General features: G+C 42.0%; 43 protein-coding genes (2 of these 43 cut by a window edge). 39 read left to right on the plus strand and 4 right to left on the minus strand.

The window, feature by feature from the left end; translation table 11 throughout:
- The 6 genes from WKT11_RS08920 to holA form a co-directional block, all read left to right on the plus strand.
- Positions 1 to 1,914, plus strand: partial view of a DNA internalization-related competence protein ComEC/Rec2 gene (locus tag WKT11_RS08920; protein ID WP_118609583.1) — the 3' portion only. 414 nt of this gene lie to the left of the window's left edge; the window shows 1,914 of its 2,328 coding nt (coding positions 415-2,328); the start codon falls outside the window, past its left edge; the stop codon is at positions 1,912 to 1,914.
- A 318-nt stretch (positions 1,915 to 2,232) separates the two neighbouring features.
- Positions 2,233 to 3,522 carry an L-aspartate oxidase gene (locus WKT11_RS08925; RefSeq protein ID WP_118609602.1) on the plus strand — a complete coding sequence of 430 codons (1,290 nt, stop codon included), beginning with the start codon at positions 2,233 to 2,235 and terminating at the stop codon, positions 3,520 to 3,522.
- On the plus strand, positions 3,515 to 4,372 hold the full coding sequence (gene nadC / locus WKT11_RS08930; protein ID WP_117844823.1) for a carboxylating nicotinate-nucleotide diphosphorylase: 858 nt from the start codon (positions 3,515 to 3,517) through the stop codon (positions 4,370 to 4,372). Before WKT11_RS08925 ends, nadC begins: the two co-directional genes overlap by 8 nt.
- A gap of 4 nt (positions 4,373 to 4,376) precedes the next feature.
- On the plus strand, positions 4,377 to 4,919 hold the full coding sequence (locus WKT11_RS08935; protein WP_117676192.1) for a transcription repressor NadR: 543 nt from the start codon (positions 4,377 to 4,379) through the stop codon (positions 4,917 to 4,919).
- Positions 4,920 to 5,035: 116 nt separating this feature from the next.
- A complete protein-coding gene (gene nadA / locus WKT11_RS08940; protein ID WP_118609584.1) occupies positions 5,036 to 5,953 on the plus strand; it encodes a quinolinate synthase NadA in 918 nt (305 codons plus the stop codon).
- Between the two features lie 444 nt (positions 5,954 to 6,397).
- Positions 6,398 to 7,393, plus strand: coding sequence for a DNA polymerase III subunit delta (holA, locus tag WKT11_RS08945; RefSeq protein ID WP_117844829.1), 996 nt, complete (start codon positions 6,398 to 6,400; stop codon positions 7,391 to 7,393).
- Between the two features lie 85 nt (positions 7,394 to 7,478).
- Here holA and rpsT read toward each other — a convergent pair whose 3' ends face one another.
- A complete protein-coding gene (gene rpsT / locus WKT11_RS08950; RefSeq protein WP_117676189.1) occupies positions 7,479 to 7,757 on the minus strand; it encodes a 30S ribosomal protein S20 in 279 nt (92 codons plus the stop codon).
- 338 nt (positions 7,758 to 8,095) lie between these two features.
- Between rpsT and gpr the strand changes: the two genes are divergently transcribed.
- The 15 genes from gpr to WKT11_RS09025 all read left to right on the plus strand — a co-directional run bounded on the left by gpr (position 8,096) and on the right by WKT11_RS09025 (position 28,851).
- On the plus strand, positions 8,096 to 9,010 hold the full coding sequence (gene gpr / locus WKT11_RS08955) for a GPR endopeptidase (protein ID WP_117676188.1): 915 nt from the start codon (positions 8,096 to 8,098) through the stop codon (positions 9,008 to 9,010).
- 56 nt (positions 9,011 to 9,066) lie between these two features.
- Positions 9,067 to 10,476, plus strand: coding sequence for a stage II sporulation protein P (locus WKT11_RS08960; protein ID WP_243009295.1), 1,410 nt, complete (start codon positions 9,067 to 9,069; stop codon positions 10,474 to 10,476).
- 508 nt (positions 10,477 to 10,984) lie between these two features.
- Entirely contained in the window at positions 10,985 to 12,793 is a 1,809-nt protein-coding gene (gene lepA / locus WKT11_RS08965) for a translation elongation factor 4 (protein ID WP_340283878.1), read from the plus strand.
- A 25-nt stretch (positions 12,794 to 12,818) separates the two neighbouring features.
- Complete coding sequence (locus tag WKT11_RS08970) at positions 12,819 to 13,184, plus strand: hypothetical protein (protein ID WP_147324768.1); 366 nt, start codon at positions 12,819 to 12,821, stop codon at positions 13,182 to 13,184.
- Between the two features lie 122 nt (positions 13,185 to 13,306).
- Positions 13,307 to 14,449, plus strand: a complete 1,143-nt coding sequence (gene hemW / locus WKT11_RS08975) for a radical SAM family heme chaperone HemW (protein ID WP_117676185.1) — start codon at positions 13,307 to 13,309, stop codon at positions 14,447 to 14,449.
- Positions 14,450 to 14,683: 234 nt separating this feature from the next.
- Positions 14,684 to 17,527, plus strand: a complete 2,844-nt coding sequence (uvrA, locus tag WKT11_RS08980; protein WP_117676184.1) for an excinuclease ABC subunit UvrA — start codon at positions 14,684 to 14,686, stop codon at positions 17,525 to 17,527.
- Between the two features lie 151 nt (positions 17,528 to 17,678).
- Entirely contained in the window at positions 17,679 to 18,668 is a 990-nt protein-coding gene (locus WKT11_RS08985; protein WP_117676183.1) for a rod shape-determining protein, read from the plus strand.
- Positions 18,669 to 18,800: 132 nt separating this feature from the next.
- Entirely contained in the window at positions 18,801 to 21,068 is a 2,268-nt protein-coding gene (gene recD2 / locus WKT11_RS08990) for an SF1B family DNA helicase RecD2 (RefSeq protein WP_117676182.1), read from the plus strand.
- 78 nt (positions 21,069 to 21,146) lie between these two features.
- Positions 21,147 to 21,842, plus strand: coding sequence for a ComF family protein (locus WKT11_RS08995; RefSeq protein WP_242986777.1), 696 nt, complete (start codon positions 21,147 to 21,149; stop codon positions 21,840 to 21,842).
- A 205-nt stretch (positions 21,843 to 22,047) separates the two neighbouring features.
- Positions 22,048 to 22,482 (plus strand): hypothetical protein, encoded by a 435-nt coding sequence (locus WKT11_RS09000; RefSeq protein WP_117676181.1) that lies wholly within the window; start codon positions 22,048 to 22,050, stop codon positions 22,480 to 22,482.
- Positions 22,479 to 23,576, plus strand: a complete 1,098-nt coding sequence (locus tag WKT11_RS09005) for a hypothetical protein (protein WP_117676180.1) — start codon at positions 22,479 to 22,481, stop codon at positions 23,574 to 23,576. The genes WKT11_RS09000 and WKT11_RS09005 overlap by 4 nt, the downstream gene beginning before the upstream one ends.
- A 110-nt stretch (positions 23,577 to 23,686) precedes the next feature.
- A complete protein-coding gene (gene cdaA, locus WKT11_RS09010) occupies positions 23,687 to 24,577 on the plus strand; it encodes a diadenylate cyclase CdaA (protein WP_117676179.1) in 891 nt (296 codons plus the stop codon).
- Positions 24,552 to 25,865, plus strand: a complete 1,314-nt coding sequence (locus tag WKT11_RS09015; RefSeq protein WP_117676178.1) for a CdaR family protein — start codon at positions 24,552 to 24,554, stop codon at positions 25,863 to 25,865. The genes cdaA and WKT11_RS09015 overlap by 26 nt, the downstream gene beginning before the upstream one ends.
- Before the next feature lie 45 nt (positions 25,866 to 25,910).
- Positions 25,911 to 26,174, plus strand: a complete 264-nt coding sequence (locus WKT11_RS09020; RefSeq protein ID WP_117676177.1) for an HPr family phosphocarrier protein — start codon at positions 25,911 to 25,913, stop codon at positions 26,172 to 26,174.
- Positions 26,175 to 26,262: 88 nt separating this feature from the next.
- A complete protein-coding gene (locus WKT11_RS09025; protein WP_242986776.1) occupies positions 26,263 to 28,851 on the plus strand; it encodes a L,D-transpeptidase family protein in 2,589 nt (862 codons plus the stop codon).
- A 206-nt stretch (positions 28,852 to 29,057) separates the two neighbouring features.
- On the opposite strand, the gene WKT11_RS09030 is transcribed toward WKT11_RS09025, so the two are convergent.
- Complete coding sequence (locus WKT11_RS09030) at positions 29,058 to 29,396, minus strand: EamA family transporter (protein ID WP_117676176.1); 339 nt, start codon at positions 29,394 to 29,396, stop codon at positions 29,058 to 29,060.
- Positions 29,389 to 29,739 carry an EamA-like transporter family protein gene (locus tag WKT11_RS09035; protein WP_117676175.1) on the minus strand — a complete coding sequence of 117 codons (351 nt, stop codon included), beginning with the start codon at positions 29,737 to 29,739 and terminating at the stop codon, positions 29,389 to 29,391. Before WKT11_RS09035 ends, WKT11_RS09030 begins: the two co-directional genes overlap by 8 nt.
- A gap of 282 nt (positions 29,740 to 30,021) precedes the next feature.
- On the opposite strand from WKT11_RS09035, the gene WKT11_RS09040 reads away from it, so the two are divergent.
- The 12 genes from WKT11_RS09040 (at position 30,022) to WKT11_RS09095 (ending at position 47,321) form a co-directional block, all read left to right on the plus strand.
- Positions 30,022 to 30,957, plus strand: coding sequence for a glycosyltransferase family 2 protein (locus tag WKT11_RS09040; RefSeq protein ID WP_117676173.1), 936 nt, complete (start codon positions 30,022 to 30,024; stop codon positions 30,955 to 30,957).
- Positions 30,957 to 31,922 (plus strand): hypothetical protein, encoded by a 966-nt coding sequence (locus WKT11_RS09045; protein WP_117676172.1) that lies wholly within the window; start codon positions 30,957 to 30,959, stop codon positions 31,920 to 31,922. The genes WKT11_RS09040 and WKT11_RS09045 overlap by 1 nt, the downstream gene beginning before the upstream one ends.
- On the plus strand, positions 31,919 to 33,214 hold the full coding sequence (locus WKT11_RS09050; protein ID WP_181977693.1) for an ATP-binding protein: 1,296 nt from the start codon (positions 31,919 to 31,921) through the stop codon (positions 33,212 to 33,214). Before WKT11_RS09045 ends, WKT11_RS09050 begins: the two co-directional genes overlap by 4 nt.
- Positions 33,211 to 34,341: a dTDP-4-amino-4,6-dideoxygalactose transaminase gene (gene rffA / locus WKT11_RS09055; RefSeq protein WP_117676170.1), complete on the plus strand. Its 1,131-nt coding sequence runs from the start codon at positions 33,211 to 33,213 to the stop codon at positions 34,339 to 34,341. The genes WKT11_RS09050 and rffA overlap by 4 nt, the downstream gene beginning before the upstream one ends.
- Positions 34,342 to 34,365: 24 nt before the next feature.
- Positions 34,366 to 35,730 (plus strand): D-alanyl-D-alanine carboxypeptidase family protein, encoded by a 1,365-nt coding sequence (locus WKT11_RS09060; RefSeq protein WP_340283890.1) that lies wholly within the window; start codon positions 34,366 to 34,368, stop codon positions 35,728 to 35,730.
- Between the two features lie 20 nt (positions 35,731 to 35,750).
- Entirely contained in the window at positions 35,751 to 36,305 is a 555-nt protein-coding gene (rfbC, locus tag WKT11_RS09065) for a dTDP-4-dehydrorhamnose 3,5-epimerase (protein WP_117676167.1), read from the plus strand.
- A gap of 12 nt (positions 36,306 to 36,317) precedes the next feature.
- Positions 36,318 to 37,133, plus strand: a complete 816-nt coding sequence (locus WKT11_RS09070) for an ABC transporter permease (protein ID WP_117676166.1) — start codon at positions 36,318 to 36,320, stop codon at positions 37,131 to 37,133.
- Between the two features lie 120 nt (positions 37,134 to 37,253).
- Positions 37,254 to 38,528 (plus strand): ABC transporter ATP-binding protein, encoded by a 1,275-nt coding sequence (locus WKT11_RS09075; protein ID WP_117676164.1) that lies wholly within the window; start codon positions 37,254 to 37,256, stop codon positions 38,526 to 38,528.
- A 98-nt stretch (positions 38,529 to 38,626) separates the two neighbouring features.
- Positions 38,627 to 40,819, plus strand: coding sequence for a class I SAM-dependent methyltransferase (locus WKT11_RS09080; protein WP_118629908.1), 2,193 nt, complete (start codon positions 38,627 to 38,629; stop codon positions 40,817 to 40,819).
- A gap of 2 nt (positions 40,820 to 40,821) precedes the next feature.
- On the plus strand, positions 40,822 to 43,326 hold the full coding sequence (locus tag WKT11_RS09085) for a glycosyltransferase family 2 protein (RefSeq protein WP_182438284.1): 2,505 nt from the start codon (positions 40,822 to 40,824) through the stop codon (positions 43,324 to 43,326).
- A gap of 1 nt (position 43,327) precedes the next feature.
- A complete protein-coding gene (locus tag WKT11_RS09090) occupies positions 43,328 to 45,772 on the plus strand; it encodes a glycosyltransferase family 2 protein (RefSeq protein ID WP_117676220.1) in 2,445 nt (814 codons plus the stop codon).
- Positions 45,773 to 45,863: 91 nt separating this feature from the next.
- Positions 45,864 to 47,321, plus strand: coding sequence for an ArnT family glycosyltransferase (locus WKT11_RS09095; RefSeq protein WP_117676219.1), 1,458 nt, complete (start codon positions 45,864 to 45,866; stop codon positions 47,319 to 47,321).
- Between the two features lie 240 nt (positions 47,322 to 47,561).
- On the opposite strand, the gene WKT11_RS09100 is transcribed toward WKT11_RS09095, so the two are convergent.
- Positions 47,562 to 48,842 carry a D-alanyl-D-alanine carboxypeptidase family protein gene (locus WKT11_RS09100; RefSeq protein ID WP_117676158.1) on the minus strand — a complete coding sequence of 427 codons (1,281 nt, stop codon included), beginning with the start codon at positions 48,840 to 48,842 and terminating at the stop codon, positions 47,562 to 47,564.
- A 217-nt stretch (positions 48,843 to 49,059) separates the two neighbouring features.
- Between WKT11_RS09100 and WKT11_RS09105 the strand changes: the two genes are divergently transcribed.
- The 6 genes from WKT11_RS09105 to WKT11_RS09130 form a co-directional block, all read left to right on the plus strand.
- A complete protein-coding gene (locus WKT11_RS09105) occupies positions 49,060 to 50,976 on the plus strand; it encodes a glycosyltransferase family 2 protein (protein WP_117676156.1) in 1,917 nt (638 codons plus the stop codon).
- Positions 50,958 to 51,914: a glycosyltransferase family 2 protein gene (locus WKT11_RS09110; protein ID WP_117676154.1), complete on the plus strand. Its 957-nt coding sequence runs from the start codon at positions 50,958 to 50,960 to the stop codon at positions 51,912 to 51,914. Before WKT11_RS09105 ends, WKT11_RS09110 begins: the two co-directional genes overlap by 19 nt.
- Before the next feature lie 163 nt (positions 51,915 to 52,077).
- Positions 52,078 to 53,481, plus strand: coding sequence for an undecaprenyl-phosphate glucose phosphotransferase (locus tag WKT11_RS09115; RefSeq protein WP_117676153.1), 1,404 nt, complete (start codon positions 52,078 to 52,080; stop codon positions 53,479 to 53,481).
- Between the two features lie 16 nt (positions 53,482 to 53,497).
- Entirely contained in the window at positions 53,498 to 54,943 is a 1,446-nt protein-coding gene (locus WKT11_RS09120) for an LCP family protein (protein WP_117676151.1), read from the plus strand.
- A gap of 197 nt (positions 54,944 to 55,140) precedes the next feature.
- On the plus strand, positions 55,141 to 56,061 hold the full coding sequence (locus tag WKT11_RS09125; protein ID WP_117676218.1) for a glycosyltransferase family 2 protein: 921 nt from the start codon (positions 55,141 to 55,143) through the stop codon (positions 56,059 to 56,061).
- Positions 56,062 to 56,335: 274 nt separating this feature from the next.
- Positions 56,336 to 57,671 carry the 5' portion of a S1C family serine protease gene (locus WKT11_RS09130; protein ID WP_117676149.1) on the plus strand. Its footprint extends 80 nt past the window's final position, so 1,336 of the gene's 1,416 nt are visible here — the first part of the coding sequence; it begins with the start codon at positions 56,336 to 56,338; its stop codon lies beyond the right edge, outside the window.

Here is a 57,671-nt window from a genome sequence, read left to right on the forward strand (position 1 = left end):
ATTTATTATGTGATGAAAAAAGGAAAAATAAAAAAACAGTCGCAGAATCATTCGGCATATGGACAGTTTCTGATTAATATGCGCCAGAGATTTGCGGAAATTCTGGAGAAAACCTGTGGGGCTGAGGCGGGAGCATTTGAAGCAATCGTGCTTGGTGATAAGAGCAATCTGGATCCGGAATTGAAGATGCGTTATCAGATGGCCGGAATCATACATATTCTGGCGATTTCAGGTCTTCATATCAGCCTGCTCGGAATGGGATTGTATAATATGCTGAAAAAAGCAGGGTTTGGTATCTGGCCTGCCGGTTTACTGGCACTGATAATCATGCTGCAATACGGAATGATGACCGGCGGAGGCGTTTCCACGATGCGCGCAGTTTGTATGTTTTTGCTTTCTGTAGGGGCAAAAATCGCGGGGCGGATTTATGATATGCCTACGGGGATGGCAGTGGCGGCAATTCTGATTCTGGTGGAGAACCCTGCTTATCTGCTGGATGGGGGATTCTGGCTGTCCTTTGGGTCGGTGATCGGAATCGGATGCGTGTGGCCGGTGATTCAGGAAGCATTGGGAAATTTGGAGAAAGAGGATAACGCAGGAAAGAAGATACTATGGTCTTTTCTGGCATCAGGAGTAGTACAGTTTACTACACTTCCGATTGTTTTGTGGTTTTATGGAGAAGTGTCGGTGATGGGGATTTTCCTGAATCTTCTGGTACTGCCTACAGTGGGAGTTGTATTGGGAAGTGGAACGGCAGACGCACTTTTGGGGTTGATCAGTATAAAAGGTGCGTTTGTGGTGGCTATTCCGGGAAGAACCATTTTGAAGATTTATGAGGTACTGGTTATTATAATCGGAAAACTGCCATTTTGCACCTGGGTTGGCGGAAAGCCTGAAATGTGGCAGATTGTGGATTATTATCTGATTCTGGCGGGTGCGGTGTGGATATATCGGATTTCGGAGAAAAAATACAAAGAAAATAAAACGGCGGTGATGAAAAAAAGAAAGGAAATCTGGAAATTCAGATGTCTATGTGCAGGTATGGTATGCCTGGGGATTCTTCTGATCGGATATAAACCGAAAGAGGATTTTCGAATTGCCTGTCTGGATGTTGGGCAGGGAGATGGAATTGTGATAGAAATGGAGAACCAGTGGAATATTCTGATTGATGGCGGAAGTACGAATAAAAGCAGTCTGGGACAATATCAGTTAATTCCGTACCTGAAAAGCAGAGGGATTTCCAGACTGGATGGAATTTATATTTCCCATACGGATGAGGATCATATTAGTGGCGTAAGGGAAATTCTGGACTATATAAGCAAAGGTCTGACGATTATACGTGTGGAAAATCTGATCCTGCCGGACTGGGATGAGGTTCAGGATAATAAAAACTTTCAGGAGTTGACAGAATTAGCAAAGGCAGCAGGGACACGGGTGATTTATGTAAATGCCGGAGATAGAGTCAGATACGGAGAGACTACCTTGAAAGTATTATGGCCGGAGGCAGGAGCGACCGGAAAAGAAGTGAATGAGGATGCCATGGTGATTGAAATGACAAACGGAGCGTTCAAAGGAGTTTTTACAGGAGATATCGGAAAGGATACGGAAGACAAATTATTGCAGAAGGGAGTTCTGGAGGATGTGGATTTTCTGAAAGTGGCACATCATGGTTCGAAATATTCCACAGGAGAAGAGTTTCTTGATGTTGTAAAACCGGAATTATCCGTTATTTCCTGTTCTGCGACAAACACATATGGTCATCCCTCGCCGGATACGCTGAAGCGCCTGGAAAACAGCGGAAGTAAGGTGCTGATTACGAAGGATGTGGGTGCAGTTACGATATATAGGAAGAGAGAACATACCTTTGTGAAAAGTTACTGCGTACTTCGTGGGATAGTAGCGTGTGCACAGTAACGTAAAGATTAGGTTACTGTTCACAGGTAGTATCCCGCGAGGTGTTTTTTGTGAGCGACGGTCACCTACAGAACCTGCCACTGGCAGCTTCTTACGGATGCCTGGCAACAGAAAACCCGAGACATGCCGCGCGAATTTATGCGAATAGCATAAATTCTGTGCATCGCGAAGCGTGTTACTGAGAACGCAGTGAACAGTAACAAGATTAGTGATTTACAGTAATATATTTAGGTGTCTTGACACCTAAATAGTCAGGTAGTATAATGGCACAGACAAAAAAGAAAATCCGGTATGATACCGGTGCGAGGAAAAAAAGAAATGAAAGAACATTATGATGTCATTATTGTAGGAACCGGAGCGGCAGGTCTGTACTGTGCGCTGAATCTCCCGGAAAAAATGAAAATTCTTCTGATCACCAAACAGGAAGCTGATCAGTCAGATTCTTTTCTGGCGCAGGGCGGAATCTGCATGCTGCGTGGAGAAGATGATTATGAAAATTATTTTGAAGATACCATGCGTGCCGGGCACTATGAAAATGATAAAAGAGCGGTTGATCTGATGATTCGCAGTTCCAATGATATTATCAGAGATCTGCTGCGTTATCATGTAGATTTTGCAAGAGATGGTCTGGGGAACCTGGCATTTACCAGAGAGGGTGCACATTCTCAGCCAAGAATCCTTTTTCATGAGGATATTACAGGGAAAGAGATTACACAGACACTTCTGAATGTCGTCAGAACAAAGGAAAATATAGAAATCTGTGAATATATGACGATGGTTGACCTGATTTCCAAAGAAAATACGGTTTGCGGAATTATCGTTATGAATCAGGAGGAGCAGGCGTTTCCGGTCTATTCTTCGTATGTGGTTCTTGCATGCGGCGGAATCGGCGGTCTGTTCAAAAATTCAACTAATTTTTCTCATATAGCAGGAGACGGTGTGGGAATTGCCATGAAGCATCATGTAGCAATGGAAAATCTGGATTACATACAGATTCATCCGACAACCCTCTATTCTCACAAACCGGGACGACGATTTCTGGTTTCTGAGTCCGTCAGGGGAGAAGGAGCAATATTGTATGATAAAAACGGACAGCGTTTTACTAATGAATTACAGCCAAGAGATCTGCTGAGTCAGAAAATTTTTTCGCAGATGGAGAAAGACGGAACAGAATTTGTGTGGGAAGATATGCGTCCGCTCGGAGAAAAGACGATCATGGAGCATTTTCCACATATTTATGAACAGTGCGTAGAAGAAGGATTTGACCCGAGAAAAGAGCCAATTCCGGTTGTTCCGGCCCAGCATTATTTTATGGGTGGAATTAAAGTTAACCTGGGAAGCAAGACGTCTATGAAAGGGCTTTATGCCTGTGGGGAAACGAGCTGTAACGGAGTTCATGGCAGAAACCGCCTGGCAAGCAATTCCCTGCTGGAATCTTTGGTCTTTGCAAGAAAGGCCGCAGATGATATGATATTTGGACAGGCACCTGAATATATAAAAGCAGATGCAGTCGATATGAAAATGTACGAAAACAGGGAAGAATTGCTGGATGGCTATCATAAGGCAGTATTAAACGAAATTGAAAGGATGAAAAAGAGTCATGAATAATATTACGATGAAAATGCAGGCAGATGAACTGATCCGTATGGCACTTCAGGAGGACATTACAAGCGAGGATGTTTCCACAAATGCAGTTATGCGCAGCGCAGTTAAAGGAAGTGTAGAACTTCTGGCAAAGGAAGATGGAATTATTGCCGGACTGGATGTATACGCAAGAGTATTCCAGATTCTGGATGAGAAGACTGAGATCAGCTTTAACGTCAAAGACGGAGATAGTGTAAAGAAGGGAGAGCTTCTTGCAACAGTAACCGGAGATATTCGTGTTCTTCTCTCCGGAGAAAGAGTTGCGCTGAATTATCTGCAGAGAATGAGTGGAATTGCCACCTACACGAATCAGGTTGCAAAGCTCCTTGAAGGAAGTAAGGTGACACTTCTGGATACCAGAAAGACCACACCAAACTGTCGTGTCTTTGAAAAATATGCAGTGCGTGTAGGCGGCGGATGCAATCACAGATATAACCTTTCAGATGGTGTACTTCTGAAAGATAACCATATCGGTGCAGCCGGAAGCGTGGCAAAAGCAGTAGCGATGGCAAAGGAATATGCACCATTTGTCCGCAAGATCGAAGTGGAAGTAGAGACGATGGAACAGGTAGAGGAAGCAGTAGAGGCGGGGGCAGACATCATTATGCTGGATAACATGACACCGGAAATGATGAAAGAGGCAGTAGACTTCATTGCAGGCCGTGCACAGACAGAATGCTCCGGAAATATTACAAAAGAAAATATTGCTAAAATTCTGGAAACCGGTGTTGATTTTGTCTCCAGTGGAGCACTTACACATTCCGCACCGATTCTGGATATTTCAATGAAAAATCTTCATGCGGTCGAGGAATAAAGATATGAATACTGCGCAGAGAAGAACTGAAATTTTAAAACTCCTTCATCAGGCAGAGAAACCGGTGGCGGCCAGAGCGCTGGCAGCACAGTTTGGCGTGAGCCGACAGGTAATCGTGCAGGATATGGCTGTAATCCGGGCCTCTACACCAGGGATTCTGTCTACTACAAAAGGGTATGTATTGCAGCAGGATAAAGACAGCGCATGTACCAGAGAATTTAAAGTCCGTCATGGACAGGAACAGGCAGCGGAGGAACTGAATCTGATCGTAGACTGCGGAGGCCGTGTAAAAAATATCAGTATCAGCCATAGAGTTTACGGGCGTGTCAGTGCGGAAATGGACATTCGATCCAGACAGGATGTAAATGAATTTGTCCAGGCAATCAACAGCAGCCATTCTACTGTGTTAAGCAGTGCAACTTCCGGATATCATTATCATCTGGTAGAGGCTGCCAGCCAGGAAAGACTTGATCTGATCGGAGAACAGCTGGAAAAGGCAGGATTTCTTGCGCCACTCCAGCCCTGGGAAGTGGAAAACCAGGAATAGTGGACAGGCATTTGCAGAGAAATTCAGATATCCGATTGACCAGAAATAAGTTTCCTGACCTGATTGTGAAGAGCAATAAGTAGTGGGAAATTAAGTACAGTAAAGGAAATAAAAAAATGACAATAGCAGAAATTCAGCAGGAAATCCTGCGGATGAAAAAAGAACAGGACATTTGCATTCTTGCACATGCATACCAGGGTCAGGAGATTCTGGAAGTGGCAGATTATACAGGAGATTCTTACGGACTGAGCGTACAGGCTTCCAAAAGAGACTGCAGCGGTGTGATTATGTGTGGTGTCCGTTTTATGGCAGAAACATGTAAGATTTTAAGCCCGGATAAGAGAGTATGGCTGGCAAATCCTGTAGCAGGCTGCCCGATGGCAGAGCAGCTTGATCTGGAAGGACTGCGCGAATTAAAAGCACAGTATCCGGACTATGCAGTAGTTGCCTATATCAATACAACTTCAGAACTTAAAACAGAATGTGATGTATGTGTAACTTCCTCTTCAGCAGTTGAAATCTGCCAAAAACTGGAGCAGGATAAAATCTTATTTATCCCGGATCCTAATCTGGGACATTATGTAGCAGAGAAACTTCCGGAGAAAACATTTGCATTTTACAGAGGCGGCTGTCCGAGACATATCGTAGTGAGTGCAAAAGACGTGGAAAAAGCCCGTGCAGCTCATCCGGGCGCACTTTTCCTGGTACATCCGGAATGCCGCCAGGAAGTAGTAGAACAGGCGGATTTCGTAGGCTCAACAACGGGAATTATGGAATTTGCCGAAAAGTCAGAACATAAAGAATTTATTATCGGAACAGAGAATAGTATTGTAGAACATCTACAGTTCGCCTGTCCGGATAAGAAATTCTACCCGGTTACGGTACAGCTTACCTGCATGAATATGAAAGTGACCACTCTGATGGATATTTATAACTGTCTGAAGGGCAGAGGCGGCGAAGAAATTTTCCTGCCACAGAATGTCATGGAAGGTGCCGGAAGATGCATTCACAGAATGGTGGAGCTGGGCGGCTGATATATATATAAAATTCTACTGGTCATTAGAAAAGAAAATTGGTACAATTATATGGTGGCAGAGTGGTATCACTTTGTCATCATTTTTGTTATCATCATGATAGAAAAATGATATAATGATGTTAGGGTCAAAAGGCATTTTGCCCCTAACTTGATATCTACGAATTGCTCCGCTGCAAAGCAGCTCCCGCAATTCTCAAACATTCGAAATCCGCTGATTTACTGCGTAAATCGCTACTTTCTCATGTTTGGCGGGTCCCAAGTTCAAAAGTCTTATCGTGCAAGCACGAACAATTTTTTGGCCTTTTGACCCTGATATCATATAATAGTACTTACTAACATAATTATTTTCTGTAAGAGGAATAGAATAGTCTATTGCTTATATATCATCATCTTGTGAAGCGTGGAATGAGCAGTAACATAAAATAAGATCAGGAGTAGAGAATTGAAAAATATACAGGCAGACATTAAATCAGGAAATTTCAAACAGGCGTATCTGCTCTATGGAGAAGAGGCATATCTGAAGCAGCAATATAAACAGAATCTCATAAAGGCATTAAATCCAGATGGGGATACCATGAATTTCAGTCATTATGAGGGAAAAGGTGTTGACATCAAACAGCTGATCGATCTTTGCGAAACCATGCCGTTTTTTGCGGACCGCAGAGTAATCCTGCTGGAAGATACGGGATTTTTTAAGAATAAATGCGAGGAGCTGGCGGATTATATGAAAGAGCTGCCAGACTACCTGTGTCTGGTTTTTGCAGAATCTGAAGTAGATAAGCGAAATCGTATGTATAAAGCTGTAAAGGCGTGCGGAACGATCGCAGAATTTGCCAGACAGGATGAGAAAACACTGATGCGCTGGGCGGCAGGACTACTTGGAAAAGCAGGAAAGAAGATCACACAGAGAGATATGGAACTTCTTCTCACCAAGACAGGAACAGACATGGGAAATCTCAGAATGGAGTTAGAGAAGCTGATCAGTTATACTGAAGGACGGGACATAGTAACAGCAGAAGATATCGAGGAAATCTGCACTACTCAGACAACGAACAGAATTTTTGATATGGTACGTGCTGTAACCGAGAAGAATCAGAAGCGTGCATTGGATCTTTATTATGATTTGCTGACATTGAAAGAGCCGCCAATGAGAATCCTGTTTTTGCTTGCAAAACAATACCGTCAGTTACTTCAGGCAAAACAGTTTGCGGCAGCAGGACTTGCCCAGACAGAAATTGCCTCAAAGCTTGGGGTACCCAGCTTTGTTGTGCGAAATATCTCAACATGCGCCAGAGCGTATACCATATCCGAACTGGAGCAGGCGGTAGAGGATTTCGTGGATGCTGAGGAATCGGTAAAGACAGGACGTCTGGAAGATAAACTGAGTGTTGAGCTTCTGATTATTAAATATAGCAGTAAAGTAAGTACTGCAAATTAAAAAAGACAAACAAAAAAGACAGCCACATGACGGTGATGGCTGTCCTTTTAATTATAAGCTTATAATTAAAAATTCAAATATATGATTAGTCAATGCTGTTAACAGCTTTAGCTAAACGAGCAACTTTTCTTGCACAGTTGTTTTTATGATAAACACCTTTAGATGTAGCTTTGCTGATTGTGGAAACAGCATCTTTTAATGCTACTTCTGCAGCTGCTTTATCTTTGCTTGCTACTGCTGCTTCAACTTTCTTGATAGAAGTCTTAACTGCGGATTTGATAGATTTGTTTCTAGCTGCTTTTGTTCTGTTTACTAAAATTCTTTTCTTAGCAGATTTAATATTAGCCAATTCGTACACCTCCAATTTAATTCAATAAAAAATTATTATACTCCTGTCATAGAAACAGACACGGGCGCTTCTATGAACATGCTTATATATACTACCCCAAATATTCTTTCTTGTCAATACATATTTCTATAAAAAAAGCTAAAAATAGATAGAAAGTAAGAGGTTTTGCTATTAGAACGGAGTGAACCGTAACGAGGTTTTTGATGATGCAGGACTTCACATTTTGATGAGTTGGATTATTTACAGTATTTTCTGAAATTGCTATAAGTGGGAATGGAAGAGAATGGAAAATATCTGTCTGATGGTAAAACTATAATACAGAATGGATGATGAAAATAAGGGAGGAAAGAAGAATGCTTGGAAGTCATGGAATAAGAACAGATCTGGCACTTGAAGCAACGGAACGATTTACTGAGGAAAATGTAGAAGTACGCGGTGTGGAAGTCACAGAAGATTATAATGAAGAAAAAGATATCCGCACGACTGTAGTAAAAATCACCACAGAAAACGGCGCCCGGACGATGGGGCGTCCACAGGGAAATTATATTACCATAGAAGCACCGGGGCTTTCTGTCCATGATGAGGATTACCACAGAGAAATTTCAGCAGAGATTGCCAGACATCTGCAAAAGCTGATAAATCTGGAGCGGGAGCAGTCGATTCTGGTAGTGGGCCTCGGAAATTCTGCAATCACTGCAGATTCCCTTGGCCCTCATGTGGTAGAGAATCTTAATATAACCCGGCATATAATCCGGGAATACGGCTTGCAGAGTCTCGGAAAGGAGAGGATGCACCGCACCAGTGGAATCATTCCGGGAGTTATGGCGCAGACAGGAATGGAGACATCCGAGATCATACAGGGAATCGTGGCAGAAACGAAACCGGATGTAGTGATTGCAATCGATGCGCTGGCGGCCAGAAGTACCAGGCGTCTCAATCGAACCATTCAGATTACAGATACAGGCATCAATCCGGGATCAGGAGTAGGCAATCACAGGGTAGGTCTTACAGAAGAAAATCTTCAGGTGAAAGTAATTGGTATCGGAGTTCCCACAGTAGTAGATGCAGCCACCATTGTCCATGACTCCATGGCGCATCTGCTGGATACACTGGAAGAGACAGAACAGAAAGAATTTCTGGAAGAGATGATCGCGCCACATCTTCATACAATGTTTGTAACGCCCAAAGATGTGGATGAGACGGTGAAATATTTAAGTTTTACGATTTCAGAGGGGCTAAATATGGCATTTGAGGAAATATCAGAGTGAGAATAAGTGTATAAACAAAAAGATCGGGTCATAGGATAATTCAAGAGGTGATCCATGTGACAAATTTTCAGAAAGCGTTCTGCGTTGTGCTGAGCATGTGCTTTTTTGCCACTCTGGCGATGCTGCCGGGGGCACTTTTTACAGGAGAAAATGTGTACAGGCATCTGCCCCTGTACCGCTTTCTGGAAAAAAAGACTCAGGTACATTCCTACGAAGATCAGGAAACCTATGAAAAAATCGCAGGAGAAAATGGAAAATATCTGGGTGAACGTGCGAAGTCTGAACAGATGGAAGCCAAGGAAGAAGCCAATTCTTTGATGACGGAAGAATCGCAGAATCCGTCTGAGGGAGAAAAAGAAGCGGAAGCTTTAGCAAAAAAGAATAAGAAGTCAGACAATAAGAAACCAGATAAAGAAAATAAATCAGCAAAAGCTACGCCTGTACCAGAAGATACAACCGCATCTGACAAGAAATCAGAGTCAGAGTCAAAAATCTCTCCAGAGGTTCAGGAGACAACAATGCCAAACGAAGAGGATATACAGGGGGAAGATATACCAAAGGAAAATGTGGCAGATGAAACGCATATTCAGGAAAAAAAGTCAGAATTAAAAGAATCACCAGAGCCAGCAATCACCAATGAACCGGATGTCCACGATACTACAGAAACAATAGCAGCAGTAGTTCCTCATCCTGTAATTGACCTGTCCCCGGCGAAACTTGCAGACTATGATTATCTGCTGGGACAATTTTATATAGTAGATTCTAATACAGAAGCAGATGCCGTACAGATTAGCGCAGAAGACTTTCTGAATCAGGACTTTAAAATCTCCAAAGACACCGAGTCCCCACAGATTCTTATCTATCACAGCCATTCACAGGAAACATTTGCCGATTCCAGAGAAGGGGAGGAAGCAGATACGATCGTAGGTGTGGGAGATTACCTGACACAGCTTCTCACAGAAAATTATGGCTATAAGGTAGTTCATCTGAAAGAACAGTTTGACATGGCATCCGGTGAATTAGACCGCAGTTCAGCCTATGACTATGCCCGGGATTATCTGGAACCATACTTACAGGAAAATCCGGACATACAGGTAATCATAGATCTTCACAGAGACGGCGTCCCCGAAGACCGGCATCTCGTAACGGAAATCAACGGAAAGCCGACGGCTCAGATTCTGTTTTACAATGGTCTGAGCTATACAATAGAAAAAGGTTCTCTGGACTATCTGCCAAATCCCTACATACAGCAAAATCTGGCATTCTCTTTCCAGTTAGAATACCAGGCTGCTCAATACTATCCGGAATTTTACCGCGGAATCTATCTTGCAGGCTACCGCTACAATCTCCACCTTCGCCCGCGTTCCATCTTGTTAGAAGCCGGGGCTCAGACTAATACCATCCAGGAAGTAAAAAATGCCATGGAACCATTTGCGGATATTCTGAATAAAGTTTTGCAGGGATGAAAATTATATCTGAGTATAAAGAAGGGATGCCGAAGCATCCCCAGTCCTAAACTTTCCACTTGCAATATACAAGTGTCTGGTTTATAATCAGGTTAGAAAGAATCAAGAGATATTGCGGTGTCTAATGATTGCCTTTCGGAAATCAAGTTATTTCAAAAAGTTACAAGAGACAGAGGCTATCCCCTATTTGCGGTAGGGAATAGCCTTTTTACTTGCGGTGGTTATCCAGATAGGTCAATGCCGTGAAGATAAGCAATAAAAGTGTCAATACTTCCATAGTATTCATTGGCATTACCCCCTTTCTCCGGAAAGGTACAACCACCAGACTATCCCTATCACGTTCTAATCTGACTGTATGAAATTTTATCATAAAAGATATGCTTACTCAAGCTGGAATCTTTTAAAACCGCATTTTCCCATAAATACGTGACAAGCAACGGAAACGTATGCTATAATACAAAATTAGCAAACTAACAACTATGAAAAGAACTTAGGAGGGAATTCCTGAATGATAGATCAGAGCAAAATCAGAAATTTCTGTATTATTGCACATATAGACCATGGCAAATCAACTCTTGCCGACCGAATCATCGAAATGACTGGTACATTGACAGAGCGTGAAATGCAGTCACAGGTACTTGATAATATGGAACTTGAGAGAGAGCGTGGAATCACGATCAAATCTCAGGCAGTGCGTATTGTTTATAAAGCCAAAGATGGCGAAGAATATATCTTCAACCTTATCGACACCCCGGGACATGTCGATTTCAACTATGAAGTTTCCCGAAGCCTCGCAGCCTGCGATGGTGCGATTCTGGTAGTAGATGCTGCACAGGGAATTGAAGCGCAGACACTTGCAAACGTATATCTTGCACTTGACCATGACCTGGATGTACTTCCGGTCATCAATAAAATCGACCTGCCAAGTGCAGAGCCGGATCGTGTAGTAAACGAGATTGAGGACGTTATTGGACTTGAAGCTCATGATGCACCGAGAATTTCTGCAAAAACAGGACTTAACGTAGAGGAAGTTCTTGAGCAGATCGTGACAAAGATCCCTGCACCACATGGCGATGTAGATGCACCGCTGAAGGCGCTGATCTTTGACTCTATTTATGACGCATATAAAGGAGTTATCGTGTTCTGCCGTGTGATGGACGGACGTGTAAAAAAGGGCACTCAGATTCAGATGATGGCTACCGGATTTACTACAGAAGTTGTAGAAGTAGGATATTTTGGCGCAGGACAGTTTATTCCATGTGAGGAACTTACCGCAGGTATGGTAGGATATATTACAGCCAGTATCAAGAACCTCGGCGATACCCGCGTAGGTGATACAGTTACAGACAAGGAAAGACCGTGTGCCGAAGCACTTCCGGGATATAAGAAAGTAAACCCGATGGTATACTGCGGTTTATATCCGGCAGATGGTGCGAAATATGGTGACTTGAGAGATGCACTTGAGAAATTACAGCTTAATGATGCTTCCCTTTTCTATGAGCCGGAGACATCAATCGCCCTTGGATTTGGTTTCCGTTGTGGTTTCCTTGGACTTCTCCATCTGGAGATCATCCAGGAACGTCTGGAAAGAGAATACAATCTTGACCTTGTAACTACAGCACCGGGTGTTATTTATAAAGTTCACAAGACAAACGGCGAAGTCATTAACCTGACCAATCCAAGCAACCTGCCGGATCCGTCAGAAATCGAATATATGGAAGAGCCAATGGTAAATGCTGAGATCATGGTAACTACCGAATTTATCGGAGCAATCATGGATCTTTGCCAGGAGAGAAGAGGTCAGTATCTGGGAATGGATTATATGGAAGAAACACGTGCACTTCTGAAATATAAAATGCCATTAAATGAGATTATCTATGATTTCTTTGATGCGCTGAAATCTCGTTCCAGAGGTTATGCTTCTCTGGACTATGAACTCTGTGGATATGAGCGCAGTGAACTTGTGAAACTGGATATCCTGGTAAATAAAGAAGAAGTGGATGCTCTTTCCTTTATCGTACATGCAGATACTGCTTACGAACGTGGCCGTAAGATGTGCGAGAAGCTGAAAGAAGAGATTCCGCGTCAGCTCTTTGAAATCCCGATTCAGGCTGCGATTGGAAGCAAGATTATCGCGAGAGAAACTGTAAGAGCTATGCGTAAGGACGTACTTGCCAAGTGTTACGGCGGTGATATTTCCCGTAAGAAGAAACTTCTGGAGAAACAGAAGGAAGGTAAGAAACGTATGCGCCGGGTAGGTAATGTGGAGATTCCGCAGAAAGCGTTTATGAGCGTATTGAAACTTGATGACAAGTAAATATTGACAGAGAGTTGAGATATTTATGAAAATAAATAAGAAGAAAATAGCAATACTATGTATGGTATTGTTGAGCGTTTTGGCTTCTGGCTGTGGAAAAGATAAAACAGTAGATGAAGCATCCTCGCAGGTGATTCAGATCAGTGTAGCGCCGGTGGAGGCAACTCCTACACCTGCACCTGATCAGGTGGATTCAGCAGCTGTTATTACAAATGGGAATCTGACGATGGTAAATAATTATCTGGCAGACCAGAGTACGACTGACATTTCCGCTTCTGAAATTTCGGACAGTGGAAATAATACAAATACAGACACAAGTACAGACGGTGGCACAGACGCATCAACAGATAGTAATACGGAAGATAACAGTGCAGTGGATAGTGAAGAATAAGAAAAGAGTTACTGTTCAGTTACTATTCACACGCCACTATCCCGCGAGGTGTTTTGGTATGAGAATGCCAAAATCCCGAGATAGTGGCGTTTGAAGCGTATATATGATAGCAGGAGAGTGAAATGGAAATAGAGAACGCAACGGGTTCTTCTATGGAAATCTACATCCACATTCCATTTTGTGTAAAAAAATGCGATTACTGTGACTTCCTTTCAGGTCCGTCATGTCCGAAAGAACAGGCAGAATATGTACAGGCTCTGCTTGCGGAAATCGATGCAGTAAAGGAAGGTAAAGGAAGGAGTGTATCCTCTATATTTATTGGAGGGGGCACTCCTTCTGTTTTGGATGAGAGATTCATTGGAGAAATCCTGAATAAAACAAGAAAGAATTTTTTGGTAGAAAATGATGCAGAGATTACGATTGAAGTAAATCCGGGAACTGCAGATCAGAAGAAACTTCAGGCGTACAGAACATTTGGCATCAACCGTCTGAGTATCGGTTTGCAGTCCCCAGATGACCGGGAGCTGAAAATTCTTGGAAGGATTCATAATTACGAGCAGTTTCTGGAAACCTGTAAATGTGCAAGAACTGCAGGTTTTGAGAATATAAATATTGACCTTATGAGCGCAATTCCGGACCAGACTTATGAAAAATGGTGCAATAATCTGCGAATAGTTGCAGAACTGAAGCCGGAGCATATCTCTGCATATAGCCTGATCATTGAAGAGGGGACACCTTTTGCTTCGCGACAGTTGAATCTGCCTGATGAAGATACGGAATACAATATGTATGAGGCAACTTCCCGTATTCTGAAAGAATATGGCTATGAACAGTATGAAATTTCCAATTATGCAAAAGAAGGCAGATGCTGCAGGCATAATGTGGGTTACTGGACCAGGCGGGATTATCTGGGATTCGGCCTTGGGGCCTCTTCTCTTTATGGAAAAGACCGTTTTGCCAATACGGCAGATATGAAGAAATATTTGGAAAACAGTTCCTCCCCGGAATTGATCAGAGAAAGAGAACCAGTTCTTACCAGAGAGGATGAAATGGCAGAATTTATGTTTCTTGGACTCCGCATGACAAAGGGAATTGCGAAAACTGATTTCAGGCAGAAATTTGGCTGTGCGATAGAGACTGTATATGGTGATGTACTAAAGAAATATGAAGCTATGGGGCTACTGTTGGAGAAAGATGGAAGAATATTCCTGAGCAGAGAGGGAATTCATGTGAGTAATTCTGTTATGGCTGATTTTTTACTTTAAACGCCTTGACGAACACATGTTCCTGCGCTATACTGAGTGCAGATTTAACTGAATCAAGTAGGTTATGAGCAAGTAGCGAAAGCGGATTGTGAATATCTGACTGACTTGTGAAAGGCAATAAGCAGTTGGAGAATTGTACACAATAAAAGCTAATCTTATGAAGATTGTGAGAGCTACATTGTGATCTGGCAATGAGAAAATGTATTTATATATAGAAGAAACGGGAGGCAGACGATGGCTGCGGATACGACGAAGAAACAATTTATCAGAATCAGAGGAGCAAATGTTAATAATCTTAAGAATTTAAGTGTGGATATTCCGAGAGACAGGTTTGTAGTATTTACAGGATTAAGCGGGTCTGGAAAGTCATCGCTGGCTTTTGATACGATTTATGCAGAAGGACAGAGACGATATATGGAATCACTGTCTTCTTATGCAAGGCAGTTCCTTGGACAGATGGAGAAACCGGATGTGGAGAGTATCGAAGGACTGCCGCCTGCGATTTCAATCGATCAGAAATCTACCAACCGCAATCCACGTTCCACAGTAGGAACTGTAACGGAAATTTATGATTATTTCCGACTGCTGTATGCGAGAGTCGGAATCCCACACTGTCCGAAATGCGGCAGAGAGATTAAGAAACAGACAGTTGATCAGATGGTAGACAGCATCATGTCTTTTCCGGAGAGAACAAAGATTCAGCTGCTGGCTCCTGTAGTAAGAGGTCGCAAGGGAACTCATGCCAAGCTTCTTGAACATGCGAAGAGAAGTGGCTATGTCCGTGTGCAGATTGATGGAAATATGTACGAACTTTCCGAGGAGATCAGTCTGGATAAGAATATCAAACACAATATTGAGATCGTGGTTGATCGTCTGATCGTGAAACCAGGAATTGAGAAGAGACTTTCTGATTCCATCGAGACAGTACTTGATCTGGCGGACGGGCTTCTCATGGTAGATACCATGGATGGAAATATTCATAATTTCAGCCAGAGCTTTTCCTGTCCGGATTGTGGTGTGAGCATAGATGAGATCGAGCCGAGAAGCTTCTCATTCAATAATCCATTTGGCGCCTGCCCGGACTGTCTGGGACTCGGATATAAGATGGAATTTGACATTGATCTGATGATCCCGGATAAATCGCTGAGTATCCTGGAAGGCGCGATCGTGGTGACAGGATGGCAATCCTGCACAAGTGAGGGAAGTTTTTCCAGAGCAATTCTGGATGCGCTTTCCAGAGAGTATGATTTCAGTCTTGCGACACCATTCGAGGATTATCCGGAGAAGATAAAGAATATTCTGATTAATGGAACGAATGGACATTCTGTTAAGGTTTATTATAAAGGTCAGCGCGGAGAGGGCGTTTACGACGTAGCTTTCCCGGGACTGATCCGAAATGTGGAGCAGCGATACAGAGAGACTGGTTCTGACACTATGAAACAGGAATATGAGTCTTTTATGCGCATTACTCCATGTAAAACCTGTAAAGGCCAGCGACTGAAGAAAGAATCTCTGGCTGTAACTGTTGCAGACAAGAATATTTATGAGATCACGAATCTTTCTATAGAGAAACTGAAAGCTTTTCTGGCTGACATGCAGCTTTCAAGCCAGCAGTTACTGATCGGAAAACAGATTCTGAAAGAAATTAAAGCCAGGGTAAGCTTCCTGTCAGACGTAGGATTGGATTATCTTTCACTTGGACGTGCGACGGGCACACTTTCCGGAGGAGAGGCGCAGAGAATCCGTCTGGCTACGCAGATTGGTTCCGGTCTGGTCGGAGTTGCATATATTTTAGATGAGCCAAGTATCGGTCTTCATCAGAGAGATAATGACAGATTGTTAAGTTCCCTGATGAAACTGAGAGATCTTGGAAACAGTCTGATCGTTGTGGAACATGACGAGGATACCATGCGCGTGGCGGACTGTATTGTGGATATCGGTCCGGGAGCGGGAGAACATGGTGGACAACTGGTTGCCATGGGAACAGCAGAGGACCTGATGAAGAATGAGAATTCTATCACAGGAGCTTACCTGAGCGGAAAGTTAAAGATTCCGGTACCAACGGAGAGACGTAAACCGACAGGTTTCCTTACAATCAAGGGGGCAGCAGAGAATAATCTTAAGAATATTGATGTGAAGATCCCACTGGGGATTATGACCTGTATCACAGGTGTTTCAGGATCTGGTAAGAGTTCACTTATCAATGAGATTCTGTATAAGCATCTGGCAAGAGATCTGAACCGCGCCAGAGTGATTCCGGGTAAGCATAAGGATATTCTGGGAGTAGACCAGTTGGATAAAGTGATCAATATTGACCAGTCGCCGATCGGACGTACACCGCGTTCAAACCCTGCGACTTATACAGGTGTGTTCGATCAGATTCGTGATCTCTTTGCCGCAACAGCAGACGCCAAAGCAAAAGGATATAAGAAAGGCCGTTTCAGCTTTAACGTAAAGGGTGGCAGATGCGAGGCATGCAGCGGCGATGGTATCATCAAGATAGAAATGCATTTCCTTCCGGATGTGTATGTGCCTTGTGAAGTCTGCAAAGGTAAGAGATACAACAGAGAAACTCTGGAAGTAAAATACAAAGATAAGAGCATTTATGATGTACTGAATATGACTGTAGAGGAAGCATTGACATTTTTTGAAAATGTTCCTTCTATTAAAAGAAAGATACAGACACTGTATGATGTCGGGCTTTCCTATATTCGTCTGGGACAGCCTTCTACAGAACTTTCCGGAGGAGAGGCACAGAGAATCAAACTTGCTGCGGAACTGAGTAAGCGAAGCACCGGAAAGACAATCTATATTCTGGATGAGCCAACGACGGGACTTCATTTTGCGGATGTGCATAAACTGGTGGAGATTCTGAAGAGATTATCTGAAGGCGGTAATACGGTAGTTGTTATTGAACACAATCTGGATGTGATTAAAACAGCAGATTACATTATCGACATTGGCCCGGAAGGTGGGGACAAGGGTGGAACTGTAGTAGCACAGGGAACTCCGGAAGAAGTTGCACAGTCACCGGTTTCCTATACGGGAAAATATGTAAAAAAATATCTGGAAAATTAAGCAGGGCTTTTCTTTTGGCTGGAAGTTGTATATAATAGAAGCGATTTAATCGAATAAACTGCGGAGCAGTTATTCGGTTATGAGCAAGTAGCGGAAGCAGATTGAGAATATTAAAATCAACCATAGATAAAAATTAAGAAAGGGGATTTCCATGCCGGCAAGTGATATTGGAATTGACCTGGGAACCAGAAACAGTCTGGCCTATTCTACGGGAAAAGGACTTGTATTAAACGAACCTTCGATCGTAGTTTATGATAAAAATACAGAAAAAATAAGAGCAATCGGTGAAGAAGCCCGTATGATGGAGGGACGTATTACTTCAGATATGGAGATTATCCGTCCAATCAGGCAGGGTGTGATCGTTGATTATACAGTTACAGAGAAAATGCTGAAATATTTTATATCCAGGGCGATAGGCAGAAGAGCCTTTCGTAAGCCAAGGATCACGATCTGTGTTCCAAGTGGAATTACAGAGATTGAGAGAAAGGCTGTAGAGGAGGCAACTTATCAGGCCGGAGCCAGGGATGTTTACATGGTGGAGGAGCCTATTGCAGCGGCAATCGGAGCCGGAGTTGATGTGACGAAGCCATTTGGCAATCTGATTGTGGATATTGGAGCAGGAACATCAGATATTGCGGTTATTTCTCTGGCGGGAGTTGTAGTTTCTGCCTCCGTAAAGGTTGCCGGAGATACTTTTAATCAGGCTATCTTAAATTATGTGAGAAAGAATCATGGCCTTTTTATCGGAGAAGATATGGCAGAGAAGATTAAGATTCAGATCGGAACTGCTATTGAGGAATCGAATCCGAGAACCATGGAAGTAAAAGGACGAAATGTGATCACAGGTCTGCCAAAGACGGTGACACTTACTTCTGAAGAGATACGTATGGCGTTGAAGGATGCCACAGGACAGATCGTTGAGACCGTCCATGGTGTTCTGGAGAAGACTCCGCCGGAACTGGCTGCTGATATTGTGGACAGAGGAATTGTACTTACCGGTGGTGGAGCACTTCTTCATGGTATGGATTCTCTGATTGAACAGAGAACAGGAGTGAGCACTCTGACAGTACAGGATGCAATGAGCGTAGTTGCGGTAGGGACCGGAAAATATGCAGAGGTAATGGCACGATTTGATGGATAAAGCAGGAGGTACTGCATATGCAGTGCCTTTTTGCGTTACATGTTATTTTTTAGATACCAAGGGATTAAAAGACTTTTATTCCAGTATCTTTAGGTAGGAAACAGATGACTCGGAAGAAACCAGGAGGAATACATGAGCGAGACTGTTACAGGATACATAGATCATGTTATTTTCAGAAATGAAGATAACGGATATACCGTTATGGTATTAAAAGATACAAAAAAAGAGGAAGAACTGACCTGTGTGGGCAGTTTCCCGACAATTACACAGGGAGCCACGATTGAGGCAACAGGAGTATACACGCATCATCCGGTCTATGGAAAACAGTTTCAGATCAGTTCTTTTGTAGAGAAAATGCCGGAAGATACATATGCCATAGAGAGGTATCTGGGATCGGGAGCCATTAAGGGAATCGGAGCTGCACTGGCAGCCAGAATCGTACGCAGGTTTGGCCAGGATACACTTCGTATTGTAGAAGAAGAACCGGAAAGACTGGCCGAAGTTAAGGGAATCAGCGAAAAAAAAGCTAGGGAAATCGCAGCCCAGGTAACTGAGAAAGCAGATATGCGAAAGGCTATGATCTTTTTACAGAAATATGGTATTTCTCTGAATCTGGGCGCAAAGATCTATCAGAAATATAAAGAATCTGTCTATACGGTTCTGCAGGAAAATCCATACAGGCTTGCAGAGGATATTTCAGGAGTAGGTTTTAAAATTGCGGATGAGATTGCGGCAAGGATCGGAATCCATGCAGATTCAGATTACAGAATCCGAAGTGGAATGTTGTATACTCTCCTACAGGCTTCAGGGGAAGGACATACATACCTTCCAAAGGAGCAGCTATTTACAAGATGTGCCAGACTTCTGGATGTTGACGAGTCCTATATGGAGAAGCATCTCATGGACATGGTTATTGACAGGAAACTGGTGCTTAAAGAAAAGAATGGAGAAACCATAGTTTATCCGTCTCAGTATTATTATTTGGAATTAAATACTGCCCGTATGCTTAATGAACTGAATGTTTTGTGCCCTGAGGATGAGCAGCTTGTTCAGAAGAGAATCCTGATGATCGAAAAAGAAACAGGAACTGTCCTGGATGAGATGCAGAAGAAGGCAGTGACGGAGGCTGCGAGTCATGGATTGTTTGTTTTGACGGGAGGACCGGGTACAGGTAAAACAACAACGATCAATGCAATCATTCGTTTCTTTGAAGGTGAGGGAGCTGAACTTCGACTGGCCGCACCTACCGGACGTGCTGCGAAGAGAATGACAGAAACTACCGGATATGAAGCGCAGACGATTCACCGTCTTCTGGAATTAAATGGAATGCCGGGGGAGGAACGGGATGGCCATTCTGCCAAATTTGAAAGAAACGCGCAGAATCCTCTGGAAGCGGATGTGATCATTATTGATGAGATGTCCATGGTGGATATTCATCTGATGCACTCGCTGCTTCTTGCAGTAACGACCGGAACCAGGCTGATTCTGGTAGGAGATGAGAATCAGCTTCCGAGTGTGGGACCGGGTAATGTCCTGAGAGATATTATTCGAAGCGGACGTTTTCCGGTGGTAGAACTGACGAAGATTTTCCGTCAGGCTTCTGAGAGTGATATTGTTGTGAATGCCCATAAAATAAATAAAGGGGAGCAAGTACAGATCAATAATAAAAGCCGTGATTTCTTTTTTTTGAAGAGATATGATGCAGATATCATCATAAGAGTAGTGATTGCCCTTATTCAGGAAAAATTGCCACGATATGTAGATGCAAAACCATTTGAGATACAGGTACTGACACCTATGCGAAAGGGACTCTTAGGTGTGGAACGTCTGAATCAGATTCTGCAGAGATATCTGAATCCGCCGGAAGACGGAAAGCCTGAGAAAGCAGTCGGCGACTGTCTGTTCCGTACTGGTGATAAAGTGATGCAGATCAGAAATAATTACCAGATGGAGTGGGAAATTCGGGGGCGATATGGAATTGTTATAGAGAAAGGTATTGGTGTATTTAATGGAGATACCGGGATTCTTACGGAAATCAATGAATTTGCCGAGACTGCAGAAGTGGAATTTGAGGATGGACGTTTCGCAATTTATTCGTTCAAACAGTTAGAAGAACTGGAACTTGCGTATGCCATTACAATTCATAAATCCCAGGGAACTGAATATCCGGCAGTGATTCTTCCGTTGCTTTCCGGACCGCAAATGCTGTTAAACAGAAATCTCCTTTATACTGCTGTTACCAGAGCAAGAAAATGTGTAACTGTGGTGGGAAATGAGGAAACCTTTGCAGAGATGATCCGCAATGAGAAACAGCAGAAGCGATACAGTGCGCTGGATGAGCGCATTATAGAGCTGAGTGACACTATGGAGAATGAAGGTGAAAGAGACTTCGCGAAATAAAAACGGTAACGAAAACAGATAAAAAGAAAATAATAAAAATTGAAAGAAAAATAGAAGTAAAAAGCAGGAGTAAAGTGATTGCTGAGAAAAATTCTTGATATTTTTTACCCGAGATGCTGTCCGGTCTGTCAGAAAATTCTGAAGGATCAGAGAAGGATGATCTGTCCTGAATGTGAAAAGAAGCTTCGACCGATTGGACATCCGAGATGTTACAAATGCGGAAAACCCATAGAAGAGGGAGAGTACTGTAAAGACTGCCAAAAACATACACATATATTTGACCAGGGAAGAGGTATTTTTGTTTATGATGGCATAATGAGAAGGTCTGTTACCAGATATAAATATTATGGATGCCGGGAATATGGAGATTTGTATGCGAAAGCAATGTATCGATATGCCTGGAAAAATCTGAATCAGTGGAAGCCGGATCTAATCGTGCCGGTTCCCATACATAAGTCAAAAGAACGCTTAAGAGGATTTAATCAGGCTGCATATCTGGCAGAGAGACTTAGCTGCTATACAGGGATTCCAGTGGATACGGATCTGGTACAGAAAGTTGTAAAAACAAAATCGCAGAAGAAACTGAATGCTATGCAGAGAAGAAAAAATCTGGAGAAAGCTTTTCTCGTAACAAAGAATATCAGAGGGAAAGATATTCTGGTGATAGATGATGTATACACGACAGGAAGTACTATAGATGCCATGGCAGGATGTCTTCGGAAAAGAGGCGCAAAAAATATTTATTTTCTTACAGTCTGTATAGGACGTGCGTGAGAATAGTAACAAAAGTTACTGGTATGGAGCGGCTGCTAACCGAAAAAATGCTTTTCATACATAATGAGATATGTTACAATTAATCTGTATGATTATATAATGATACCAATACGGATCAGCGTGAAATGCGGATAGATACAATAACAGTGATCATCAGGTATCAGGATATGTAATAAAAGGGAAAGCGTACAGTAAGGAGTAATTTATGTTAAATGAAGAGAAGATAAAGATCATGAACAAACTTGCTATGTATGAACAGGGTGAGGGAAAAAAGTATCTTCCGGTCAGCAAGTACTATAGAAGTGATTATATCGGACTTGCCATGATTAAGAACTTTTTTCTGGTTACGATTGGATATTGTCTGGTTCTGGCCGGTATTGCAGCATATTTTGGGGAATATCTGATAGATAATATCCATAAGATGAACCTTGTCTCAGTGGGCGTGGAGGCAATTCTGGGTTATGTAGTAGTACTGATATTTTTTTCAGTTCTGACATACATCCAGTATACTGTGAAGTACCACAAGGCAAAGAAGAGTGTGAAGAATTATTATGAAGAACTCACTCAGTTAAATAAAATATACAGCCGCGAAGAGAAAAAATCCTCAGCCCGAGGAGTTTCAGGAGGATATAAGAAATGACAGCATTACTTGAATTAAAACAGAAAATAAAGAATTTGTACAGTCAGTATGAGATTTATATCCTGCCTGTTTTGCGTTTTGTTCTGGCATTTGTTTATTTTACATGGATCAATATGAACATGGGATATATGACACAGCTTAATAATATATTTATTGTACTGATCCTTGCGCTGATCTGTTCGATATTACCTTCCGGAGTGATGATTTTTGCCGGATTTTTATTAATGATCGCGCATAGTTATGCTGTTGGAATAGAAGTGGCCGGATTTATGCTGGTTCTGATTTTGTTTATGACAATTTTGTTCCTGAGATTCAGCGCAGGCAATAATTTGGTACTTGTATTTACCCCGCTTTCTTTTGGCATAGGTATTCCTGCACTCCTTCCTATCGGAAGCGGGCTTCTGTGCAGTGCATTTTCCGCGCTTCCGGCAGGCTGTGGTGTTATCATATATTATTTTATCCGTTTTATACGTGTGCAGCATAAGATTCTGGAGAATGCAGATATTGTCATGGCTGACAAATTAAAACTCCTGGCAGATGGAATTGTACAGAACTGGGGAATGTGGATCACAGTTGTTGCTTTTGTTGCTGTGGTTTTACTGGTGAACCTTATCCGTACCCGCTCTTTTGATTATGCATGGAGAGTTGCTATTGTTGCGGGAGGTGTTGTATATGTTCTGGTAGTTCTTGCCGGCGGATTTTATTTTGAAGTGAGCATTGATGTGATCACACTGATTATTTATACTGTGATTTCTGTAGTAGTCGGACTGGTGCTGGAATTCTTTGTGTTTGGCGGTGACTATACCCGCACAGAGAGACTGGAATATGAAGATGACGAGTACTACTATTATGTGAAAGCTGTTCCGAAGGCGACAGTTACAACCTCTGAGAGAAGCATAAAGAAAATTAACGGTGATTCTGCAAAAAGTGAGAAACAGTCACAGGATAATATCGTGTCTTATGCCAATCCTATTTTTCATGGTGAGGAGAAAGTAGTGCAGACATCAGAAGATGCGGCACCTGTAGAGCACAAAAAAGATATTGACAGTGTTGACTTTGAAAAGAAACTGGAAGAGTCATTAAAAAATTTGTAACTGTTCAGCAGCTTTACAGTTACTAAAATTTATAAATTTAAGTTACTGAGAATGGAGTGAAGAGCGGCAATTATCACTCTGGCACAGAATGATAAGGAAAGGAGAACTGTATGCAGAATATTTCAGGAAATCTGATAGAAATCTTATCAAGGCTGGCATTTCCGAAGATCGGGATCATTGATATTATACAGATTGCACTGATCGCATTTTTTGTATATCAGTTTATGGTGTGGATCAAATATACCCATGCGTATACACTGTTAAAGGGTATACTGGTTGTTCTCCTTTTTATTTTGATAGCGTATATTTTTAAAATGAATACGATCCTCTGGATTTTTTCAAATCTGGCGAGTACGCTGATCGTTGGCGTGATCGTTATTTTTCAGCCGGAGCTTAGAAAAGTTCTGGAGCAGCTTGGGCAGAAGCGAATCATGGCTTCATTGATACCGTTTGATGCGGGTAAAGAAGTGAAGGAACGATTTACAGATAAAACAATCAGTGAACTGGTAAAGGCATGTTTTGATATGGGAGAAGTCAAGACCGGGGCGCTGATCGTAATTGAACAGAACGAGCTGTTGACCGATTATATCAGAACTGGTATTAATCTGGATGCGATTCTTACAAGTCAGCTTCTCATTAATATATTTGAACATAATACACCCCTTCACGATGGAGCTGTTATTGTAAGAGAAAACAGAATCGTAGCAGCAACGTGCTATCTTCCATTGTCTGACAATATGGAGCTGAGTAAACAGCTGGGAACAAGACACAGAGCCGGTGTTGGAATCAGTGAGCAGACCGATTCTGTTACGATCATTGTATCAGAAGAGACAGGACAGGTATCTGTAGCTCAGGGAGGAAGACTGATTCGGGGAGTGAACAGTGCCAGACTCAGAGAGATTCTTGTGAAAGCACAGAACAAACAGATTGTAGACAACAGCAAACTTCGTCATTTACTGAAAGGAAGAGTGAAGCATGAAGAAGAGAAAAATAACAGATAATATACCTCTGAAAATCATGTCTGTTGCAGTAGCTGTTGTGCTATGGCTGATCGTTGTAAATATAGACAATCCGATAGGTACTAATTATTACACGATCAATGATGTGGAACTGATCAACAAAGAATATGTGGAATCTTCCGATACGATCGGAAAGATGTGTATGCCGGAGCAGAATCAGGATTCGATTAAGATTGCTATTACGGCGAGTAAGAAAATCAGGGACAAGATCAAGGTGACAGATATCTCAGCAGTGGCAGATTTACAGCAGGCCGTAAGCCTGGATACGAATCCTGTCATGGTGCCTATTACAGTTACCTGTTCAGTTCCGGGAGTATCTTCAAATGATATCAAGGTTACCCCACAGAATCTGAGTGTAAATCTTGATGAGAAAGAGACACAGGAATTTGTGGTCAATGTCAGTAGAGGCGACACAAAACCCGGCAAGGATTACGAAGTGGGAAGCTTGACAGCTAATCCGGAAAAAGTAAGGATTACAGGTCCTAAGACTCTGGTGAATAAAATAGATAAAGTAAATGCTACGATTGAACTGGATGGAAATACACAGGATTTTACACAGGATGTAAATCTTACGATCATTGATAAAAATCAGGAAGCACTTTCTGATTCTGAAATGAATTCACTGAGAATTGAAAATAATGCAAAAGTTGTAGTGACTGCAAGATTATGGAAAATCCGTCAGGGAGTAGGGATTTCAGCAAGCTATGTAGGAACACCTGCAGATGGATATGAGGTAGGTTCTGTTAAAACAGTACCGGATACTATCAGTGTTGCTGGCAGTACAGAAGGACTGGAGAGCCTTGCTGAGAATAATAACGTAATTACAATACCAGCAGACAGCATTGACATTTCAGGAGAATCGAAAGATGTGGAGAAGAAGATCAGTCTTAACAATCTTCTTCCGGATAATGTGAAGCTTACCAGTGACTCCAGTGAGGATGTATGGGTAACGGTAAATATCCTGCCTGTCGGAAGTAAAGAGTTTGATATTCCTACCAAGAATATAGAGGTTAAGAATAAACCGGATGATCTTCAGGTGACATTTGAGACAGCACAGATAGAGCTTCGAATCAAGTCAGATACGAAGAATATGGATGATCTGGATGCGAAGAAAGATATAAAGCTCTCTATAGATCTGGATGGTAAGAAAGAGGGAAATTATGAAGTCCCTGTTAAAGTCGTTCTGCCAGATGGATATGAGACAGTTGAGGATGTGACTACAGAAGTAGTGATCTCCTCAGGAACAGCAGTTGACGACAGTAAAGAGTAGGAAAACACTGCTTGCCTGACAGACAGCAGTAAGAGGAACAATGCAATGGTTAATAAGAAAGTGACAGTTAAGAATCCCACAGGTCTTCATCTGAGACCTGCGGGGATTTTGTGCAATGAGGCAATGAAATATCAGTCGCAGATAACATTTGTGTATGAAGGAGGCATGGCAAATGCCAAGAGTGTACTGAGTGTACTTGGGGCATGTGTGAAATGCGGAGATGAAATAGAACTTACCTGTGAGGGAATCGACGAGCAGGAAGCTCTTGAGAATCTTGTGGCAGCTATTGACAGCGGACTTGGTGAGTGATAATTTGTCAGTTCAATGTCTTGTCGGGAACAAAATATTTTTGTCCTAACATCATAAAGTAGCATGAATAAAAAAGGAGGACATTATTGTGAAAAGAAGATTAGTTGCAGTTACATTAAGTCTTGTAATGACGATGGCAACTGTCAGTGAAGCGGGTGCCGCTACATTTACTTCACCTGATGGCAATTCCGTTGTTGCAGTGCAGGCAGAGACAGAAACAGACACAGAGCCTGTAGATGCGCAGTCTGATCCGGAGGCTTCCTCAGAAGAAGATATTTTTTCAGCCGGAGACGAGACGACAGATGTGCCATCTCAGGATCAGACAGAAGATGTATTCTCAGCAGGAAGTGATGTGACATCACAGCCGGAGGAGACACCATCAGTAACAACAGATACAACAGACAGTTCAGATGCTGTTGTTGTAAAGGCAGAAGACTGGGTAAATACAGAAAACGGATTTAAACTTCGAAAACCTGCAAAAACCCAGACTACAGTTTCAAGCACAGCATCAGAAGATGCTTCTGCATCTTATACAGACTGCGGACAGTCCGCAGAAGTTGTACAGGGAGAAACAGAGGAGTTATCTCAGGATACTGCAGAAATGGATGCTGATGGAACTGAAACACCAGATAACACAGATGCTGTTAATGTTTCTGATACTGAACCGGCTTCCACAGCAGATACAACGGATGTGACAGCTGATGAGTTTTATAGCGCTGCTGATGGAATTGTAAAGGTCAGCACTGAGTATAAAGGAGAAACTCACACAGGATATTATCTGTTTGATGAGAATGGAATCCTTGTAACCGGACAGGCTGAAGTACATCAGGATGTTACAGGTACAGCAGCTCAGGGTGAAGATAAGGATGAACCTGATATTATTAAGGAAGAGATCACACAGTCTTATTTTACAACAGCAGAGGAAGCTGTCGTTTACGCAGGCTGTGAAGGAGAATCTGTGACTCCGTACACATCTACAGTAGGTCAGCAGGAGAAGAACATTTGGAAATGGACAGGAATACAGTTCCAGTATTATGATGAGAATGGCAAGCTGGTGACAGTAAGCTATCTTGAGGAGAAAGCAAAGGCTGCAGGTACATATACCGGATATTTTGAGATTAATGGAAAATATTATTGCCTTGATGCAAATGGTAAGCCAAAGACAGGTGAGATTACCATTACAGCTAATGGTGAAACAAATTTATATTACTTTGATCCGGCAAGTACAATTCCGGGAGAGATGTTCCATAATGGATGGCTTCGTTCAGACACCACGAATGGAGAGCGTTGGCTGTATTTCAAAAAGGGCGGAAATCCTGCAGATATTGGTAAGTATTATAAAAGAGGTATAGTTGCCACAGTTATTCCTGAAAAGGGAACAGGTACATATTTGCTGGATGCAAATGGATATGTCCTTAAAGCAACTATGAAGAAAGCATCAAATGGTTCCTATTATTGTACAGATAAGAATGGTGTGATCTATAAAGATAAACTTGTAAAATACGGGAACTACAGATACTATTTTGGGTCAACCGGAAAGAGAGCTACATGGACCAGGAGATGGGCAAAAGTAGGAAATCATTACTATTATTTCGGAAGTACACCGGGACGCGTAGTTGAGAAACACGGATGGCAGAAACTGGTTACTGCCAGTGGCAAATATGTTGGATGGCTGTATTTTGATGCGAATGGAAATCATTACACAGACAAATGGACTTCCACAGGATATTATTTCAGATCATCAGGAAAACTTGCCAGTGGTTTAACAGAAGTTAATGGAAAGAAATATCTGTTTGAAGTATCTTCTTCTACAGAGCATAAAGGTAAATTATATAAGAGCGCAATGGTGCGCTATAAAAAGAAATGGTATATTGCATCTTCTACAGGAAGTCTGTATAGAAGTGGATGGGAGAAATATAGTGGAAATTATTACTATTTGAAAGACTATGTTGTTCAGACGAACCAGTTTATGAAAAAGAACGGAGTAAATGGTTATCTGGACGCAAATGGTAAATACACGACAGGCTGGGTAGTTGTAAGTAATACAAAGAACCTTGTCAGATACATAGATCCAACCGGAAACGGATTTGCAACAAATAAGAGCATGAGAGTGAATGGTATCCTGTATTACTTTGATAAGAATGGATATCGTATTACAGATCTTACCAGCAGATATAGCGGTCCGTATACAGTACAGGTAGACAGAGTAAATGGAGTTATGACAGTTTTTGCTGACTCAGCAAGAACAATTCCGGTGAAAACGATTCGTGTATCTGTAGGATTAGCGAGTACACCAACTCCTACGGGTCCCTATACTTTGAGCAGAAGTGCCAGATGGCAGCCGTTAATGGGACCATCATGGGGACAGTATGGAACACATGTAGATGGAGCTGGACAGGGTGGAATCTTTGTTCATTCCGTAGCGTGTGGACAGGCAAACTCTTATAATCTTCCGGCAGGCGAATATAATAAACTTGGTTCACCGGCATCTCATGGATGTATCAGAACGTGTGTTGCTGATGCAAAGTGGGTATATGATAATTGTAATGGATCAAGGATTTATATTTTTGATGGAGCCTATAAAGCAGATGATGCACTAAAGGGACCGCTTGGAAAGAAGGCACTGACACCATTAAGAGGAGCAGCTAACTTCGACCCTACAGATCCGGCAGTATAATAAAAGAATATAAATAGTAACTATTCGGCAGCCTGCTTCCTGCGAGATACTGAACAGTTACGATAGTTATTAAATAAGCCCCTTGCTTCAATTGCAAAAAGCAATAAGCAAGGGGCTATTTATCTGACAATATTTGTTAAACAATTGTAACTATTCAGCAGTCTGCTATCCCGTAACTGTGAAGGTACTGAACAGTTACAAACAATTTAAAGCGTATAGATTAGAATTCCGGCAATGATGATCAGATTTCCGATGATCTTTCCTTTTGTAATCTTTTCCTTCAGAATGAAATGAGAGAGAAGAAGAACAAACACATATGCCGCTGTATCGATAACAGGACCATAGCGCATATCTACTTTTGTATAGCACCAGGTATTCAGCAGAAGAATCAGCATAAATATGGCATAGGAGAGAATTACCCGGAAATTGAGATATTCCCGGATTCGGTTTTCATATTTGATATTTGCGCTTTGTTTTAGAAGTATCTGAGAGACTGCGGAGAAAAAAGTTCCTCCCAGCATAATTAAAATAAATGTTCTATTCATATCTTTGCACCGTCCATACTCCGAATAAAACTACCAGGATACCAATAATATTCTGGATAGAAAGATTTTCGTGAAAGACCACAACTGCCCAGATCTGTGACCATAAAAGATATACGCTCTTATTTGCATAGGCGGTGGACAGGGAAAATTTCTTGATTACCTGCTGCCAGGTGATCGCATAGATTCCACAGTTGGCAACCATCAGAAATAAAAAAAGATAAAGCAGAGGACTGCTCAGACCATGCCTGTTATATTGAATAGAAGCAAATTTGGAAAAAACACTTGTCAGTGAAAACAACAGAATATTTAAATGTAGCTGTATGTAATCTTTTACCTTTGACATGATACCTCCATGATAAAATTATAAAATTTGAAGAAAGGAATTTCTCTGATTCGATTAATATCAGTGTTCTTATATACAAAATATATTTGTAAATACATATGACCATACTATAAATAAGCAATAAAACCAATAAATCACCGGTTAATTTGCATATGTAGTCTATTTTACATAAAAACACCGGGAAGTCAAGGTTTTGTACCGGATGAAACTTGAAAAGGCATGGTGAAAATGATATGATAAAAATGATTGCAAAAAGATGAGAAAAAGAAAGAGGAAATGAATATGAGCTTATATTCAGTGGTTGTTCCTGTATATAATTCTGAACATACACTGGGAGAACTATATACTCGTTTGGAGAAAGTATTTCGGGAAACTCTGAAAGAAGATTTTGAGCTGATTCTTGTGGATGACGGATCTAAGGACAGATCCTATGAGATAATGAAAGAATTAAGGGAGAAAGACCACAGAGTCCGTATTATACAGATGGCACGAAACTTTGGACAGCATCCTGCACTTTTATGCGGATTTGCACATGTAAGGGGAGAATTTGTAGTAACTATGGATGATGACCTTCAGCATCAGCCGGAGGAACTGCCAAAGATGGTAAGAACCATGCAGGAGAGACCGGATGTGGACGTTATCATCGCAAGCTATGAGGGCAGAAAACATGGTCCGATCCGCAAGCTTGGAACAAAGTTCTCGGTATGGGCAACATCCAAAATGCTTGGGAAAGATCCCGATCTTCAGATCACCAGCTATCGACTGATCCGCAGATTTCTTGTGGATGCGATGATCAAGACAAATACATACCTTCCGCAGATTGGAAATCTTTTGATCTTAAGCTCGAACCGTATTATCAATGTTCCGGTTCAGCATGCAGACAGAGCTTATGGCAAGAGCGGCTATTCTTTTAAGAGACTGGTAAAGGATTTGATTTATGACATCACTGCACATACCGCATTTCCACTTCTGTTGGTTAGAAATATTGGAATTGTCAGCTTTCTGGCAAGTGTAATAATGGCGATTTATTATCTGGTAAGGTATTTTACCATGGGAGTGTCTGTACAGGGATGGACTTCATTAATGCTGGTTATGCTGGCATTTTTTGGCCTAATCCTGTTATCAATCGGAATTATGGGAATTTACTTGATGAATATTCTTAACGAAGCGAAGAAAATGCCGCATTATGTAATACGTCAGGAGGATACAGACGAATAATGGCGAAGGAAATCGGTGGATATTTTCAACTGGAAGAAATGCCGGGTAAGGAATACTATTCTGATTTATATAGGGTGAACCTCGGAAGAACGGCTTTGTTATGGCTGTTACAGAGCCGCAGATGCAAGAAAGTTATTCTTCCTTATTTTCTGTGTGAATCTGTAGTGCATACCTGCCAGGAGAATCAGATACAGACAGAATTTTATCATCTGAATGAGAAACTGGAGGTTATCTATCCCAAGAAGCAGCTTACAAACGGGGAGTATCTGTATCTGGTAAACTATTATGGACAGCTGACAGATTCTAAGATTCTGGAATATAAAAGAATTTATGAAAATATTATTGTGGATCACACCCATGCATTTTTCCAGAAACCGTTAGAAGGAATTGATACGCTTTATTCATGCAGGAAATTCTGGGGTGTCAGTGACGGGGCTTATCTGTCAACAGAAGCACAGCTGACGGAGAACAACATACCGGATTATTCTGCAGAGCGTATGAAACATATTCTGGGACGCTATGAGCAGGATGCGGGAACATATTATAAAGATATGCTTGCGAATGCAGCGAAGTATGATGGAATGGAAATCAGGCAGATGTCCAGACTTACACAAAATCTGCTAAAAGCGGTGGATTATGACAGTGCGAAAGAAAGAAGAGAGCAGAATTATCAGATTCTGAGAGAATTGCTTCCATCAGAGAATATATTCAATGAAATCATACCGGAAGGACCTTTTGCCTATCCATATTTTCATACGAATGGTCCTGAACTTCGCAGGCGCCTTGCAGCAAAGAAGATATTTGTACCTACTTACTGGAAAAATATTATTGAGAACTGTGAGAAAAACAGTCTGGAATATACCTGGGCGGCCAATATTCTGCCATTGCCATGCGACCAGCGCTATGATGCAGAGGATATGAAATATATGGCGGCTGTTGTCAGAGAATGTGAGGAATTGGAATGAAACATAAAGTACTGATTCTGGGTACGCTCGGAGAGTTTACAGAACTGGTTCAGAAAGCGAAAAAAAGAGGCTATGAGGTTGTTGTATGTGACGGCTATCCGGATGGTATCGCGAGGAAATATGCAGATAAGGATTATACGATCCCTGTGACGGACATTGACTCTATTGCTCAGATGTGCAGAGAAGAAAAGATAGATGGGATCATTACATCATTTTCAGATTTGCTTTTAGAATGTATGGTAAAGATCGCGGCAAAGGCCGGGCTGCCTTGTTATCTGAAACCTGAACAGCTTCCATGGTACAGAGATAAATCTGCGTGCAGAGAAGTGCTGGATAAGCTTGGGCTGCCGACACCGGGATTTCGCAAAGTGCCTGTAGATTTACTGAAACAAGGCTCTGAGGAGGAGATACAGAAATCTGTTTCAGGTCTGCAATATCCACTTATCAGTAAACCACTGGATAAATATGGCTCAAGGGGAATATTTATCATTCACGACCAGGATGAAATTGTTACCAAAGCATTGCAGACAGCAGAATATACAAACTGTCAGGAGATTCTGATCGAAGAATACAATGATGGATTTGAATTTAATATGATGACATGGGTCATGGATGGAGAAGTAAATGTAATCAGCATTGCAGACCGTGAGAAAACGGAAGTGGAAGAGGGAATGCTTCCAATCAGCACCCGGAATGTTTATCCATCCAGGTTTTTGTCAGAGGTTGAAAAGAATGCCACAGATGTTCTGCAAAAATATATCCGGCATACAGGACAGATGGAGGGAGCATTGTCTATGCAGTTTTTCTGGAAACCGGATAAAGGAATTCAGGTCTGCGAGATTGCGGGGCGTTTCTTTGGCTATGAGCATGAGCTGACAGATATGGTATATGGATTTTCGATAGAAGAACTTCTGCTGAATTATCTTTATGAGAAAGATAAGATACAGACAATGTTTGCACAGCATGATATTTGCTCTCCTTCGAAGTATGGGGCTGTGCTGTATTTTCAGGGAAGACAGCTTCAGATTGCCGATCAGAAAGCAGCATATCAGCTGGCACAGGAGAGATGCGTTGTAAAACCATGGATCTTTTATAAAGAGGGAGAAAACGTGATAGAATACGGACCAAATCCGTATCTTGCGTTATATTATATAGAAGCAGATACCCGGGGACAGCTGGAGAAAGAAACCAGGAAATTTTTCAATGAAATGAGTATCCGGGATTCAAAAGGGCAAGAAGTAGCCTACAGAAATAAGATACCTGAATATGAGAAGGAAAAAGAAAACAGATGATTGATTTTAACAGACCTGCTTTTACCGGCAGGGAAATTGACTACATCCGTGATGCAGTGCAGAGAGGAATGCTCTGCGGAGACGGAGAATATACGAAAAGATGCTCTCAGTGGATGATGGAGCATTTTAATATAAAGCATGTCATGTTAACGACATCATGTACACATGCACTGGAAATGGCAGCACACCTTTGTGACATCAAACCGGGAGATGAGGTGATCATGCCGTCTTATACATTTGTGTCAACGGCGGATGCATTTGTATTAAAGGGAGCGAAGATTGTATTTGTTGATATCAGACCGGATACAATGAATATTGATGAGAAACTGATCGAGGCAGCAGTCACGGAGAAAACCAAGGTGCTCGTGCCGGTTCATTACGCCGGAGTTGCCTGTGAGATGGATGCGATCATGGCAATTGCAAAGAAATATAATCTTAAAGTTGTTGAAGATGCGGCCCAGGGAGTGGACGCCTTTTATAAAGGCAAAGCGCTTGGTACGATTGGAGATTTTGGCTGTTACAGCTTCCATGAGACAAAGAATTATACTATGGGAGAGGGCGGAGCAATCCTCTTTAATAATGATGAATATCAGGAAAAAGCAGAAATTTTGAGGGAAAAAGGCACTGACAGAAGTAAATTTTTCCGGGGACAGGTAGATAAATACCGGTGGATGGACTATGGATCTTCTTACCTTCCAAGTGAACTGAATGCAGCATATCTGTACGCACAGTTGGAGGAGCGTGAAAAGATTTTCAATAAAAGAATGGAAATCTACAATTATTATAATAAAAACCTGGCGCATCTTGCAGCTGAGGGCAAGATTGAACAGCCATATGTGCCGGAACAATGTAGCCATAATGCACATATGTACTATATTAAAGTTCGCGATATCCAGGTAAGAACACGTCTGATCAAGTATCTGAGGGAAAAAGGAATCTGCAGCGTATTCCATTATGTACCGCTTCATTCTGCTCCTGCCGGACAGAAATTTGGCAGATTTTCAGGGGAAGATGTTTATACTACAAAAGAGAGCGAACGTCTGCTGAGACTGCCGATGTTTTATAATCTGGATATGGAAGATGTGAAATATATCACAGATACGATTGCTTCATTCGATGAGTTTTGATTTTATTCAACAAGAGGATATATTATGAAAAAATGGAAACATTTATGTAAGGCTGCAATTCTCGCAGGTGTGATCGCAATGACATCTGTACAGATCTGTAGTGCTGCGGAGGTAACGACGCAGACGGATACAACATCTGAAACAGGCGTACAGAGTGCTGATGCGGCAACAGCTCCGGCAACTATTTCAACAAATGAAATTTCCGGCTGGCCGACAGGTCCGGAGATTACATCAGAGACAGGCGTGCTGATGGATGCGGACAGCGGAGTCCTTCTGTATAGCAAAGGCGGAGATGAGATTCGTTATCCTGCAAGTATCACGAAGATTATGACGCTGCTGCTTGCTGTGGAGAATTGCTCAATGAAAGAAGATGTGGTCTTCACCGAAACCGGAACACGCGACATCAGCTGGGATTCAGGAAATATCGGAATGCAGGTTGGGGAAGTAATGAGCATGAAAGCATGCCTTTGCGCACTTATTATCCGATCGGCAAATGAGGTTGCAGCTCAGATCGCGGAACATGTAGGCGGTACGGAACAGAATTTTATTGATATGATGAATCAGCGTGCGGCAGAGATTGGATGCACGAATACACATTTTGCAAATGCAAGCGGTCTTCCGGATCCAAATCATTATTCTACAGCACACGATATGGCACTGATTATGCGGGAAGGTCTTAAGAATAAGAAATTCCGCAAGATCATTGGCATTACAGATTATACGATCAAACCGACAAACATGAACAGTGAGTCAAGGGTGCTGCATACACATCACCCGATGCTTGCGCCGGAGAGCAGCTATTATTATGACGGATGCATTGGCGGCAAAACAGGATATACCAGCGAGGCGGGCAATACTCTTGTAACGGCCGTTGAGAAGAATGGAACTACTTATATTGCGGTCACCATGAAGGCGGCAGATCTTGCAATCGCCAGCACAGATTCCACAGCGATGTTTAATTATGGATACCAGAATTTCACAAAGCTTCAGGTAAATGGTGGAGAAGTACTTGTCCCGAATGGCGTGACTGTGGATAACCTGACTGTTAGAGAGGAACCGTCAGATGGAGAAATCATAGATAATTATTATTATGGAGATTATATGGTAGGAAGTGTAACGGTTCCTGAGGCAACACCGACACCAGAGCCGGCGGCAGATACTGTTTCGGAGAATGGAACAGCGGATTCGTCTGATGCTGGACAGTCAGTGGGAACGGATACGTCCGAAAGTACAGATGAAGAAGTTCAGGAGAGTTCTCAGAATTCAAAAAGTTCTGCAGGGATACCGCAGCTGCGAAAAATACTGCTGGGAATAGGTGCTGCGATGATCCTGCTGCTGATTATTCTTCTGATCGCATTGTCGAAGAAAGAGAAAAAATATTATAGATAAACAGAAAAGAGGAAAACAAAATGGGAAAAATTAAAGTAACAGAATGTGGTGGAATCAAGGGATTAAAAGTAGTAGAGCCTACAGTTTTCGGAGATGCCAGAGGATATTTCATGGAAACTTACAACTACAATGACTTTAAAGAAGCGGGAATCGATGTTGAATTTGTGCAGGACAATCAGTCCAGTTCCCACAAAGGCGTGCTCCGTGGACTTCACTTCCAGATCAATTACCCACAGGATAAACTTGTACGTGTTGTAAATGGAGAAGTATTTGATGTGGCTGTAGACCTTCGTGAGGGTTCCGAAACCTATGGAAAATGGTTTGGCGTTGTACTTTCTGCTGAGAACAAGAAACAGTTCTTCATTCCTAAGGGATTTGCACATGGATTCCTTGTACTTTCTGATCATGCGGAGTTTGTTTACAAATGCTCTGATTTTTATCATCCAAACGATGAAGGCGGACTGATCTGGAATGATCCGGATATCGGAGTAGAATGGCCAATTCCGGAAGGAATGGAATTAAGCTTTTCTGACAAAGATACAAAATGGGGAAGCTTTAAGGATTACCGCAAATAGGAGAACGAGAGATTGGATACGATTTTTTCTTTACCAAAGGATATTTATAAAAACAGACGGCTTGTGGCAAAGCTGGCAAAGAATGATTTTAAGACAAGATATGCAGGTTCTTATCTGGGAATCGTATGGGCATTTATTCAGCCTGTGATCACGATTCTTGTATATTGGTTTGTATTCTCTGTAGGCTTTCGTTCAGGAACCGGAGATCTGGGAGTTCCGTTTGTTCTCTATCTGGTTGCCGGTATCGTGCCATGGTTCTTTTTCCAGGACGCACTGATCGGCGGAACGAACTCTCTGCTGGAATATAATTATCTGGTAAAAAAAGTAGTTTTTAATATCAGTGTGCTCCCGGTGGTCAAGATTATTTCTGCGATGTTTGTACATGCATTCTTTGTATTGTTTACGATTATTCTGTATGCAGCTTACGGGAAGTTGCCGGATCTTTATTATCTGCAGATTATTTATTACAGTGGATGTGTGTTTCTTCTGGTGCTTGGATTATCCTATGCTACCAGCGCAATCGTAATCTTTTTCAGGGATCTGACACAGATTATCAATATTGTGCTTCAGGTAGGTGTCTGGCTAACACCAATCATGTGGATCGTTGAGAATACTCCTTTACAGGGGCATCCGATTATTATGAAGATTCTGAAACTGAATCCAATGTATTATATTGTTTCCGGATACAGAGACACATTTCTGATGAAGACCTGGTTCTGGGAACATGCAGGCTGGACCATTTATTTCTGGGTGTTTACGATTTTGTGTTTCGTATTCGGAGGATGGGTATTTAAACGTCTGCGCATTCATTTTGCGGATGTTTTGTAATGACCTGAAAATCCGGAATACCTGTCAGCTGATTTGTTTGTAAAAGGCTGTCAGGTGCCCATTTGGTTATAGGTAAGTAACGAAGCGGATGATGATCCGCCTGACCGGAAAGGAAATAATGTGGAGAACAAGAAAGTAATTCAGGTGAAAGATCTCACCAAGATGTATAAATTATATGATAAGCCTTCAGACAGATTGAAAGAAGCGCTTGGGCTTACCAGAAAGAAACTCTATAAAGAGCATTATGCACTTCATGATGTGAATTTTGATATTTATGAGGGCGAATGCGTGGGAATTATCGGAACCAATGGTTCCGGTAAATCAACGATCTTAAAGATCATCACAGGTGTTCTGACTCCTACTTCGGGGGAGGTGAAGGTAGATGGAAGAATTTCTGCCCTGCTGGAGTTAGGTGCCGGATTTAATATGGAATATTCCGGACTTGAGAACGTATATCTGAATGGAACGATGATCGGTTTTTCAAAAGAAGAGATAGATGCCAGACTGGATGATATTCTGGAATTTGCAGATATTGGAGATTTTATTCATCAGCCTGTCAAAACATATTCCAGCGGTATGTTCGTGCGTCTGGCTTTTGCTGTTGCAATCAATATTGATCCTGAGATTCTGGTCGTAGACGAGGCATTATCAGTAGGTGATGTATTTTTCCAGGCAAAGTGTTATCATAAATTTGAAGAATTTAAGAAACAGGGCAAGACGATCCTCTTTGTAAGTCATGACCTCAGCAGTGTTTCAAAATATTGTGACAGAGTTGTGCTTTTGAACAAAGGCGTGAAACTGGATGAAGGTTCACCGAAGCAGATGGTCGATCTTTATAAACAGCTTCTCGTAGGTCAGAACCCTGTAAAGCAGAATGAATCCGCAAGTGAGGAACAGATTCCGGCGGAGAACAGCGAGGAGTTGGGAGATTTCCAGATGAATCCGAATATGCTGGAATATGGAAGCCGTATCGCAGAGATCACAGATTTCAGAGTGATTGATGACAAGGGAATGTGCTCCAATACGATAGAGAAAGGCAGCGAATTCAAAATCCGCATGAAAGTCCGGTTCAATGAGGATATTCAGGAACCGATCATGGCATATACATTCAAAAACATCCAGGGTACAGAAATCACAGGCACGAATACCATGTATGAGAATGCTAAAGTTGAGCGTTCCGGTAAGGGTGATACATGTACGGTAACATTTACCCAGACGATGAACCTTCAGGGTGGCGAATATCTTTTGTCATTTGGCTGCACCGGATATAAGAATGGAGACTTCACAGTGTTCCACAGACTTTATGATGCATGTAATATTACGGTGATCTCCAGCAAGAATACAGTTGGTTTTTATGACATGGATTCTAAAGTGGAAGTTCAGTGTGGGGAATAGCCTGTAACTTTTTGATGCCGGTGACAGGATATAGGAAAGCGTGTTTGAAACACGTTTCAGGACGATGCAGTGAATAAAAATCAGCGCGAGGGAAATATATGGAAGAAAAAATCGGAAAAGTAATTCTGGATACTACGTGCTATCCGGGAAAGGATTTATATAGTGATGGTGCGATAGAAGATGAAATGCTTGCAATTTCCAGAGATTTTGCACCGGAAGAATTTAACAGAGTGATCAGTGAACGGGAGAGCTGGCCGATTCTTTATCATTTCTCTCATATCAGAGAGAATATTTTAAACTGGCTTCCATTTACCGGAGAGGAAAAGGTCCTGGAGATCGGTTCCGGATGTGGGGCCGTCACAGGTGCTCTGTGTGAGAAAGCGAAAGAAGTTACCTGTATTGAGCTTTCGATGAAGAGAAGCAAGATCAATGCATACCGACATCAGGATCAGGATAACCTTCGGATTCTTGTGGGAAACTTTCAGGAGATAGAGAAGAATCTGACAGAAAAATATGATTATATTACCCTGATCGGTGTGTTTGAGTATGGGGAATCTTATATCCAGAGTGAGAACCCATATGTGGATTTTCTTAAGATCATATCCAGACATCTGAAACCGGATGGAAAGATTATTCTGGCCATCGAGAACAGACTGGGACTGAAATACTGGGCCGGATGTACGGAAGATCATTTCGGAACTCTGTTCGAGGGAATTCAGGGATATCCGAATACAAAAGGTGTCAAAACTTTTTCAAGAAAAGAATTTAACGGGATTTTGCAGGATGCCGGAAACTTAAAGGCAGATTGGTATTATCCATATCCGGACTATAAATTTCCAATGATGATTCATTCAGACAGGCATCTCCCGGCTGGTGGAGAACTGCATATGAAAGATTACAATTTTGACAGACTGCGGCTGGGACTTTTTCAGGAATCCCGGGTCTATGATACACTTCTGAGCAATGATATGTATCCACAGTTTGCCAATTCATTTCTTCTTGTGATCGGAAAAGAACAGCCGGAGATGGCGCCGGTTTATGTGAAATTTTCCAACGAAAGAGATCAGAAGCTTTCCATTTATACGAAGATCGATCAAACGGCAGACGGAAAACTGACTGTAAAGAAAGCGCCTGCACACAAGAAAGCCGTAGAGCATATCAGGAATCTGAGAATCATTTATGAGACTCTGACGGAGATGTATAAAGAAGAGGGAATTGAGGTCAATCAGTGTTCGTTAAAAGATAACTGTGCAGAGCTGGAATACCTGACAGGAATCACACTGGAAGATAAGCTGGATCATCTTCTGGAAGAGGGCAGAACAGAGGAGCTTGAGAAATTATTCTTTACTTATATAGGAAAAGTAAAGAACATTCATGAAAGGAAACCTTTTGAGAAAACGAAAGGTTTTGTCAGGGTGTTTGGAGATGTAAATCTGCGTTCTGATCTGAAATGCGCAGAAATTTCCAACATTGATTTCGTCCCTGCAAACATTATTCTGTCAGATGATAAAGTATCTGTTATTGACTATGAATGGACATTTGCATTCCCTGTGCCATCTCAGTATCTGGTTTACCGCATGATCTTTTATTATCTGGAACTGAATGATAAACGCAGAGTGTTAAGAAACCTGAACTTTTATGAAAAAGCAGGAATTACTCCTGAAGATATAGAAATATATGTTGAAATGGAACACAATTTACAGGCATATATTCTGGGAAAACATACAGCAATGCGGAATATGTATACTCAGATTTCTCCGGGAAGGGCAGAGATTGAGGATTACTACAGAGAGAAGAAGGAGGAAACTCTGGAGAATCTTCAGATTTTCTGGGATAACGGAAAGAGTTTTAATGAGGCAGATTCTGTAAGATATCTGTTTAAAAACAGGAAAGTTTGTGTGGAATTTAAACTTCCTGAAAATACAAGAATGCTTCGCCTTGATCCGGGAGAACTGGCGAAAGGACTCAAAATCAGCAGGCTTACCTGGGAAGATGGAAATTTTGTTGATTTCCATACAGATGGCTGTGAGGTAGAAAATGGAGAATTTTATTTCGGAGGGGATGATCCGCAGATTATCGTGCCATCTGTTCCTGAAAACAAAAAATCCATGAAGATTGAAATGGAAATTCTGGATGAGAAGAAAACAGAAAAGAAATTCTGGAAGATCTATACAGAACAGAAAAGAGCAGTGGATCAGCTGAGACAGGAACTTGAGCAGAAGAAAGCATTGGTGGATCAGGTAGAACGCAGTAAGGCATGGAAACTGTATCGTACGGTAAAAAGGGTTTAGTTATGGGAAATATACTTTGGAGTGTAGACAAAAGAATATACAGTGATAAAGAAAATCATACTCTGACTATTACCGGCTGGGCCGTAGCCAGAGAACAGAAAATATGTAATTTTTCTCTTTATGGTTCAGGAAAAGAAATTTCTTTTCCTGAACTTTCGCGCTATGAAAGAACAGATGTGGCTGATAATCTAAAAGAAACAAAAGGGATAAAAGAAATAAAAAACGCAGGTTTCACAATAAAGATACCGGAGATTCTGCAGCTTGCACAGGAACATGAAAGCTTACAGCTTGTACTGCAGGCAGGAAATGAAAAGGAAGTTATCTGGGAAGCATCTGCGCAGGAAATAAAGAAGTTTTGTACAGAAAGTCTTATCGAGTATCATATCGACGAAGAGCAGATCACACAGGGAAATATCCTGACGATCAAAGGCTGGGTCGTAAATCAGATGGATTCTGATGATGTATTTGTTCAGAATTCGGATGGAAAAGTTCTGGAATGTACGATCACCAGACAAAGACGGCCGGATGTGGAAGAGGTAAAGGGAATTCCAGAGGCGGAAAAAAGAAATCTCGGTTTTTGTATCACAGTGAATCTGGAGAATATACACAGCCAGAATATCTGCATTTGTTTCCGTGGTCGGGACATACAAAAAATATATAAGATAGATGTAAAGAAGCTAAAGAGAGAAAATACAGGTTTTTATCAGCAGATGAAACTTCTGTCCCTGGAAAACAGACAGAAAAACCATGCGTATATAAAAGAAAACGGAATTGGAAGATTTTTCCGATATGTGAAAAACTCTCAGCTTAAGGATGGAGAGCAGGAATACGAGGACTGGCTGAAAGACCATGAAGCGTTTAGAAAAGAACTGAAAAGACAGAGAAATGCGATATTTTCTTATATGCCTTTGGTGAGCGTCGTGATCGTTCTGTCAGACACAGATGTAAAATCTCTGAGCAGTGTGATCGATGCATACATGGATCAGACGTACAGTAACTGGCAGCTGTGTCTGGTGGATGTAAATCAGGGAGAAGAAACCGGAGACTTTTTGCGGAAGAAGTACAAAAAAGAAATCCGGTTATCTTATAAAAAAATCACAGAAGATAAAGGCGCTTCTGAGAATCTGAATGCAGCGCTGAAACTCGCAATGGGAGATTACATTTTATTCTCTGATCAGAAAACAGTACCGTCACCGGATGCTCTTTTCTGGATGATCAAGGCAGTTACTGAGAAGAAAGCAGATATGATCTATACAGATGAGGATGAAGTAAGTACAGATGGAAAGCATCATTACGATCCGAAATTCAAACCGGATTTTAATCTGTTCCGATTAAGAGAGAATAATTACATCGGGCAGTTCTGGGCAATCCGGAGAGACGTGCTGGAACAAAGCGGAAAGTTTCGTCCGGAATATGATGGGGCTCAGAATTTTGACATGATTTTAAGATGCTGTGAACAGGCAAAAAAAATCGTGCATATTCCAAGAGTCCTCTGCCACTGCATGGAAAATGAAAACGGAGAATCTCACAAACAGCAGAAAGCCTGGGAGGCAGGAAGAAGAGCACTGGAAGATCATTATAACAGAACACAGCTTCCGGCAGTTGCAGAGCCAGCAGATAAAGCAGGATGGTACAGAACTCATCTGGCAATTCAGTCAGAGCCGATGATCTCTATTATTATTCCGAGTAAAGATCATATTAATGATCTGGATTTATGTGTTTCTTCCATAGAAGAAAAAACGACCTGGAAAAATTATGAGATTATCATCGTAGAGAATAACAGTGTAGAGAAGGAGACATTTGTATATTACGAAACGCTGAAAAGCAGATATCCAAATGTCAGGATTCTTACGTGGAAAAAGGAATTCAATTACTCAGCAATCAATAATTTTGCCGTAAGAGAGGCACAGGGAGAATATCTGTTATTCCTCAATAATGATGTTGAGATCATCACGGATTCATGGCTTGAGGAAATGTTACAGTTTTGCCAGCTAAAAGGCGTCGGAATGGTTGGTGCGAAGCTGTACTATCCGGATGATACGATTCAGCATGCCGGTGTTGTGGTAGGTCTTGGCGGTGTTGCAGCTCATGTTTTATGTAAACTTCCAGGGGATGCAGAAGGATATATGGGACGACTGCGCTGCGTGCAGGAAATGAGCGCAGTTACAGCCGCCTGCATGATGGTAAAGACTTCTGTTTTTAAAGCAGTTGGCGGATTTGATGAAGAATTGAAAGTGGCGTTTAATGACATTGATCTTTGCATGAAAGTAAGAGATAAAGGAGAGAAGATCCTGTTTACGCCGTATGCAGAACTGTATCATTATGAATCCAAGTCCAGGGGAATGGAAGATACACCGGAAAAGCAGCTGCGTTTCTCCAGAGAGGTAAATTGTTTCCGCAGAAAATGGGAAAGAGAACTGTTAAAAGGGGATCCTTATTACAACCCAAATCTGACGCTGAATAATACAGACTGCTCTCTGAGAAAACTGGAGAGAAATGGAGATTGATATGCCTAAGGAAATATTTGAAGTAGTAAGAGAGAGATTTCATTTATCTGATAAAAATTTATATATCGTTCAGGGACACTGGCCCAAAGAAGCTTCCATGGAGGTTTATCTGGACAATAAGAAGCTGGAAGTATCTGTAAAAGAAAATAATAATGTAAGTGCGCTGGAGCGCTTCCAGGATCCTGAGAAGCTGGAAGGAATGCAGGTAACGGCAGAAATCCGGATACCGGAAGACTTAAACGGTTTTCATAAACTGGTGATCTATGAGAAATTTGCGGATAAAAAAACAGCCTGGTTTTCTGTTACAACGCGTGAGCTGGAGAAAAAAAGAGACAGGCCACAGGTTTATTTCGAAGAGGAGAAAGCAGAACAGGGAACTGTACGCATCAGAGGATGGGCGATCGCGCAGAAGCCGGTAATGATCCGGATTTTTGACGCAGATAAGAAGCCGGTTACGGCTGAGATTCAGAGAACAGACAGAGTGGATGTAAACCAGCTGTTTGAAGAAGCCAAAAACCCGGGAAAAACAGGATTCTTTGCTGAGATTACGAATGTTTCCGGAAAATGCCTGTATGTAGTTTTTTATGCCGGAGACAAAAAAACCGTACATGTCGTTCCACTGAGAAAAGCAGATATTCTGGCGAAAAAAATAGACAAATACGTAGAAAAAGGTATTCGTTACTGGAAATCTCAGGGAGCAACGGCTTTGGCTGAGAAAGTAGTTACCAAAATCAAAAATGTACGTCAGGGCCCGCCGGTTTACCAGAAGTGGATCAGGCATCATCTGCCGGACAGGAGTGAGCTTGAGAAACAAAGGAAAACAACGTTTGCATATAATCCGAAGATTTCTTTTGTAGTGCCACTATATAAAACTCCAGAGAAATATTTGCGAAGGCTGGTCGAATCGCTTCAGGAGCAGACCTATTCAAACTGGGAACTTTGTTTCTCTGACGGAAGTGGTGCACAGTCACCTCTGACAGGTCTGTTAAAAGAGCTGACTGCGAAAGAGAAGAGAATCAAATATGTTTCTCATGAGGAGGCACTTCAGATATCAGAGAATACCAACAGCGCAATAGAACTTGCCACAGGTGATTTTATTGCCTTTGCAGATCACGATGATGAGCTGACACCAAATGCCCTGTTTGAATGTGTTAAGGCCTTGAATGACAAACCGGAAACACTGGTGATCTACACTGATGAAGATAAGATGTCAATGGATGGACATAAATTCTTCCAGCCACATTTTAAACCGGATTACAACCCGGATCTTTTGTGCACGGTAAATTATATCTGCCACCTGTTTGTAGTATCACGTAAAGTGATTGAAAAGACAGGTGGGCTCAGAAGCGAGTTTGACGGTGCGCAGGATTATGATTTTGTGTTCCGCTGTGTGGAAACAGTAAAACCAGAAGAAATCTGCCATATTCCAAAGATCTTGTATCACTGGCGCTGTCATGAGGATTCTACCGCGGAGAATCCGGAGAGTAAGCTTTATGCTTTTGAGGCAGGAAAACGTGCGGTTCAGGAGCACTATAACAGAATTGGTGTCAAGGCAGAGGTTTTCAAGGGAGAATATCTGGGATTATACAGAACGAAGTTTATCAGAGATTATGATCCTCTGATCTCTGTTATTATTCCGAATAAAGATCACATTGATGATCTGAAAAGATGTATGGATTCAATCGAGAAGAACTCTACTTACAAAAATTATGAATATATTATCGTAGAAAATAACAGCACAGATCCTGCGACCTTTGAGTATTATAAGAAACTGGAGGCAGAGAATCCGAAAGTGCATATGGTATATTGGGATGGAGTCTTTAATTATTCTGCAATCAATAATTACGGAGCATCTTTTGCGAAAGGAGAGTACCTGCTTCTTTTAAATAATGATACAGAGATCATCAATCCGGATTGTCTGGAAGAGCTTCTGGGATATTGTATGCGTGAAGATGTCGGAGCAGTAGGCGCCAGACTTTATTATGAGGATGATACGATTCAGCATGCCGGTGTTGTGATCGGTTTTGGCGGAATCGCAGGCCATTGCTTCGTTCAGCAGAAGAGAGGTACGACAGGATATTGCCACAGAATCATTTGCGCACAGGATTACAGTGCAGTCACAGCTGCCTGCATGATGGTAAAGAGATCTGCTTTTGATGCAGTAGGCGGACTTTCAGAAGAACTGGCAGTTGCATTTAATGATATTGATTTCTGTATGAAACTGAGACAGGCAGGATATCTGATCGTGTATAATCCATATGCGGAGTTATATCATTATGAATCCAAGTCCAGAGGTTTGGAAGATACTCCGGAGAAGGTAGCGCGTTTCAATAAGGAAATCGCTGCTTTTGAGAAAAAATGGCCGGATATTTTAAAAAATGGAGATCCGTATTATAATCCGAATCTTACATTGAAAAGCCAGGACTTTTCTTTAAAAAGAATTTGAGGCAGTACTCAAAAATTGCTGTTCACGTGCCGTTATTCTGAGATGGAAGGGAACAGTAACGCTCAAAAAATAATTGAATGTGAAAGAAGATATGTTAAAGAAAAAGAAAACAGAGATAAATGAAAAGACGATGACACTGGTCTTTGTGCTCCTTGCATTTGTACTTTTGACTGTCTGGGCGATGACGCAGCCATTTGATTCAGGACCGGATGAGCATATGAGATATCTTGTTGCAGATTATATATACAAGTATCATGGAGCACTCCCGCGGGGAGATGATCCGGAAGTCAGAAATAAGGTCTGGGGCATTTCCTATGCGTATTATCCGATCGTGTCCTATATGGTTTCTGCGGTATTTATGAGGATAGCCAGACTTTTTACAAATCCGGGATATTCTATATTTAAGATCGCGCGTATGGCAGATGTATTATTTGTCACAGGAGCGGTATATTTTGTAGTAAAAGCTTCCGGCAAATTATTTCCAAAGGAAAAATATTCCCCGGAGGTCAGATGGATGTTTGCAGCGCTTGCCGGATTTATGCCGCAGGCAATTTTTCTGGGAACTTATGTAAATACAGATTCTCTGGCACTTTTGGCAGCAGCAATGATTCTGTACGCGTGGGCTTCTTATCTTCGGGAGGACTGGACATGGAAGAACTGCATTGTCCTTGCTGTGGGAATGGCAGTTTGTGCGTTATCTTATTACAATGCATATGGCTGGATACTTTGTAGTTTTTTCTTTTTCTGCCTTACAATACTGCTTGGCAGGGAGGAGCCTTTCCCACAGAGAATCCGTTTTCTTTTTAGCCGGGGAATTGTGATTGCAGGAGTAACGATACTGCTTTGCGGCTGGTGGTTTATCCGTAATGCAGTTTTGTATAATGGTGATTTTCTTGGAAGAAGATCCTGCGCGGAATGTGCCGAGAAATATGCGCAGAAGGACTACAGACCATCTCTTTATCCTACACCGGAGAAGCTGAAATGGAGCTGGAAAGACATTATTTTTTATCAGGATCCGGGATGGTATCATAACTGGGCATTGACTGTGTGCGTAAGCTTTATTGGTACATTTGGGCTGATGGAGATTTATATGCCATATGCTGTGAGCAAAATGTACATTGTATTTTTTGCAGTTGGAATATTAAGTGTTTTTCTGACAAGAGGGATATTTAACCTCCGAAAGACAATGTATATCCGACAGAAGAAAACGGTAGCAGGTGATACCTGGAAGATCAAGGCAAAAGTGACGTCGGGAAAGTGTAATGTAGAGGGAATCTTCCATTGGATGATGATCTTGCTGATCGTTATTCCGGTGATTTTATTTATGGATTATGTGTATTACAATGATAATCAGGCACAGGGAAGATATCTGATGCCTGCGTTATATCCTCTGATGTATTTTGTTACACTGGGCTGGAACAAGATTCTGACTAAGGTAATAAAAAATGAAAAAGTGAGAGGCTGGATATATAAAGCAATCACTGCTTTACTCGTCATTTCACCGTTTGCATGCTGGGCATTTCTTATAGTACCGTTTTATGCGAAATAAAGGATGAAAGTTTATCTGGCGTTTTGTTTCAACAACTTTATCGTGCAGGCACGAACGGCTTTCTGACCTTTTGCCCCTGATATCATAATATATTGGAATAAAAAAGAGACATAAAACAAGGTAGGAGTTATTTTACAAAGAATAAGTTCTACCTTGTTTTTTATGTCTCTTTTTGGTTACGATTATCTGCACGTTTGCCTGTTTTAACGGCAGGTTTTGTCAGATAATAGGAATTGTAAATCAGGACCGGATTACTTTGACCAGCAGGAATAAAAAGAATAACAGGAATGCAGCTCCGATCGCACCGATGATATAATACGGTGTCGTTGTATGAGAAGCAGAGTAATTCTGTGCTGCTTCCATATTCTTCTGGCCGGTAACGGCAGCATCATTTGACTGTTGCTCAGTATCTTCAAGGATCGCGGTTCCGACAGGGGTTCCGCCAAAGTAGTACTGGCGTGTGATCTGTCCGTCAGAAGAGGTATCCTCTGTAGTCAGGTTATCTTCTGTTGCACCGTTAGGAGCAATAACAGTACCGCCGGAAAGACGGTTGAAGTCAGTGTCAGCAATCGTTAACGGAGAGAAATTGTCAAATCCGTAATTAAGGAGCGCAATCGCCTCGTCGTCCGTAACACCGGATGCGCCATTTAAGACTACGCAGACAAGCTTCATATTATTCTTGGCTGCCTCGCAGACAAGCGTACTTCCGGAAGCTTCGGTATAGCCTTCTTTTCCACCGATACATGGTTCATAATAACCGTCACTGGCATTATTGATCATGGTAAAACTGTTTGTAAGTACACGTTCACCGCCGGATACGTTGGTTGCCGGGAGTGTATAGGAAGTAGTTGCGGCAATGGTTCTGAAAGTCTCGTTTGCCATGGCTGCTTCCATGATCAGAGCCATGTCATGCGCCGTTATATGCTGATTTTCATCAGGAAGCCCAGTCGGGTTGGTAAAGACTGTATTGGTACATCCAAGTTCCTGGGCACGTGCGTTCATTGTCTGTACGAAGGCATCTACAGAACCTCCGACGTGCTCTGCTACCTGCAATGCGATATCATTTGCGGATGCGACCATAATTGCATATAAACATTGCTCCATAGTGAAGACTTCATCAAGCTGTGAGGAAATATTCGCTCCACCATCCGTAACACCGGATACGCCGGTTGCAGTCATAGTTACCTGATCATCCAGACTGCTGTTCTCAAGGGCGACCAGACAGGTCATAACTTTGACTGCGCTGGCAGGATAAAGAGCCTGGTCGGCATTCTTGGAATAGAGAACTGTATTGGTTGAGGTTTCCATTACAATAGCAGCAGTGGATGAAATATCGGAAGCCTGTGGCCATCCGTCAATACCGTTGGTAGTGACAACAGATGGGTCGGCAGTCTGTGGCTGCGCGGCAGTATCCGTGGCTTGTGCTGTTTCTTCAGTAGCAAAGACCGGAAGCTGGGAACATATAGTGACTGCACTAAGTCCCAGAGCCAGAAGCGCTGCGGTAATTCTTTTTTTCTTCATGGTATATTAAAACTCCTGTTTTTTAGTTCCAGATTGCCTGCGGCAATGGAATTTTGGCTTGTATGTCTCGGATTTTGGCATATACATGCCAAAACACCTCGCGGGATAGTGGCATGTGCATGTGAACAGTAACAGTATAACACATTTAGCGTGTTTCTTGCAAAAAATATCATACAATGTTAAAATAAAAAATCATAGTAAAAATCGAGGTTAATATATGAGAAAAAAACAATCGGCAGGAGGAAAGATCCAGTGGTCGAAAATGCTGAAGAAACTTTCTCCGTATACGATTCAGAAAGGTTTTCGTTATCTGAAGCATTATGGCCCGAAAGAATTCTGGATCAGGCTGCATGAACGTTTTGAACCGGAAGAAGTGCCGTATGGTCCATGGTATGCGGCTTATGTTCCGGATGAAGAAACACTTGAGAAACAAAGGAAACATAAATTCAACTATGCACCACTGATCAGTATCGCGGTGCCTGCCTATCAGACTCCCGTAGAATTTCTGAAGCAGATGATAGAATCACTGATCAGCCAGACTTACACAGAATGGGAATTGTGTATTGCGAATGCAAGTCCGGATAATGAAGAGATGCAGAGAGTTCTGGCAGATTATTCGGCAAAGGATGTCCGGGTAAGGTTTTGTAACCTGAAAGAAAATCTTGGCATTGCGGAGAATACAAACCGTGCTTTTGCCATGGCAAAGGGCGAATTTATGGGACTTCTCGACCATGATGACTTGTTGGCTCCGAATGCATTGTATGAGATCGTGAATGCACTGCAGGATCATCCGCAGGCAGATGCACTTTATACAGATGAGGATAAGGTAACGACAGATCTGGACGAGCATTTTCAGCCGCATCTGAAGCCGGACTTTAATCTGGATCTGCTGCGTTCAAATAACTATATCTGCCATTTCTTTGTGGTACGCAGAAGCATAATAGAGAAGGCAGGAGGTTTCCGAAAAGAGTTTGACGGGGCACAGGATTATGATTTTATTTTCCGCTGCACAGAGAATGCCAGAGAAGTGCTGCATGTTCCGGAGATTTTGTATCACTGGAGAACACATAAAGCGTCCACAGCAGATAATCCGGCCAGCAAGATGTACGCTTTTGAAGCGGGAAAGAGGGCGATAGAGGCTCATCTTGAGAGAACGGGTACGAAAGGTACCGTAAGCCATACACAGGATCTGGGGTTTTACCGGGTGAAATATCCGGTACAGGGAGAACCACTGGTTTCTGTGATCATTCCGAATAAAGATGAGAAAGAGACCCTGCAGACTTGTCTGGAGTCATTAAAGAAGAATACATCCTATCAGAACTTTGAAATCATAATCATAGAGAATAACAGTACGACAGAAGAGATTTTCAAATACTATAAAGAACTTTCCAGAGATCAGCAGATACATCTTCTGCGCTGGGGAAAAGAATTTAATTATTCTGCTATTAATAACTTTGGTGTAGCGCATGCCAGAGGAGAATATCTGCTTTTTTTGAACAATGATGTGAAATCTATTGAGCCGGACTGGATGGAAGAGATGCTTGGCGTATGCCAGAGACCGGAAGTCGGCGGTGTTGGAGCGAAGCTGATTTATCCTGACAATACGATTCAGCATGCGGGATGCGTGATTGGAATGGGCGGGATCGCAGGGCATATGTTTGTTGATATGCCGGCAGATCGTACGGGATACCTTCACAAGGCATCTCTGCTTCAGGATATGAGTGCAGTTACCGCAGCATGCCTGATGATGAAGAAAGAAGTATTTGAGCAGGCCGGAGGATTTACAGAAGAACTCGCAGTTGCATTTAATGATGTAGATCTGTGCCTGAAAGTACGAAAGAATAATCATCTGGTTGTATACGATCCATATGCAAAGCTTTATCATATGGAGTCAAAAACAAGAGGAGCCGAGGACAGTAAAGAGAAAGTACGTCGTTTTCAGACGGAAATTGAATATATGCGATGTCATTGGATGGACATCCTTAAAAACGGAGATCCTTATTATAATAAAAACCTGTCCCTTACCAAATGGAATTACTCTCTGAAGCCGATTCCAGGAATGGAGACTGCCGAAACAAGAAATGGACAGAAGAAAGAGAATACAGGGAGGAAATCATGCAGGAAGTATCAGTGATTATTCCGAACTTTAACGGGATGGCTTATCTGGATGGCGTACTTGCAGGCCTGGAGTGCCAGTCAGTGAATAATTTTGAAGTGATTCTGGTGGACAATGGATCAAGTGACGGAAGCTGCGCATTTGTTGCAGCGAGGTATCCATGGGTTCATCTGATCGAACTGCCGGAGAATTTTGGCTTTTGTAAAGCGGTCAATGAAGGGATAAAGGCATCCAGGGCACCGTATGTGCTGCTGTTGAATAATGATATAGAAGTAACTGAGAATTTTATAGAGGAAATGATCTTTGCCATTAAAAGACACCCGAAGGCTTTCTCATGTGCAGCCAGAATGATTCAGTTCCATGACAGAGACAAACTGGATGATGCAGGAAATTATTACTGTGCGCTTGGCTGGGCCTATGCCAGAGGAAAGGGAAAAGATATTCATACTTACGAGAAAGAAGAGAAGATCTTTGCTTCCTGTGCAGGTGCGGCTATTTACAGAAAGAAGATTTTTGATAAGATCGGATACTTTGATGAAGAACATTTTGCATATCTCGAAGATATGGATGTAGGATACAGAGCAAGGATCCACGGATATGAAAACTGGTATGCACCGGATGCGATGGTATATCATGTGGGAAGCGGGACAAGCGGTTCCAGGTATAATCAATTTAAGATCCGCTATTCTTCCAGAAATAATATTTACCTGATCTATAAGAACATGCCGGTTTTGCAGATCATTATAAATCTTCCGTTCCTTGTGATGGGATTTGGAATTAAAATTCTGTTTTTCGCATTAAAAGGATTTGGCAGAGAATATATAGCGGGAATTAAAAACGGTTTTCAGATCAGCAGAAAAAATCAAAAAGTATCTTTTAAACTTCGGAATTTACCAAACTATTTAAAGATACAGCTTGAATTGTGGGTGAATATCTTCCGGCGCTTTTGCGGATGATAAGAAAAAGCAGTAAAATATAACAAATAGCTTCATGGAAATTTTATAAAATTAAGAAGAAGATTTTATTGCTTTTGTAAATCAACTATTATAATATAGAAGCGATAGTAACTGTGACAAAGAGGATATGGTTACGAATCGATAAAAATGAGGTGACAAAAGATTGTTAAAAGACAATGAAAAGAATTTCAGTCGTCTCCATATGCTTGTTGATGCGATTGTACTGGTATTATCTTACTTTCTTGCGTGGCTGATTCGTTTTGTGGGACCTATGGCGGCAACGGCAGTCCGTACAAGAAGTTTTAAGCAGTACATGCTGATGCTGGTCCTCATTGTACCTGTATATTTGTTGCTGTATCAGGCATTTACATTGTACACTCCTATGCGGATGCAGGGGCGCCGACTTGTGCTGGCCAATATTATAAAGGCCAATTCACTCGGGCTCCTTATTCTCATGTTTACATTTTATATGATTGATGAAAGTGATTACTCACGTTCCACATATATTATGTTCTATGTGATTAATATCATACTCCAGTGGTGTGCCCGGATGCTGATATTTACCATTCTCCGGGATATGCGTGAGAAGGGACTTAATCAGAAACAGATGATATGTGTAGGATATAGCCGTGCAGCAGAGGAATATATTGATCGTGTTCTTGCAAATCCTCAGTGGGGATATGTGATACGCGGAATACTTGATGACAACATACCGGCAGGCACAGAATACAAAGGTATTAAGGTCCTTGGAAGAATTGCCAATTTGAATGTGATACTTCCGGAAAACCGTTTGGATGAGATCGCGATCACTCTGGGGTTAAGCGAGTATTATCGCCTGGAAGAGATCGTGGCATTGTGTGAAAAGTCAGGAGTACACACGAAGTTTATTCCGGACTATAATAAGATTATTCCGACGAAACCATATACAGAGGATATTCTGGGACTTCCGGTCATCAACATCCGTTATGTGCCGTTAAACAATACATTCAATGCATTGGTCAAGCGCGCTATGGATATTGTTGGTTCAATCGTGGGAATTATTGTGACTTCGCCATTGATGCTTCTGATGTGTCTGATTATCAAACTGACTTCACCGGGGCCATTGATTTATAAGCAGGAGAGAGTCGGACTTCACAATCAGACTTTCTGGATGTATAAATTCCGTTCTATGGAAGTACAGCCGGAGTCGGAAGAGAAGAAGGCATGGACAGTAAAGAATGATCCAAGAGTAACACCAATCGGAAAGTTTATGCGTCACACAAGCATTGATGAGCTCCCACAGCTTTTTAATATACTGAAAGGTAATATGAGCCTCGTGGGACCACGCCCGGAGCGACCATTTTTTGTGGAGAAATTCAGAGAAGAAATTCCAAGATATATGGTCAAACATCAGGTGCGTCCGGGACTTACCGGATGGGCGCAGGTAAATGGGTATCGTGGAGATACTTCCATAAGGAAAAGAATAGAATGTGACCTTTATTATATTGAAAACTGGAGTATCGGACTGGATATCAAGATCATATTCCTTACATTTTTCAAGGGATTTATAAACAAGAATGCATATTAAGATAAGGGGAAAGAGTATGGCTAAACCAGGAAAAAAGAGAAAAGTACTGTTTGTGCTTGAGATTATCGTACTGTTGCTGTTCATTGGCGGATTATATGTATATGGACAGATTTCCTCCAGACTGGATAAGATCGAACAGCCGGAACTGGATCAGGAAAAAGTAATCGTAAACCAGGAAGCACCGAAGATGACAGGATATAAGACCTATGTAATGTTTGGTATTGATACCAGAGGAGAGGGTTCTCAGTATTCTGCACAGAACAGTGATACAATGATCATTGTAAGTGTAAATAATGATACGAAAGAAGTACGAATGGTATCCATATACAGAGATACACTTCTGAATATTGGAGATGACACATATACAAAGGCAAATGCGGCTTATGCATATGGCGGACCGGAACAGGCGATTTCCATGTTAAATACAAACCTGGATCTGGATATCTCTGATTATGCTACAGCTGATTTCTCTGCGCTTGTAGAAGTAGTAGATGACCTTGGCGGTCTTGATATTCCGTTATCTTATGCTGAGATCGAGCATATGAATAACTATTGTGTAGAAACTTCCAAACTGACAGGAAAAGATTACACACCGATCGAGAAACCGGAACCAAAACCGGAAGATCAGGAAGCTACAGTTGGAACTTATCATCTGAATGGTGTACAGGTAACTTCTTACTGCCGTATCCGTTATACCGCAAGTCTGGATATGGGACGTACAGAACGTCAGAGACGTGTACTGGGAATGCTTTTTGATAAGGCAAAGATAGCAGGTCTTTCTTCTATCTTTAAGATCATGGATGATGTGTTCCCTATGGTAACGACTTCTCTTTCCAAGCAGGATATTCTGGGACTGATTCCTACTCTGGTAGGATATAAATTTACTGACAGTACAGGTTTCCCGCAGAAGTATAAATTCTCAAATATCAAAGGAAGTATTATCGTTCCTACAGATCTTGAGAACAACGTAGTTGAACTTCATAAGTTCCTGTACAATGATCAGGATTATACTCCATCTTCAGAGGTAGTTGCGCGCAGTAATAAGATTCTGGAGATCGTTGGTGGAGAGAGTAAGCTGGATGATGCTTCAACAGCTACATCCCAGCAGACGGATACCACTAATACAGCAGATACCTTTGTATGGTCTGGCGATAACAGTTCCGGAGGTACAGATTATAGTGGCGATTACAGCTATGATAATGACTATGATAATAGTTATGATAATGGCGGCAGCTATGATGATAACACCGGCGGTGGAGATTATGATAATGGCGGCGGTGATGACGATAACACCGGCGGCGGAGACTACGATAATGGCGGTGGTGATAATAATACCGGCGGTGACGATGGCGGCGGTGATGATGGCGGCGGTGATTATTCCGGCGGAGATGACACCGGTGGCGATACCGGGTTTGATGACGGCGGAGACGCAGATTCAGGAACAAGTTCAGAAGAGGAGTAATCAGGAAACTGAATAAGATTACAAAAGAGGACCATCCATCGGTGAGGATGGTCCTCTTTTTCAGATAAGGAGCAGCGATGACGGATAATATTGATAAATATAACAAAGGTAATGCGACAGTTAAGAATGGGGCAGATGATCAGAAATCTGATAAAACGGATAACTTAGAGAATAATATTGAAGACAACGAGAGAAAGATGGTAGATGTGATCATTCCAACATATCGTCCGGCAAAGGAATTTGGAGAACTGCTTCACCGATTGGAGAAACAGGAATACCGTCCGAATAGAATTCTTGTCATGAATACAGGAAAAGAATATTGGAACAGTGAATGGGAGAACTATCCACTTCTTGAAGTTCATCATCTTGATCAGAAAGATTTTGACCACGGAGGAACCAGAAAGAGAGCGGCAGAGCTTTCGACATCGGATATTATGGTTTTTATGACACAGGATGCACTTCCGGCAGACCGGAAAATGATCGGAAATCTGGTTCGCGCAGTCAGCAGGAATTCAGGTACGGGTGCAGCCTATGCGAGACAATTACCAAAAGCAGACTGCCGTTTCCTGGAACGTTATACCCGTTCGTTTAATTATCCGGAACAGTCTTCGGTCAAATCGCTGCCGGATGTTGAAACGTATGGAATCAAAACTTACTTTTGCTCCAATGTATGCGCAGCCTATGACAGAGAGATTTATCAAAAAATCGGAGGATTTGTAAACCGGGCGATTTTTAACGAGGATATGATCTATGCCGGAACAATGGTGCAGCAGGGTTATTCTGTGGCCTATGCGGCAGATGCGAAAGTCTATCATTCTCATAATTATTCAGGAAAGCAGCAGTTTCACAGAAATTTTGATCTTGGTGTATCTCAGGCAGAACATCCGGAGATTTTTGAAGGCGTACCTTCCGAAGGCGAGGGAATCCGTCTGGTTAAAAAGAGTCTGAATTATCTGCTCAGAACAGGACATATCTGGCTGATTCCACAGCTGATCTGGCAGAGCGGAATGAAATATGCGGGATATTTTCTGGGAAAAAGATATAAAAAACTGCCACAAAAAGTGATTCTGGCATGTACGATGAGTCCGTATTACTGGAAGAAAAAAGACAGTGAATAACAGGAGAGATTCATAGTCTTGCAGAACACGCCAATTTACGATTATTGTCACATTTTGAACACAATTAGTTGCTATACTGAACCCATAATTTAAATCGAATCAAGTAAGTCCCCTGCGGAGGTTGCGAGGAGCAATAAGCAGTGGGTGGGACTTGCTTGTATCAGGAGGGGTACAAGCCCTCCTGATAAACTGCGGAGCAGTTATTCGGTGTAGAGTCACGTAGCGAAAGCGGGACGGACAGTAATATAGAAAGGGACAGAAGGGAGCGGATTATATGAATGATGAGACAAACTGGGGTGAAGAGCAGAAGAATCCCGGACAACAACCACCCAGATATCAGCATTATCAATTTCATGAAGAATCCCGAACGGCGTTGACAACACCAGATCCCTCTGATAATAAAAAGAATCGAAATTCTTTTCGGAAAAAAGCAGGAACTACGATCGCACTGGCTGTGATTTTCGGGCTGGTGGCATCGGTAGTATTTCAGACGGCAAACTTTACAGCGGACAGACTTTTCGATGCAGGCAAATCTGATGTTCAGATAAAAACCACGGAGAGTGTAGATCAGCAGGAGGCAACAACAGACAGTGCAGATGAGACTGCGACAGCTGCTTCTGAGAACGGAAATGTGGCAGCAGTAGCACAGGCTTCCATGCCCTCAGTAGTTGCGATTACTACAGTAAGTGTTCAGGAGATACCAAGTTTCTTTGGGTATGGTTCACGTCAGTATAAAAGCGCAGCAAGTGGTTCAGGAATTATCGTCGGGGATAATGATGATGAACTCCTGATCGCTACGAACAATCATGTGGTAGAGGGTGCGACAACGTTAAGCGTCTGCTTTATCGGAGATGATGTGTCAAGTGCGGAAACAGAGACAGTGAATGCCGGTGATAATGGAGATCTGAATGTGGAAGATGCGGTCAGTGCCAAGATTAAAGGTACTGATGCGGACAACGATCTGGCTGTAGTTGCAGTACAGAAAGCTGACATTCCTGAGGATACTCTGAATCAGATTAAGATAGCGCAGATAGGAAGTTCGGATGATTTAGTAGTTGGACAGCAGGTGGTGGCTATTGGTAATGCATTAGGGTATGGACAGTCTGTTACATCCGGATGGGTAAGCGCATTGAACAGAACAATTTCTACAGAAGATGGAACAGACAGTACAGGACTGATCCAGACCGATGCAGCAATCAATCCCGGAAACAGCGGAGGCGCACTGCTTGATATGAAAGGGCAGCTGATTGGAATCAATTCCGCAAAATATGCAGACAGTTCCGTAGAAGGCATGGGATATGCCATTCCAATTTCCAAGGCGAAACCAATTCTGGAGGATCTGATGAACCGTGAGACCAGAGAGAAGGTTGATACCAGCGAGAAAGGGTATCTGGGAGTTGTACTCGCAAACCTGACGACAGAAGCAATTCAGATGTATAATATGCCGACAGGTGCTTTCGTAAGAGGCGTAGAAGAAGGTTCGCCGGCAGAGGAAAGTGGTATTTGCAAGGGCGACATTATTGTGAAATTTGATGGCCAGAAAGTTAGCGATGGTGATGATCTGCTGGATAAATTACAATACTATAAATCCGGTGAGAAAATAGAAGTTG

The organism is Blautia sp. HCN-1074 (assembly GCF_037890165.1).
GTDB lineage: Bacteria > Bacillota > Clostridia > Lachnospirales > Lachnospiraceae > Blautia_A.

What these genes read in the sequence shown, in the direction of transcription:
- WKT11_RS09125 (WP_117676218.1), top strand. Translation starts at nt 55,141, where the DNA reads ATGGTAGATGTGATCATTCCAACATATCGTCCGGCAAAGGAATTTGGA.
- WKT11_RS09110 (WP_117676154.1), top strand. Translation starts at nt 50,958, where the DNA reads ATGCAGGAAGTATCAGTGATTATTCCGAACTTTAACGGGATGGCTTAT.
- cdaA (WP_117676179.1), top strand. Translation starts at nt 23,687, where the DNA reads ATGCAGAATATTTCAGGAAATCTGATAGAAATCTTATCAAGGCTGGCA.
- WKT11_RS09045 (WP_117676172.1), top strand. Translation starts at nt 30,957, where the DNA reads ATGGCGAAGGAAATCGGTGGATATTTTCAACTGGAAGAAATGCCGGGT.
- WKT11_RS08970 (WP_147324768.1), top strand. Translation starts at nt 12,819, where the DNA reads ATGAAAATAAATAAGAAGAAAATAGCAATACTATGTATGGTATTGTTG.
- WKT11_RS09000 (WP_117676181.1), top strand. Translation starts at nt 22,048, where the DNA reads ATGTTAAATGAAGAGAAGATAAAGATCATGAACAAACTTGCTATGTAT.
- WKT11_RS09015 (WP_117676178.1), top strand. Translation starts at nt 24,552, where the DNA reads ATGAAGAAGAGAAAAATAACAGATAATATACCTCTGAAAATCATGTCT.
- WKT11_RS09060 (WP_340283890.1), top strand. Translation starts at nt 34,366, where the DNA reads ATGAAAAAATGGAAACATTTATGTAAGGCTGCAATTCTCGCAGGTGTG.
- WKT11_RS09040 (WP_117676173.1), top strand. Translation starts at nt 30,022, where the DNA reads ATGAGCTTATATTCAGTGGTTGTTCCTGTATATAATTCTGAACATACA.
- WKT11_RS09105 (WP_117676156.1), top strand. Translation starts at nt 49,060, where the DNA reads ATGAGAAAAAAACAATCGGCAGGAGGAAAGATCCAGTGGTCGAAAATG.
- WKT11_RS08935 (WP_117676192.1), top strand. Translation starts at nt 4,377, where the DNA reads ATGAATACTGCGCAGAGAAGAACTGAAATTTTAAAACTCCTTCATCAG.
- WKT11_RS09100 (WP_117676158.1), bottom strand. Translation starts at nt 48,842, where the DNA reads ATGAAGAAAAAAAGAATTACCGCAGCGCTTCTGGCTCTGGGACTTAGT.
- WKT11_RS09050 (WP_181977693.1), top strand. Translation starts at nt 31,919, where the DNA reads ATGAAACATAAAGTACTGATTCTGGGTACGCTCGGAGAGTTTACAGAA.
- rfbC (WP_117676167.1), top strand. Translation starts at nt 35,751, where the DNA reads ATGGGAAAAATTAAAGTAACAGAATGTGGTGGAATCAAGGGATTAAAA.
- WKT11_RS09090 (WP_117676220.1), top strand. Translation starts at nt 43,328, where the DNA reads ATGCCTAAGGAAATATTTGAAGTAGTAAGAGAGAGATTTCATTTATCT.
- nadA (WP_118609584.1), top strand. Translation starts at nt 5,036, where the DNA reads ATGACAATAGCAGAAATTCAGCAGGAAATCCTGCGGATGAAAAAAGAA.
- WKT11_RS08985 (WP_117676183.1), top strand. Translation starts at nt 17,679, where the DNA reads ATGCCGGCAAGTGATATTGGAATTGACCTGGGAACCAGAAACAGTCTG.
- gpr (WP_117676188.1), top strand. Translation starts at nt 8,096, where the DNA reads ATGCTTGGAAGTCATGGAATAAGAACAGATCTGGCACTTGAAGCAACG.
- WKT11_RS09080 (WP_118629908.1), top strand. Translation starts at nt 38,627, where the DNA reads ATGGAAGAAAAAATCGGAAAAGTAATTCTGGATACTACGTGCTATCCG.
- WKT11_RS08925 (WP_118609602.1), top strand. Translation starts at nt 2,233, where the DNA reads ATGAAAGAACATTATGATGTCATTATTGTAGGAACCGGAGCGGCAGGT.
- recD2 (WP_117676182.1), top strand. Translation starts at nt 18,801, where the DNA reads ATGAGCGAGACTGTTACAGGATACATAGATCATGTTATTTTCAGAAAT.
- WKT11_RS09035 (WP_117676175.1), bottom strand. Translation starts at nt 29,739, where the DNA reads ATGTCAAAGGTAAAAGATTACATACAGCTACATTTAAATATTCTGTTG.
- lepA (WP_340283878.1), top strand. Translation starts at nt 10,985, where the DNA reads ATGATAGATCAGAGCAAAATCAGAAATTTCTGTATTATTGCACATATA.
- WKT11_RS09005 (WP_117676180.1), top strand. Translation starts at nt 22,479, where the DNA reads ATGACAGCATTACTTGAATTAAAACAGAAAATAAAGAATTTGTACAGT.
- WKT11_RS09120 (WP_117676151.1), top strand. Translation starts at nt 53,498, where the DNA reads ATGGCTAAACCAGGAAAAAAGAGAAAAGTACTGTTTGTGCTTGAGATT.
- nadC (WP_117844823.1), top strand. Translation starts at nt 3,515, where the DNA reads ATGAATAATATTACGATGAAAATGCAGGCAGATGAACTGATCCGTATG.
- WKT11_RS09095 (WP_117676219.1), top strand. Translation starts at nt 45,864, where the DNA reads ATGTTAAAGAAAAAGAAAACAGAGATAAATGAAAAGACGATGACACTG.
- WKT11_RS09085 (WP_182438284.1), top strand. Translation starts at nt 40,822, where the DNA reads ATGGGAAATATACTTTGGAGTGTAGACAAAAGAATATACAGTGATAAA.
- hemW (WP_117676185.1), top strand. Translation starts at nt 13,307, where the DNA reads ATGGAAATAGAGAACGCAACGGGTTCTTCTATGGAAATCTACATCCAC.
- WKT11_RS09020 (WP_117676177.1), top strand. Translation starts at nt 25,911, where the DNA reads ATGGTTAATAAGAAAGTGACAGTTAAGAATCCCACAGGTCTTCATCTG.
- uvrA (WP_117676184.1), top strand. Translation starts at nt 14,684, where the DNA reads ATGGCTGCGGATACGACGAAGAAACAATTTATCAGAATCAGAGGAGCA.
- WKT11_RS09030 (WP_117676176.1), bottom strand. Translation starts at nt 29,396, where the DNA reads ATGAATAGAACATTTATTTTAATTATGCTGGGAGGAACTTTTTTCTCC.
- rffA (WP_117676170.1), top strand. Translation starts at nt 33,211, where the DNA reads ATGATTGATTTTAACAGACCTGCTTTTACCGGCAGGGAAATTGACTAC.